The organism is Kitasatospora sp. NPDC048194 (genome assembly GCF_043202455.1).
GTDB lineage: Bacteria > Actinomycetota > Actinomycetes > Streptomycetales > Streptomycetaceae > Kitasatospora.
This window is the reverse complement of the sequence record NZ_JBIDAK010000002.1, coordinates 280,549-336,733: the sequence shown is the minus strand read 5'-3', so window position 1 is coordinate 336,733 and position 56,185 is coordinate 280,549. Positions and strand designations below refer to the sequence as shown.

Below are 56,185 nucleotides of genomic sequence, written 5' to 3'. Positions count from 1 at the left end.
GAGACGGACAGTGCCACCCCCACCACCGCCACAGCTGCTGCCGCTGCCCGGGCCACCGCCGCCCAGATCACCGTCCAGGTCGTCGTCCAGGTCGTCGTCGAGGTCGTCGTCGAGGTCGTCGTCGAGGTCGTCGTCGGTGGGCTGCGGGTTCCGCCGCGCCAGCGGGAGCAGGTCGTCGTAGCGGGGGTCGGGGACGATCTTGTGCCACCCGTCATTAGAAGTGCCCCTGCGGCATCCGCCCGCCGTACTCCTGCCAGACGGTGACGCCGCCGGCGTCGAGCACCGGATGCCCGGTGACCTCGTAACGCTCAGAACACCCGGTCAACTACCCCTTCAGGACCTTCGCCGCCCCTCGCGGTCGCCGAAAGTGAACGCCTTCAGCTTCCTCGCCGTCCAGTAACTGAACGCCTCGGCGAAGAACTCGTACGGCAGGCGGATGCAGGCATCCAGTCCAGGGTCGGCGCCGACGCGGTCCATGACCTGCCGCCGCACACGCCGCCAGTGCTGCCGCCGGCCCTAGAAACCGCAGACCGCAGGCCACGTCCACGGCGCGCCCGAACCCGTGGACGGCGGCACCGCCGGGCATCCCGGCACCGGAGTTGACGAGAAGCCCCTGCGCACATCAGGCCAGTACATGCCAGGCACGCATACCGCCGGCACGCTGCCTCCCACCGGCCGCACCCCGGCGAGATCGAAACCACCCGACAACTCGGCGACCCGGGCGCGGACCGACGCCGATCCCGCCACCGGCCCGAAACGGCTCCGAGGCAGTCCCAGAGGCCCTGTCGAACATCCCCGACAGCACCCGCCCCAACTCCACGGCCACCTCCGCCACACCCGGACCATCCACGACATCCACACGCGAAGGAACCCAGCCAGCCACCGGCAGCTCCACAGGCGCGGCACACCAGGGCACACGCAGGGCACCGCCGGTGGAACGTGTGGGCGGCGCGTCCAGGCGACCACCGACCCGGGCGAGCGATCGCGCGGCCACCTGGACGGCGCCGCCGAAACGGCCGCGCCCCAGCGCCACGTCCCAGCCGGCCGCAGGCCCACCCCGACCTGGCAAGCGCACCACCCCCGTCCCACCACCAGGAGAACAGGGCGCGCAGGAAGGGTTGTCGGAATTACTCGGGACCTTGGTGGTCCCCTCGAGCTGCACAGATGTCCCCTCGGAGGCCGAGCAGGGGTGCCGGCATCAGGAAGCTGCATCAGCAGGTGCCGCAGGAGCCACATCGGGAGCTACATCAGGAGCCGCCCCAAGGCCCGGCACAGGCCGTTCCCCGGCCGTGCGAGGCCACACCGCACCCGGAAGACCGGACAGCACGCCAGGGGCCGGTGGCGCCCCGTCAAGGACCGCCCGGTGCCGGTCAGCGGTTCCACCGCAGGCGCGCCGCAGCGGCACCACCGGGGCCAGCGGCCGGTCATCGTCGGCTCGGCGGCGTCGCGTCCGGTCCTGCCGTGCTCGGCGGCCGCCAGGACGGCCGGCTCCGGCGAGCGGGGCTTGGCGTGCCAGGGCGACCCGCTCGCCCGCGCACACGACCGCCGTACCGCAGCCACCGCAGGTACAGACCCGCGGCACCGCCTCACCGCGAGGACGCCGATGCTGCCCCGAACCCCCCTCCCCCGTCCACCTCATGCCGTGCCCAACCACCGGCCGGACCACAGCGGCACGCACCCGCAAGCAGCGGCCGGCCTGCGCCAGGCGCTCACCAACAAGACAGCCCCGCAGGGTGGGAACCCCTGCCGTCCGGACCGCCACCCGCCCACGCACCACCCACCACCCGCAACCAGGGCCAAGGGACGGATCTCACGCCGCGTCACGTACCCGGTGCGCCGGCCGAACTGGATGTCCGATCCCCGCCAGCACCCGCCCCCCGGCCGCGGGCAAAGTCAGTGCTCCGCAACCCTTCCCTCCCACTCCCCCCCCTGATCCCGCAACACAAGGACGGCCCGACTCCCGTGCACAAGGTCACCGATCTCAAAGTCCTCTACTTCGGCACCCCCGTGGTACTGATCGGCTCACGCAACGAAGACGGCAGCGCCAACCTGGCACCGATGTCCTCCGCATGGTGGCTGGGACAGACCTGCGTACTGGGCCTGGGCGACAGCGCCCAAAGCGCCATCAACCTGCGACGCGAAGGCGAATGCGTACTCAACCTGCCCTCCTCCGCACAAGTCGACGCCGTCGACGCCCTCGCCCTGCTCAGCGCCAACCCCCACCTGAGCGAAGCCAAACGCGCACAGGGCTACCGCTACGAACGACACAAGTTCACCGCAGCCGGCATGACCGAACTACCCGGCGACCTCGTCCAAGCACCACGCGCCGCCGAATGCCCCGTCCAACTGGAATGCCGCCTGGAAACAGCCACACCACTGACCGGCAACACCCGATGCACCGCCTTCGAAGTCAGCGTCATCCGCGCCCACATCGACGAACACCTCATCCTGCCCGGCACCGACCACTACATCGACCCCCTCGGCTGGGACCCACTCATCATGAAATTCTGCGAATTCTTCGGCAACACACACCGCCTCACCCCCTCCCGCCTCGCCGAAGGCTGGAACATGCCCGCCCGCCTACCCACCACCCCCTAAAAAGAGCTGACACAACCGCACGGCACCAATGCCTGTTCGACCATCGGCTCGTTGAGTAGGCCGCGGGAAGAAACCGCCGCGGTCGGTGTCGGACGACCTGTCGGGCCGGATCAAGCCACTGCTGCCGGTACGGCAGCAGCGGCTTCGCAGGATCGGCCGCCCGCCATTGGACGACCAGGGCTGCTCGCAGGGGATCCTGTACGTGCTGCACACCGGCATCCAGTGGAAGCGGCTGCCGCACGAACTCGGCTTCGGCTCGGGCATGACCTGCCGGCGCCGCCTACGGGACCGGCACGAAGCCGGAGCCCGGGACCGACTGCACCAGGTGCTGCTGACCGAACCGCACCGCGCCGGCGAACTGGACTGGTCGCCGGCGGTGATCGACGGCTCGCATCACCAGGCCCGTCACAGCGGCCCAAAACGGGACCGCGCCCGGTCGACCGTGCCCGCCCGGGCCCGAAGCGCCATGAAACCACGGACGGCCGCGGCACGCCGCCGGCCATCACCTTGACCGGCCAAAACCGCCATGACATCACCCAGCTGCTGCCGCCCCTGGACGCGATCCCCCGCGGCCGACCCGGCTCGGCCCCGTCTCAGAGGAGCTGACACAAGGCTTGGACGCGTCAGCAGGCGATCACGCAGCAGGCCAGCTCAAGGAAGGCCTCGCCTCGTGGATGTCGTCGCGGACATCCCAGCGGACCCGCAGGCGTCCAACGCCGTGGACCCAAGCGCTGATCCGCTCAACGACCCACCGCACGGCTCCAAGGCCGGAGCCGTTCTCGACGGGCGATAACCGGCCTGATACCCCGCATCCAGAGCAGTCGGCGGGACGTGTCGAAGTCGTAGCCCCAGTCCGCGAACAACTGCCTGGGCCGACGGGGGGCCGGCCGGTCTTCCCGTGGATACGGGGCATCGCGTCCAACAGCGGCAGCAGCTGGGTGACATCGCGCCGGTTTCCTCCGGCCAGGATGACCGCCAGCAGCATGCCCCGGCCGCCCGTACAAAACGTGGTACGTCGAGCCCGGCCTGCCGCGATCGACCGGGCTCGGTCCCGTTTGGGGCCGCCGCGACGAGCCTGGCAGTGCAAGCCGCCGATCACCGCCCGCGACCAGCCCAGCCACCGGCACGGTGCAGCGCGATCAGCAGCACCCGGTGCAGCCGACCCCACACCCCGGCCCTCGTGCCAGCCCCGCAGGGCAGCGCCAGCACGTCATACCCGAACCCAAGCCGCGCCCCTACGGCAGCCACCCCCACGGGATCCCTGCCTGCAGCACAAACACGATCCCCTACCGGCAACCCCGGTCCTCCAACAGCGGGCGACCGATCATGCGAAGCCGCTGCTGCCGCCCCGGCAACAGCGCCGCGATCCGACCCCACAAGTCGCCCCCACACCCGCCACGGCGACCCCTCCCCCACGACCCACCCAACGAGCCGACGAGCCAACAGACATGGGCGCCACGCAGCCCTGTCAGCCCCTCAAAACCCCACCAACAACCGGACGACAACCGGACGCCACCCGGACCACAACCGGATAGCACCGGACGGCACCGGACGGCAACGGCAACCGGGCGGCACACCCACCAGGGGGTTACAGGACACTCCCACCGCAGGAATCACACACCCGCGTCGCCGGCAACTCAAGGAAACACCTCGGACAGACCACCGGCAAACGCGCCGCAGCAGCCGCCGCCCCACCCCTACCCGCCGCCCCACCCCTACCCGCCGCCGCACCCCTGCGGCCCGCGGCAGTGGTCGCCGCCCGCGGCACCAGAGCCGGGACACCACCGTCAGCCGGCAGATCCGCACCGAAATGCCGATAACACGCCAAACGGGCCGCAGCAGCATGGAGTTCACGATCCGCCTCATCCACGATCGCAGGCTCCCCCGCGACCGCCAGCACATCCTGGTAACCCGCCCCGACCATCCCATCAGCGGCATTCACCACCAACGCCGTCAACGGCGGATCCCCACGCCGATGCGCCTCACGCACCACCAACGCCAACACCTTGTTGATCCAATGCCGCTGATTGACACTGGTACGCACCCCCGAAACCCGCTGAAGCACCTCCGCCAACTCCGCGTAAGTGATCACCGCGTGATAACGACGCGCCACCTCCACCAAAGCCGGATAAGCCGCCCGAGTCCACACCATATGCGCCTGACTCACAGCAACAGGCACCCCATCCGACTCCCGCCAATAACCACGCTGCCGCCCCACCATCCACCCACCCCGCCCGTTCGACCCCCACAACCACCGAAAACGAGGCTACCGGCCCCACACCACCCCCACACCCCCCCAGGCCCCCCACACCACCAACCCCGGCAAACACAAGACCAGACACACAGCGCAAACAGGGCCTGACCACATGCGCGGTCCACGTCGCCGAACGGACGACGACCTCAACCGTACGAGCCATCCACAGCCGACACCCCCCAACCCGAACCCGAAAAACACCAGAAACCAGGACCACCCCCAACCCGACCACACCACCAACCACCCCGCCCCCCAGCCACCCCCCGACTCCCCGGCCACCCCGACTCCGGGCTCTCCGACGCCTACCGACGCGTCCGAGCCTTGTTAGCTCCTCCAAGCCGGATCCAGCGAAACCTGCGGCGACCGGCGCCGTCACGTCGACCGCCAGCCCGGGCCGCTGTGGACCGTCACCACCGTGGTGGGACACCACGAGTGCAGCGGCAGCGGCGAGACCCGCGTGGGAGGTCCACCCCGAGATCCCCTGACGCGACGGTCGGCCACGGATGGGGACCAGCTGGGGCGGTCAGGCGGTGCGCAGGGTCCGCTCCGCGGTGTAGCGGGTGACGACCTGCGGCAGGAAGTCCGCGTGGTGGCCGAGCGCGGTGACGTCCGCCGCGGAGCGGACCACCGCGAGCTGGTCGAGCTCGGCGGCGGCACCGCGCGCGGCCTCGGCCTCCACCAGGGCCTCATGGTGCTTGTGTGCCAGCTCGGCCGGGACCGGTGGAGCATCGAAGTGGACGCCGATGTTGCCGAACTCGCCGCGGGTGACGCCCCACGCCGTCATGTCCTCGGGGTCGGCGGTCACCCCGACCTCCTCCACCAGCTCCTGCGCCGCGTGGCGCCGCAGGGCAGCCAGGTCGAGCGCTCCGGCTTCCGCCGGGGGTTCCGCCGATCCGCCGGGCAGCGCCCACCGGCCCGGGGACGCGGTCGATCCCGAGTTGCGCCCGACGATCAGCCCGCCGTCCTCTACCGGTTGCAAGACGGTGACGAACACCGACGCGGGCAGCCACGAGCAGGATTCGAGGCGGCGTAGCGCACGGTAGCGGTAGGTGACCCGGGCCCAAGACAGCAGCAGCTCATCACCTGCGTCCTCGACCGCGATGCAGGCCACGGCCGGGCCGTCGAACAGAACCGGCCGACTGGCCACCGCTTCTTCCCAGAGCCGGTCCATGGCTGCCCGTTCCTCGGACGACAGCGGGGGCGCCGACACTTCGAGCAGGCACAGCGCACGGCCATCGAAGAACTCAACAGCAGAGTCGGTCACCTGCCCATCGTGGCAGACCGGGGAGCACCGTTCGCCGCGATGAGCGCAACCGGCCCGGCGGAGCGTCGTCGACGCGAACGGCGCGCCCCGTCCTCGCTATCGTTGAAGGTGTTGGACGCTACAGGCACGGCCGGGGGAACGCTGCCGGCCGGTGCGAAGCCGTCGTCCGCGCGGGACCGTGAGAGGCAGCCCGAAAAGTGCCTTCGGGGATTCGGGGCGCGTTCGGGCGGTGCTTCCGCTGGTTGGCGGGTGGCCCTGTGGCGAGGTAGATCACGGTAAGGGGTTGCCATGCCCGACCACATCACCCTCGTCGACACCAAACGGCTGGCGCAGCTGACCGGCGACCGGGACCCTCAGGACTGGCCCATGATGAACCTCACCAGCGGCTGGAACGTCGTGGGTGTGGACGAGGGACCCACCACCGAACACGAGGGCAGACTGTACGTCTACTTCGGTGACGTCGCCACGTCCGACAACGGCGGCCACCACACGATCGGCTGGAACTTCGTCCTGCCGAACAAGACCCAGGGAGCCGACGACACGACGGGACAGCCCGACTGGCGCTTCTGCGCACGGTGCAACGGGCTGTTCTGGGCCCCCGAGGACAGCGCGGCCGGCTCTGTCTGCCCGTTCGGCGGCGAGCACGTCCCGGCGGGCTGGAACTTCGTCCTGCCGAACAATATGCAGGGCGCCACCGACACGACCGGGCAGCCCGACTGGCGCTACTGCGGGAAGTGCCACGGGCTGTTCCACGCACCGCAGGAGGAGCCGGGCGGCGCGTGTCCTGCCGGGGACGGGCACCGGCCGGACGGGTGGATCTTCTGTCTGCCCAGCCGTGAACAGGGGGCCCGGGACAGCAGCGGGCAGCCGGACTGGCACCTGTGCGCCACCTGCCACGGGCTCTTCTGGCAGCCGGGAGGCGTCCCGAACCCCGGTATCTGCCCGGCGGTGAACCCGCGCAACTCAGACCTGGTCGCCTGGACCGATGACACCCGGGTGGCCGAGGCCGTGCTCGTCGAGCACGACCCCCAGGGGTGGAACTTCGTCCTGCCCAACACGACGCAGGGTGCCACCGACACGACCGGGCAGCCCGACTGGCGCTACTGCGCGAAGTGCAACGGGCTGTTCTTCGCGCCCCACGAGTCCGCCACGGGAAGCAGGTGCCCGCTCGATGGCGAACACGTCCCGGCAGGCTGGAACTTCGTCCTGCCGAACAACGTGCAGGGTGCCACCGACGCCACCGGTCAACCCGACTGGCGCTACTGCGGCAACTGCCACGGACTCTTCTGGGCTCCGCACGGCGCCACCGACGGTACGGTCTGCCCGGGCGGGGGAGAGCACAGTCCTCCCCCCGGCAGCTGGATCTTCTATCTGCCCAGCCGTGAACAAGGCGCCGCCGCCGACTCCGGCCAGCCCGACTGGCACTTCTGCTCCCGGTGCCACGGACTGCTGTGGACCGGTGCGAAGACGCCGGGGACCTGCCCGCGGTCGACGGCAGGAGGGTTCCGGCTGCACCCCGTCATGCGGGATCCGTCGAACTTCGATCCGATGCGCGCCACCGACCCCGTGGGCATCACCAAGAGCCTGGAGAGGCCCGGAGGCCCCTTCAGCCATGACGGCCGCGCCTACGCCTTCGTCAACATCTCCGCCCCGCAGTACTCGGAGCACCTGCGACCGGGCAATCCCACGCTCGGCACCTATCTGGTCAGCAAGGCCGATCCGTCGAAGCCCGGCCCGTACGACACCGAGTTCCTCTTCAGTCCGCGGATCGGAGCGTGCCCGACCGGACCGGGCGGCGCGCTGCAGAGCCACCAGGTCCTCGGCCTGTCGTTCATCCTGCCGCACGACCTCGGTGCGAGTCCCATCAGCCAGGCCGGGTGGCGGCACTGCCGCACCTGCGAGGTGCTGTTCTTCTCGGGTGAGGCCGCCACGACGGGGGGAGCGTGCTGGGCGACGCGGCAGCCGCACGACGGCGTCGGCTCCGCCGCCTACGCGGTGCCGATCGACGAATCCGGGCTCCGGACCCAGGGAGCCTGGAAACGCTGCGGCAACTGCGCGGCGGCCGTCTTCACCGGGTACTCGGCCGCTCCCGACCTGTGCCCGGCCGGGGACGGCCACCACCGGCCCGTCGGCCCCGAGTTGCACGTGCCCTTCTTCGACACGCCCGATGCGCCTCCCGACGACGCGAACCACCAGAGCGGCTGGCGGTTCTGCGTCCGGTGCAGCGGACTGGTCTACACCTATCGCGAGGACCGCTTCTTCGGCGCGGTGCCGCAGCTGGTGAACAAGAGCGTCGTGCCGGGCCTGCCGCCGACCGCTGCCCAGAGCGGTCTGGTGATCCTCGGCTTCGGCTGGCGGGCCGACCACGGCGGGGACTTCCGCCTGGCCTGGATACCGCTCCTCGCCGGTTCACGTCCGCGCCTACAGGACACCATGTACTACACCGGTGCTTCGCCCACGCCGTGGTCACCCGATGCCGGACAGGCCAAGAACCTGTGGTTCCACGACGAGTACACCTCGATCGGACTCATGTGGCTCGACGAGCTCCAACGCTGGCTGCTCCTGCTGACCAACGCCTCCGACAAGGATCCCGTACCGGGCGGTGACGATCCCCGGGCCCGCCCGATCGTCGCTCGACTCGCCGCGACCCCCTGGGAGTTGGCCACCGCCGAGGACGTCCCCGTCTTCGACCCGAACGTCGACTACCCCTCCCAGCCGAAGGCCTACGGCTCCTACATGCACCACCCCGGCATGGACCGGATTCACGAGAAGGACCCGCCACCCGATCCCAGCCAGGGCTGGTCGTACGGCGCCTACCCGCTCAGACGGTTCACCACCTGGAACCCGGCCACCCGGGAACTCGACCTGTGCTACCTGCTTTCACTCAGCCGCCCGTACCAGGTCCAGGTCATGCGGAGCACCCTGCGCATCGAGGTCTGAACCGGCCGGCCCGTGTGAACCACCCGCCGAACCCCGGGTCCGGGCCGGCTCTGCCGGTGGGCTCTCACCCCCGACCACCCGATGGCCCGGCGCGTCCCGCCTTCCTATACTTCTGTGTATACGGAGCGGAACCGCGCAGTACGGGCGAGTGGGCCTCCGATTCCGCCCCTCGACAGCACCGCCCACCGGCGGGCCGAAGCGGAAGGCGAGGCGAGCCGCTATGCGTCGACACGGACCACGCTCACCGGCCGTTCGCCGCTCGGCCAGGACTTCGGGCAACACCGGAACGGTCCTTCCCGGCGGCGCCCTGGACGGTCCCGGCGTCCTGATGGAGGCCATGGCCCCGGTGCTGACCGTCGACACCGCCCACACCAACGGCTCCGGAAGCGGCCACTCCGTCTGGCTCAACAAGGCTGTGTCGTCGCGGGGCGTGTGACCTCCCGCAACCTCTGGGCCCGCCGACCGCGTCCGCCAGGGCGCCGACTCCACTCAACCTGTCCCTGGCAGCCGAACTCCCAGGTGCTCTCCTCCTCGGGGACGTCGCCGCAGTCGATGCAGACCAGGAAGTCCATCAGCTCCTGGTGGACCTTCTGCTTCTCGTCCTTGAGTACCTGTGTCTGAACCCCCGATCCGGGTAGCCTGGAGCCCTAGCCTGGGCTGGTGGCCGAGGACAGCGGGCCGGTTGGTGAGCGGTGGTGTGAGGGCTGCGGCGTACGGCTGGGGCCGGAGTCGGGGCTCGGTACGCGCTTCTGCTCGACGGCGTGTCGTGCCAGGCAGTGGCGGGTGGACCAGCGGCTGCGGAAGCGGGTGGCGGCCGAGCTGAGCGGCGCCGGCCGGGTGGAGTGCCCGGAGTGCGACGCGTGGTGGGTGGCCGGGGTGGATCGGCGTTCGAACGCCCGGCACTGCTCGCGGCGGTGCGTGATGAGGGCCTGGAGAGCCCGGAACGATTCGTTCGGCGAACGGTCACAGTGACCGTTGAGCGAACGCCGAAACGGTCGCGATCCGCTCAACTTCGTTCATTCGCAGGCTAGTTGTTGTGATCACCACATTCCGGGCCCGACCCTGCTGCGCGGAAGCGGACCGGTCCCGTCTCGGCCAACTGCCGTGCCTGGTCCGCGAGTTGGTGGTGAGATTCCACATGGCTCAGGAGATAGCGGAGAAGGTCGGCTGCGTCAGCGCCGACCGTTACGCGGAGATCGTCGCCGAACTGCGGAAGCTGGTCGAGACGACCACCCGCGCGCAGTTCACGATCGGCGACTACGCGCTGGAGATCGAGCCGATGCGCGAGGTCGGCGGCCAGGAGCACAGCGACGAGATGTTCTCCGTCAAGAAGTCGCTGGCCCGGGTGGCCGAGGACGTCGGCCTGACCTACTCGCAGGTCAGGCGGGCGCGGTGGACTTCCTCGCGGTGGCCCAAGGACCGCCGGCAGTCCGGCGTCTCCTTCACGGTCCACGAGGTCCTGGCGGGGATCGCGGACGAGCGAGAGCGGTTCGAGGCGATCCTCAACCCGCCGCAGCCCCGGGGACGGTGGACGGCGGACGACGCCAAGCGCAGGGTCGGCCGACAGGTCGATGTTCCGGTGACCCCGCAGGAGAAGGTCAGCGCGATCCACACTCTCGCGCAGGACGAGGAGGTCGCCGTGGTGGTGACCGGCGACCTGCTGCGGCGTCCGGGCGTGGTCGCGCAGGTCAAGCCGGAGGACAAAGTCCGGGTGGTGGAGGAGCTGACCCGCGACGACGAGGTCGCCGCGGCGGTCGTTCCCAGGTTCCTGCACCGGCCGGCGGTGGTCGCCCGCGTCGCCCCGGCGGAGAAGGTGAGGGTAGTCGAGGAGCTGACCCGCGAGGATCACGTCGCGGCGGAGGTGACCACCGGGCTGCTGCGGCGCCCGGACGTCGCGGCCCGGGCGATGGCCGACGACACCGCCCGTCACCAGGTCAACCACGCGCAGGTCGAGCGCGGGCGGCAGGCCCGTGAGCACTTCGAGGAGAACAGCCCGATCGCGCCGGTGATCCGCAAGATCGACCGGTCGGTTGAGTTCCTGGACTTGGTGACGGCCTGCCACGCGTTCGTCGCTGCGGCCGGGCGGGTCGTCCCGGGCCTGCGCGACCGGCAGCTCGGCGACGACGAGCAGTCGGTGATCCGGGAGAACTGCGCGCGTGTTCGGGCGACGCTGGACTGGATCGAGACGGCGGTCGACACCGGGAAGGTCGACATGGACGGCGAGCTGGCCCGCCTGCTCCAGGGTGAGTAGGCGATGCCCCGCGCCTCCCGGCGCAGGTCGCCGGCGGCCGAGCGGCACGCCGACACCGTCCGCAAGGTCCTCTTCGAGGCCCGCCCCGCCGGGCTGGCCTTCGACCAGCTCACCCGGGCCTCCTCGCTCAGCGCGAGCCAGGCCAGGGCGGGGCTGGCCTGCCTGCGCGACACCATCGCCGAACGCGGCTGGCCGCCGCTGATCTGGACGAGGGCGGACGGCTACCGGTTCTGCTCCGACCCGGTCGAGCTCCAGGCATACGAAGCCGCGGTGATCCGCGAGAGGCTCACCGAGTTCCGCCGCTTCATCACCGGTGTCGTCGCCCCGCACTTCGCCCTCCAGCCCAAGGGCCGGTGGGTGAAGCACCTGAACACCCAGATCAGCTCGGTGGAGTCCACGCTCGAAATGATCGCGGACTACAGCGACGCCTGACCGTCCTGGTCCGGCCGGCGGAGCCGGCCGGACCAGGACCTTCGCCTTGAGGGGGGAACGAGGTTGGCCAGGCGTCGCTGCTACCCGTCGGACACCTTCGACGACGAGTGGGCGCTGATCGAGCCGCTGCTGCCGACACCGGCCTGCGAGACGAAGGCCGGCGGCCGGCCGGAGAAGCACCCGCGCCGGGAGATCGTAGACGCGATCCGCTACGTCGTGGACACGGGCTGCAAGTGGCGCGCGCTGCCGAAGGACTTCCCGCCCTGGCGCACCGTGTTCGGCTTCATGGCCCGCTGGGCGGCGGCCGGGGTGATCGGGCAGATCCGCGACCAGCTCCGTGCCCGGGTCCGCCGCGACATGGGCCGGGCTCCGGGCGCGGTCGCCACGATCATCGACTCGCAGTCGGTGAAGGCAGCCGAGACGGTCGGCAAGGACAGCCGGGGCTACGACGCGGCGAAGAAGATCAACGGCAGGAAGCGGCACCTGGTGGTCGACACGAAGGGCCTGCCGCTGTTCGTGATGGTCACCCCCGCCGACATGACCGACCGCGACGCGGCGAAGGAGGTGCTGTTCCGGCTCAGGCTGATGCACCCGGAGATCACGATCGTCTGGGCCGACTCCGCCTACGCCGGGCAGCTGGTCGGCTGGGCGAAGAACTACCTGAACCTCACCGTCAAGACGGTCAGCCGGCCCAAGGAGGCGAAGGGGTTCGTGGTCCTGCCGCGCCGCTGGGTGGTCGAACGCTCGCACGCCTGGGTGATGCACGCCCGCCGGCATGCCCGCGACTACGAACGCCTCGTCCAGCACTCCGAGTCGCTGATCACCTGGGCCGCGATCACTCTGATGACCAGGCGCATCACCAAGCGGCAGTCCAGGCGCTCGGGTCAGCCGGCGTCCCGTGAAGCCCACCGGGACTGATCGTTCTCAAAGTCGGCCGACCGATCGCCGCCCGCAGCCGCCGGAAGAACCGGCCGACCCCTAATCTCCCACGACCTCCCGGCGCCGGTCAGGCGGTTCGCCGACACCGGGGCCGCTTCCGTGCGGCAACCTGAAACAATCGCCCATGCTGTACTGCGGAGCACACCAGGCGACGCGCTCGGCTGGAAGCCCAGCCGAGCGCCCGTGCGAACTCATCGTGCCCTGGATGGCCGACCACGTGCATATGGACACCCGGACACCGTGTCGGCGCCGGGGGTGGTTCGCGAGGTGCTATGTCACAGCCGGAACTTGGCGGACCGGAACTTGAGGGTGTCCGGCCTTTGGGGGCTGTCCGGGAGCAGCAGGGTGGGCAGGCCCGTGCAGTCCCTGTTCGGGAACACCTCGGCGATGGCGTTGGTGAGGTTGTGCGGGGCATAGGCCTGCGCGGTGAAGTCCGCGGCGAAGATGTTGTGGCACACGCCGAGTTCCGGCTCGTCCAGGCTGCCGTTGTACGGGAGCCCGTCCTCCTTGTAGTAGTACGTGAGGCTGCCTTGGGCGTCTGCCGGCGGGGCGGCGTGTACGGGGGCGGAGACACAAACGGCCAGAGCGGCGGCACTCACAAGAGTGGCCACAGCGGCACGCTTACGCATGAGGTTTCCCTTCGTTGAGAGCCCTGATCGGGCCATTGCAACCATGATCACGGCACCGCCCTTCGGGTTCCCGGCCGCATGGCCGTCCGGCCGAGTTGTTTCCACCCTCGTGGGTGAAGGGCGGGCAAGGACTGTGGCGACGCGCGACCGGTCACATCAACATCCTTCGATGCTCACCCGGCCCAGACTCCCCGGTCAGCACCGCGAGCGCACTGACCCACGCCCGCAACACCACCCGTTCGATTCCTGGCCCAGCCGAACGCTTCGCACACCATCAGAAACAGGTACTGACGCGGAACAGCGCGCGATGCCGGGGGAACGGAGCCTGCCACACGCCACCCCGGCGCACCCTCCGGCGGCCGCCGGGCAAGTGAACTCGACCTCGGTCGACCGGTCCGCGACCGTTCCGATCCCGCCCGCCGCGCCGGGCCCGGTGCCGCCGCGCACGAAGGCCACCACGGTCTCGCTGACGGCCTCGCGTACGGGGCACCAGAACTTCCAGCCGCAGTGGAAATCCATGGCTTCCGACCGTCCTGCCTCCGTATCCGCCCTGGGCTGGTGGGAGCGGGTCGTCCCCCCGCGCGCGGGGCCTTCGCCGCCCGGGCATGCCGGATCGTCGTCGCCCTGGTCTCCGTCGTCCGGGCCGGGCACGGGGCGAGGTCGCCGTCCGCGCGCCGATCGCGCTCGATGGCGCGGCGCCCCTGCCGGGCTCCGTCCGGGCGATCTCCGTCCGCCCCGAAGCGTCCGGTCGCGGGACGGGGAACGTTCACCTCCCGAGCGAAGACCAGGCCATAAGGAGGCCGCAGTGACACGCACCCGCAGCATCGCACGGACGATCAGCACGTTCCTGGCCGCAGCCCTTCCCCTCTCCGTGCCGTGCGCGCTCACCGCCCCGGAAGCGCGGGCGGACGGCGGGCCGGCACCGGCGACCCGCGGCGTCAGCCAGCAGCCGGGCCACCCCGCCATCCTGTACCCGGGCCAGGAGCGGACGGTGGCCGCGTACTGTCCCCAGGGAACGAAGCCCACCGGGGGCGGGGCATCGGTCGACAGCGACCTGCGCAGCGCCGTCTACTTCCGCAAGTCCCTCCCGGACCCGGCGGGCAACCGCTGGGTGCTGCAGGCCTACAACGCCAGCCCCGACGTGCAGACCGTCCACCCCAAGGTGATCTGCTCGACCGACAGCACCCTCAGCTACGAGGCCGCGAAGGAGACGGGGATCGAACCCGGGGAGACCGGATACACCGCAGCGAACTGCAGTAACACCCGCTTCGTGGTCGGCGGCGGCTTCGAGGGGGGCGACCGGACCTTTGTCAGCGTCTCGGCTTTCAACAACATCAGGTCATGGACGGTGTCCATGAAGTACACCGACTACAGCCCGGACGCGCCTGCGTCGTTCCAACGGTCCGTCGCCGTCTGCTCCGACACCCAGCCCACAGTGAGTTTCGGCACCACCGTCGAGCTGGCGCCCGGGGAGGTGGGAAACGCCACCGCGGAGTGCCCCGCCGGGCTGGTGCCGATCAGCGGCGGCGGAGACGGCGGTCTCGACGTCCTGCTGACCACCTCGGCCCCGACCGCGACGGGCTGGACGGTCTGGGCCAAGAACGGGGCCTTCGACCGGCGCAAGCTCTTCACCGATGTGCTGTGTGCCGCCCCCTGACCGCGGCGACCTGCACACAGGCGAAGCGCTACCGGAACCGAAACTTCCGATCCGGTTGCAAGGCGGCCGGCAGGGGCAGCGGAGCGGGACACGTCCCGGCGAACTCACCCGTCCCCCGTGTCCCCCCGCCGTCTCCAGCACGTCGACCGGCTCAGTCGGGGCCGTGACGGCTGGCTCGCTTCGGGCGGCGCCGGTCCCGGTGGGACCGCGAGACCGCCGCAGCGGGCCTGGAGGCGGGCCCGCTCGGCGCACTCGGCGAGGCGGCCCTCGTCGCCTCCGCGGCCACCTGTCACCTCGACTGCAGCCTCCTCACCATCCCGGCTGTGGTTCGTTGATGCAGGCAGCCCTCGCGGTCGGTGAAGATCTCGACGGTGACGGTTCTCCGCTCGAATAGCGGAGAACCGTCGCGCAGGTGCCCGCAGCCAGCCAGCCTTCGCTGGTTCCTCTGCCCGCGCCCGAGTGCTGGCGAGGTAGGAGAAGTCGGTGCCGGTCTCGATGATGGTGCCGTGGCGACCTCCGCCCGCCACCCGGCCCCTGGTTACCGCTCAGCCCGGGGCGTCACTCGTTGTGGAGGACCTCGGCGATCGGCAGCCGGGCCGCCGTGCGGGCGGGGAGCAGTGCGCCGAGGACGGCGATGAGGACGCCGGCCAGCGCGACGGCGATCAGGAGCGGGGTGTGCCACACGTTGATCATGGAGTCCGTGAACGCCAGGATGGTGATGTTCTCGACGATCAGCTGGTGCGCGGCCATCCCGAGCGGGACGCCGATGATCCCGCTGACCAAACCCAGCCCGGCGACCGAGGTCACCGTCATCGCGACCACCTGGCGCGGCGTCATGCCGATCGATTTGAGCATGCCGAGGTCCCGGCGGCGCTCGCGGGTGTTCAGCAGCACGGTGTTGAAGACTCCGAGGGCGGCGACCACGCACAGCAGCAGGGTGAAGATCGTCGAGAAGGTGATCACCGAGGTGATCGGGCCGCTCATGTCGTGCGTGACCGCGTTCGGGTAGAGGCCGGGGTCGGCGTCCTTGATGGCCTTGACGTAGGCGTCGGTGTCCGCGCCGGGGGCGAGCCGCACGACGTACTCGACCACGTGCAGTTGCACTCCGGTGGCGGCCAGCGTCGCCGCGTTGGACGCCACCGCCCGGGCGTTGCCCTCGATGGGCTCGCCGACGATGGTCACGGGCAGGAGCCGGCCGCTGACGTCCAGGGTGATCCGGTCGCCGAGCTGGAGTCCGTGCTGGTCCAGGAACGCCGGTCCGGCGATCGCCTCGTCCAGCCCGGTCGCCGGGCGGCCCTTGACCACGTGCAGGGGCCGCTCGAGGGCGTCGCCGCCGTAGAAGTCGGCGAACACCGGCTGGGTGTAGCCGACCAGGCCGACCCGTTCGAACGCCCGCGAGGTCACCTGGTCGGATCCGGGCGTGGCGCGCAGTACGGCCTCGATCTGGGTGTCGGTCAGCTTCGGCACGGTCTGCTGGGCGTCAGCGGCGCCGACCTGCACGTGGACGAAGGTGCGGCCGTCGTCCCCGTCCGGTGGCTGCATGGAGACGAGCAGCGTGCCGGTCAGGCCGGTGGCGAAGGTCACCGTGACCACGCCCAGCACGATGGACGCCATGGTGAGCGCCGTCCTGGCGGGGCGGGCGAAAGGCTGGCCGAGGCCGAGGCTGACCGAGCGCGGCAGCCGCGTGCCGCTGAGCCAGCGCTGGACCTGCAGGCCGCGCCCGGTGCGCGGTGCGCTGCCGGCGGTGATCGCCTCGGCCGCGGAGATCCGGTGGGCGCGCGAGGCCGGCAGGAGCGCGGCGAGGGCGACCAGCAGCGGCACGGCGACCAGGCAGGCGACCGGCAGCCAGGCCGGGGGCGCGAGCGCGGCGGTGCCGGTGTCGATCCCGTTGAAGGCCACGTCGATGATCGGGCCGGCCAGCGCCCAGCCGGCGGCCGTGCCGAGGACGGCGCCGGCGATCGCGGGTACCGAGACCATGGCGATGTAGACCGCGACCACCTGGCGGGGGGTGAAGCCGAGCGCCTTGAGCACGCCGATGTGGCGGTAGCCGGACACCACCGCACCGCTGACCACGTTTCCGACGATCAGTACCGCGACCACCAGGCCGAGCGCGCCGAAGACCGACATGAACGGCAGGTAGGCGTCGGCCGAGGCGGAGAACGCCTGCTTGAGGGTGAGGTAGGACTGGGCGCTGGTCAGCGCGTCCCCGGGCAGGCCTTCGGTGGCCTTCCCCAGGCCTGCCTTCAGCGCCTCGTCCGTCGAGGCGTCGGTGAAGCGGTAGAGCATCTGCTCGGCGGTGGGGTGCAGGGCGGCCATCTGCTCGGGGGTGACCCAGCCGCCCGCCGAGTTGCTCATGCTGTTGGCGATGCCGACCACGGTCAGTGGCGGGGCACCGGTGGGCGCGATGGTCCGGCCCAGCAGGTTGTCGAAGGTGCCGCGGCCCATGGAGACGACGACCTCGCCCGGTCCGGTGGCCCAGTGTCCTGCCGTCAGCTTCACGCGGTCCACCGGGCCTGCCGGGTCTGCCCGGCCCACCAGGGTGATCGACCCGGGCGGGTGGCCCAGCCAGTCGGTCGGGATGTCCAGGGTGACCTGGGCGAACGGCCCAGCCGCCGCCTCGACGCCCGGCCGGTGGGCACCGGCGGCCAGGTGCTCCGCCGGAGCCTTGGCGGCGTCGAAGGTCGCGACCGCGTGGGCGCCGCGCTGAGCGCCGAAGGCCGCGTCGAACGGAGCCCGGGCGGAGCTCATCACGGCGAGCGCGAGCAGGATGGTGGTGGTCGAGCAGAAGACGACCAGTCCGATCACGATCGTCTGGACCTTTCGCCGTCTGACGGCCGCGCGCGAGGCCCGCCACACCGCCCCGGTCATGCCGTGTGCTCCAGGGACCGCTCGCGGGCCACCCGGCCGTCCGCGACCTCGACCAACCGACTGGCGCAGCGGGTGGCCAGGTGCGGGTCGTGGGTGACGATCAGCAGGGTCTGCCCGATCTGGTTGAGGTCGATCAGCAGGTCCATCACCTGCTCACCGGAGCGGCTGTCGAGGGCGCCGGTGGGCTCGTCCGCGAGCAGCAGCGCCGGGCGGTTCATCAGCGCCCGGGCGACGGCCACGCGCTGGCGTTCGCCGCCGCTCAGCGCGGCCGGGTAGGTGTTCCTGCGGTGGGCGACACCGAGTTCGTCGAGCAGTTCGAGTGCCCGGCGGCGCGCCTGGCGGGCGGAGGTGCCGGTCAGCTGGGCGGCCAGCGCCACGTTGTCCAGGGCCGGTAGGTCGTCGATGAGGTTGAAGAACTGGAAGATCATGCCGATGCGGCGGCGGCGGAACAGCGCCAGCCCGGTCTCGTTCAGCTTTCCGAGGTCCTGGCCGTGTACGCGGACCGTGCCGGAGGTCGGCCGGTCCAGGCCGGCGACCATGTTCAGCAGGGTGGACTTGCCGCAGCCCGAGGGGCCCATCACGGCGACCGCCTCGCCCGCCCCGATCCGCAGATCGATTCCGTCCAGGGCCTTGGCGTCCCCGAACTCCTTGTGGACCGCGGACAGCTCGACGACGACCTGCGCGCCGTCCTGGCGGGTGCTTCCGCCGTGATCATTGCTCATGGCACCGACGGTAGGAGCAGCGGCCCCGGCGGGGCGTCCCACCCCGGGTGTAACTGTCCGGGGCCGTCGTACCGGGGATGTACGCAGGTGGCACTCCCGGATGATGTGGATCAAGGCGTGAGCTGGGAAGCTGGCGGAGTGTGGGAAACGGAGACGGGGTGGATCGCCGCCCTGGTGGCGGCGGGAGCGGCCGGCTGGTTGGGGGTCGCGCTCGGCAGGGCGCGGCGGGCCTACCTGGCGGCCATCGGCGCGCGCGGCTGGCTGCTGGAGCGGGAACGGGAGAGCGCGGCGCGCACAGCCGTCGACGCCGAGCGGGCCAGGATCGCGGCCGAGCTGCACGACATCGTCAGCCACAACGTGAGCCTGATGGTGGTGCAGGCGGGGGCGGCCCGCGAGGTGCTGACCACCATGCCGGAGGAGGCGGCCGCCGCGATGGCCGCCGTCGAGTCCGCCGGCCGGGACGCGATGACCGAACTGCGGCACCTGCTCGGCCTGCTGGCTCCGGCGGCGGACGGGCGTGAGGAGCCGGAGGAGGCCGACTTCGCGCCGCAGCCGAGCCTGAGCAGGCTCAGCCCGCTGATCGACCGGTTCGCCTTCGCCGGCCTTCCGGTGGAGGTGCGGATCTCCGGCGAGCCGCAGCCGCTGCCCGCCGGCATCGACGTGACGGCGTACCGGATCATCCAGGAGGCGCTGACCAACGCGCTCAAGCACGGGGACGGGGTGAAGGCGGAGGTGACGGTGCGGTACGCGGACCACTACCTGCGGGTGGAGGTGCTGAACAGCGGACCGAGCGTGCTCGTCGGCGACGCGGCGGCCGAACGGCAGCCGGCCGACGGGGCCGGGCGTGGGCTGGTCGGCCTGCGCGAGCGGGTCGCGGTGTACGGCGGCGACCTCGACGCCAGGCGCCGGCTGGGCGGCGGCTACCGGGTCCGCGCGCGCATCCCGCTGGACCGGCCGTGACGGGGGCGGTTCCGAAGGGCGATGTGCCTCGCCGTCCCAGGGTGGTGATCGCGGACGACCAGGAGCTGGTGCGCACCGGCTTCCGGATGATCCTCACCGCACGCGGTATCGACGTCGTCGCCGAGGCCGCCGACGGCGCCGAGGCGGTCGCGGCGGCAGTCACGCACCGGCCCGACGTCGCACTGCTGGACATCCGGATGCCCACCATGGACGGCCTGGAGGGCGCCCGCCGCATCCTCGCCCAGGTCCCGCACTGCCGGGTGATCATGCTGACCACCTTCGACCTGGACCACTACGTGTACGCGGCCCTCGCCGCCGGCGCCAGCGGCTTCCTGCTCAAGGACGTCACGTCGGCCCACCTCGCCGCCGCCGTACGGCTGGTGGACACCGGCGACGCGCTGCTCGCGCCGTCGATCACGCGCCGCCTGGTCGAGCGTTTCGCGGCCGGCGCCCCGGGGCCCTCCTCCACCGGCAGCCCGGCGCCGCACCGCGACCTCGCCCCACTGACGCCCCGCGAGGCGGAGGTGCTCGCCCTGCTGGGGCGCGGGCTGTCCAACGCGGAGCTGGCGGAGGAGCTGACGCTCAGCGAGTCGACGGTGAAGACCCACGTGGCCAGGATCTTCGCCAAGTTGAACCTCCGGGACCGGGCCCAGGCCGTCGTCCTCGCGTACGAGACCGGGCTGGTCACACCGGGCGGCCCGGGGCGGGGGCGCGGGGAGCCGCGGAGCCGGAGGGCCCAACTCTCCTGATCCGCAGCCCTCGACGTCACTCCGAGCGGGTCCGGGCGCCGCGACGACAAACGACAGCGGCCCCGGCGAGGGAGCCCGCCGGGCCGCTGTCCGGTCTTCGTCACACCAGTGCGGCGCCGCCGTCCACCGCGACCGTGGTGCCGGTGACGTAGGCGTTGGACAGCACGAAGAGGTAGGCCCCTGCGGCTTCCTCGGCGGTGCCGACCCGCCGGGTGAGCAGCTCGGACCCGGCGCCCTGGAGGAACGCCTCAGGGTCCGGGACACTGCCGTCCCACAGCTCCGTACGGATCACTCCGGGCTGGACGACGTTGACGCGCAGCGGGGCGAGTTCGACGGCGAGTGCTCGGGACAGGGCCTCGATGCCGCCGGTGATGCCTGCCGTCAGCGCGGTCCCGGACAGCGGGCGGATCGCGAGGACGCCGGAGCTGAAGGTGATCGAGCCGCCGTCGCGCAGTCGCGGTGCGGCGTACTTGGCGGAGAGGAACGCGCCCCAGAACCGGCGCTCGAAGACTGCCCTGGCCTCCTGCGGGGTGGTGTCGGCCAACGGCTTCATCAGCAGGGATTCGCCCGCTGTGTAGACGAGGTGGTCGAAGTCCCCGACCTGCGCGAAGAACGCGGCGATGGCGTTGCCGTCGGCGACGTCCAGGCGGCGGCCTTCGGCCGGCTCGCCCAGCCGCTTCGTCGCGGCGTCCACGCGGTCCTGATTGCTGGAGGCGACCACGACGTGCGCGCCGGCCGCCGCGACCTGCTGGGCGACCGCGAAGCCGATGCCGGAGGTCCCTCCGATGATCACGATCTTCTTGCCGGTCAGAGACATGGCTGTTCCGTTTCTTCGTGGATGCAGTGCGGGGTTCGGCGACTGCCGTGGCAAGAAACGTACGCCTCCGCATGAAGACGGTGAATGACTGAAGATCTCGATTTCCTGTCATATCGTCTCGCCGAGCAGGCACTAGGGTGGCGCCATGGACATCCTGAGCGACACCCTCGAAGTCCTGCGCACGGGACGTCCGATGGTGACTCGCACCGACGCGCACGCCCCGTGGGCCCTGACGTTCCAACCCATCTCAGGAGCCGGATTCCACGTGGTCGTGGAAGGCCACTGCCACCTGCTGCCACCGCACGGCCAACCGCTCGCGCTCGGACCCGGCGACATCGTGTTCCTGCAGCGCGGCAGCGGACACACCCTGTGCGACGTGCCGGGCCGCGATCCGGTGGACTTCGTACCGGACCGCGTGGACCGTTCTTCGCCGATCGGCCAGGTCACCGTGGACGGACCGGGGCCGCGCACGGTTCTGGTGTGCGGCGCGTACGCGATCGACGTCGAGCGCCCGCACCCGCTGTTCAGCGATCTGCCGGAGGTCATCCACCTCCCCGCGGTTCCCGGCCGCCACCCGGTGCTGCGCTCGGCGGTCGATCAGCTGTGCGCCGAGTTCCACGCGCCGCAGCCCGGCTCGGACGCGGTCGTCACGGCGCTCATCGATCTGCTGCTGCTGTACATCCTCCGGTCGTGGTACGCCGAACTACCGAAGGAGCGGACCCGGGGTTGGGCGGCCGCGCTGACCGACCCGGCAGTCGCCCCGGCTCTGAAGGCGATCCACGACGATCCCGGCCACCCCTGGACCGTGGAGTCCCTGGGCACCCGCGCCGGGCTGTCCCGCGCGGCGTTCGCCCGCCGCTTCGCCTCGGTGGTCGGCGAGCCGCCGTTGACCTACCTGACCAACTGGCGGATGGCCACCGCGGCGCGGCTGCTGCACCGATCACCGGTCCCGCTGAGCACGATCGCGCAGCACACGGGGTACACATCGGAGTTCGCCTTCGCCAAGGCTTTCAAACGACACTTCGGATCGCCGCCGGGGGCCTACCGCAAGCAGGTCAGGACGGCAGACGGCGAACCAGGCGGATACCAGTGACGGCGCGGGCCAGGACATCGCCGCAGCGGCTCGGGAAACGGTGGCCGCTGGGGATCCCGGCCTCGTGGTGGCCTCGATGTGGTGGACCGCCGGGCGGCTCCGCGGCCGGAGGCCCGCTCTGGCGTCACCGTTCACCTGGGGCTACGTCGCGTACCCCGCTCAGATCGGTCGACGGCGCACCCGGTAGCGCAGGTGGAGCACCCGGTTGCCCTGGATCACCGTGTCAGGGTCCTCCAACAGGTGCTGTGCGTGGACCGACCCGAAGTAGCGCTTGCCGGAACCGAACACGACGGGTACGACGTCCATGCGCACCTCGTCGATCAGGCCCGCGGCAAGCACCTGGCCACCGACGTCGCCGGCGGCGACCTCGACCGTGCGGTCGCCCGCGAGTTCCTGCGCCTTGGCCACGGCGGCCTCGACGCCGTCGACGAAGTGGAACGGCGCCTCGGGGTCCCAGCCCTCGGGCGCCGGCCGGTGCGTCACGACGACCACGTGGGCGATCCCGCTCGGAGGCTTCCCGTCCCAGCCGTCCGTGATGTCGAAGACGTGGCGGCCGACGATCGTCACCCCGATCCGGTCCCAGTACGGCCGGATGTAGTCGTAGGAGTGCTGCGACACCTTCAGCGCGCCGCTCCCGCCCAACGGGACGTCACCGCTGGTCAACCAGTCGAACAGCGGGCCGGGCTGGTCGTCCTCGTCCGCGATGAAGCCGTCAGCCGACACCGAGGCGTACATGACTACCTTGCCCACGGGGCGCTCCTCTGTTGTGGCATGCCGGGACGGCTCCAAAATTAGCGTGCCGTGAGCTGTCGTACGGGAAGCCGCTCCCGGGAACTGGCCTGTGACGGTCCAACTTCGCTGTCACGAAAGGCACCCGATCCGACGTCGACGGCAACCCGTCCCGGTGCCCGTCACAGGCCAGGCACCCCAGGAGAAGGCCGGCCCCGCAGCCTCCCCTGGACGGCGGTCCCGGACCGCGGCCACGGCCCCGGCCTTCCCGGCTCCCCTTCAGCTCGACCGACTCCCGGGCCGGCGTTCCACCGTTCCCCTCTCCTCGGGCGCGCGGAACGGCTAGGGTGCGAACGGAATTCCGGGGAGGGAGAAGAACAGATGAAGCGTCCCGGCTACGCGCTCGCGGTGGTGCTCGACGTCGTACTGCTGATCGGCCTCATGCAGGGCTGGCTGCCCACCAGTTCCGAGGGCTTCCGGAAGTTCCTGATCGTGTTCACCACCGTGATCCTGACGTTGGTCGTCTACTTCGCGATCAGACCGACCAGGCGCGACTGACGCCCTGCTCGCGGTTCGCGGGTGGCAGCGCACCACCGTCGAAGGCTGCGTCGGCGAATGGAGAAGTGGCGCAGAAGGCCCGGCGTCCGGCTACGACGAGCCGCCGCCATCCGCCTCGCCGCCGTCTCCGGCTGGTGAGCACGGTGATCCGAAGGGAGCGGCCCAGCCTCCGCAGGGTTCGGCCGGGCCGGCCGCGGGGCTCCGGTGCGACTTCCGGAACGTGCCTCTGACGCAGGGGTTCCCAGCTCGCCGCCGTTCCCCGGCCGGCGCCTCCGGGCGAAATCCGGGAGACAGCCACCGGGGGCGCTCTGTTACGGTCGGCGGGCCGGCCGCGGGACTCCGGTGCGACTTCCGGAACGTGCCTCTAACGCAATGATTCGCAGCTCGCGCCCCCATTCCCCGGCCGGCACCCCTGTTCGCCGACCGGAGGAAGCCGCATGGAGGGCTACGCCGACCTCATCGCCGCCGAGGACGTCCTGCTCTTCGTCAACGCCGCGATCACCGCCACCGGCCAGCGTGAGTTCCACTCCTCCGCGGGCGAGCAGCAGCTCTCGCTGGACTTCCTGCACGAGTACGTGCTCGGCAACTACCGCGAGCCGTACGCCGCCGCGCTCGCCCTCGACATCAACGACCACAACGCCGCGCTGATCGTCCGCCGGCTGCTGGAGACCGCCGCCGACGCCACCCCGGAGCAGCGCAGCACCGAGGGCCGGCTGATCGCCCGCCGCCTGCAACTCCTGCCTCCGCAGCGGGTCTACCGGCTCTTCGACGCCCTGCGCCGGGCCCGTGTGAACAACCGCCGCACCCGCGCCGTCCTGCGCGACTGGCTGGCCGCCCGCCCCGATGCCGCGCTCGACGCCGTGAAGTACCGCGGCGCCCTCAAGCGCGCCCTGCGCCACGCCCATCTCCCGCCCGCCGCACCGGAACTGGGCGAGTTCCTGTTCGGCGCCAGCCTGCGCGGCCGCTACACGACCCCGCTGCTCGACAGCTGGCAGCGCGCTCACTACACCAAGGCCGCGCTCTACGAGCTGCCGTACACCGTTGCCGAGGGCTTCGCCCGCAGCCACCGCATCCCGCGCGCCGACTTCCTGGCGAAGATCGCGCCCAACCTCACCCGCCTCGAGCGCCTGCGCCTCCAGGAGAACGCGCAGCGGCTCGGCGCCGACGCCGTCCGCAGCGACCGCACCGACCTCGGCCGGATGCCGCTCACCCGGCTCGCCCTCTACGTGCTCGCCCTGCCGCCCGCGCGGCGCGCCGAACACCGCGCCGAGCTCACCGCCGCCCTGCGCGCCGCCGCACGCCGCACCGCCGGCTCCGAGGCCGGCACCTGGGGCGCCGTCGCCGCCGTCCTCGACGACAGCTACTCGGCGGCCGGTTCCGGCACCAAGCGCCGCCGCCCGCTCGCGGTCGCCCTGGCCTGCCACTACCTGCTCGAAGCGCTCGCCGAGCGCTACACCCCGCTGTGGACCTCCGGCCGCACCGACGCCCTGCTGGCCCGGCCGCACGGCGCCACCCCGCTCGGCCACCGGATCATCGACGCCCTGGACACCGCCCCGGCGCGGCTGATCATCGTCTCCGACGGCTGGGACAACGCCCCGCCCGGGCTCGCCGCCGAGGTCCTGCGGGTCTGGCGCACCCGCCTCGATCCGGACCGCCGCACCTCGGTCGTCCACCTCAACCCGGTCTACGACGCCGACGGCTTCGACGTCCGCCGGCTCGCCCCGACCGTGCCCACGGCCGGCCTGCGCGACGCCGAGGACCTGCCCGCCCTGGTCGAGTTCGCCCGCTTCGCCGACGGCCGTACCGACCTCGACGAGCTCACCGCCCACCTCGCCGCCCGCACCGCCCGCTTCCTCGCCCCCGCACCGCCCGAGGACACCCGGTGAACGACACCCGCGCCCGCCTCGACCTCACCGGCCTCACCACCGGCCCCTCCCAGATCTGGGGCGGCATCCGCCTCGTCCCGCTGCTGCGCGCCGAACCCGTCACCGACCTGCGCCTGCACCAGCAGCTGTACGAGGGCGAGTACGGCTCCGTCCGGATCCACCGCGACATCCACTACACCTCCTACGTCCCGCACGGCTTCGTCGCCCACTGGACCGGTGACGGCAGCCCGGCCGCCGCCTACGGCACCCAGCTCGGCGACCCGCCACCCGAGCGGATGCGGCTGCCCCGCCTGCGGCTCGCCAAGCGCCTCGACACCGACCGGCTGCGCTTCCTCCCGCTCCACCTCGCCCTGGAGGGCTACCTGGCCCTCCACTTCGGCGGCCCCACCATCGCCTGGGAGCACTGGTCCGCGCAGGCACTGCGCCGGGGCCTGTCCCCGCGCGAGGAGGAGGCGTACGCGGGCACCCGGGTCCGCGGACTCGCCGACGCGCTCCGGGTGTTCGAGATCCATCCCGGCCAGTGCGGCGTCCTGCTGTACACCGCGGACGTGCTCGCCGCCGCCTTCGTCGTGCCCCACCCCGACGACTACCGCGCCCTGCACCCGAGCCTGCTGCTCGACCTGTACGGCGAACTCGTCCACCACTACGCGCTGCTGTCCGCCCCCGTCCCCGACTTCCGCGCGGACCTGGGCGGTTCCGGGATCCGCACCCTCGCCGACCTGCGCGCCGCCGCCGGCCGCGCCGACCGCGAGTGGGCCGCGTTCCACGACACCGCCATGGCCCGCGACCTCCTCACCGCGGAGTACCGGCTGCGGACCGTCCACCGGATGGGCCGGTTCACCCTCGGCCGCTTCCTGCCCGACTTCCGCCCCAAGCAGGAGAACCACCTAGGCGAGACCATCACCGACGCCGACGGCCGGGTGCTCTACCTGAAGACCTTCCGCCTCTCCGAGGCCCAGGTCCGCCGCGGCCACCTGCTGGACCGCCTCGCCGCCCACGACTGGCACCTGCCCGCGGCCGCCACCGCCCTCGGCCTGACCGAGGCCGCCCTGGGCCTGCGCCTGGCGAACGCCGGCTTCGGCCACCTCCTCCGCCAGGACGTCCTCGACCACTACCGCAGCCGGGCCCGCCGCGGCGGGGGTGCCGGTCACGGGCTCTCCCGCTGATCGTCCCCGGGACGCCCGGGTGGGCGCCCCCGAGCCCCGGGGTAGGGGGCGGACGGGCACGGGTGCGAGGTCGACGGCGGAGCCGACGGATCCCGCCGGTGGGCGCCCCCGGGTGGTCCGTGGGGTCACAACGTGGGGTCACGACGTGGGGTCACGACGTGGGGTCACAACTTCCGTGCGGAAGTGACGTGGTGGAGGTGGATCAGGGCGTCGTAGGCCCGGCCGAGCGCGAGTTGCGGTTTCGGGTCGCTGACGTAAACAGAGCCCGCCTCGTAGGTGGGGCGGGAGGTGTCCAGCCAGTCGCGGGCCACCTGGGGGGCGGTGCGCAGATCTACGTAGTAGTCCCGGTAGCGGACCCGGTCGAGGGTGTACTCGTTCAGGTCCGGTGTGGCCGTCGGCACCGTGACGGGCTTCCAATCGTCCGTCAGGACCGCGCCGTTGGTGAGGAAGGAGCCGCTGTCGAAGGTGAAACCGATCGCCGCGTAGTCGCGACCGTAGGCGTCGCGCAGCCGCGCGCCCTGCGGGTTGGGGTACAGGAAGGTGTCGGTGGCCAGGTAGCCGACGTGTCCGTTGTGCGCGGACAGCAGCACCTTGCCGCCGGTGTGGCGCTGCCACCACGCGGTGTTGTCCGCCATCGCCCGGTCGCGCAGTTGCTCCGCGGCGGAGACCCGAGGCCCGGTCGGACATGTCCAGGGTCGCGAAGGCGAAGGTGTCGGCGATGTTCCGGGCGTGCTGCACCGCCCAGGCGTGGGCGTCGTCGGAGGAGCCGGCGCCGCTCGCGGTGACCAGGTCGAGCGCCTGCTGCGCCTTGGTGGCGTTGTCCCGCCGCTCGGCAAGCGGCTTCTTCAGGTAGGCGATGACGTCGTCGAGCGGCCGCAGGCCGGCGTAGAGGCCGTCGAGCTGAGGGAGGGCGTCGGGGCGGGCCTCGCGCACGTACGAGGTGACCTGTTCGAAGATCGGGTCGCCGAGCCTCGGCAGGCCGAGGTCGTCGCCCACGAAGTGGACAGGGCTCTTCGGGTGGCTCCGGTTGTACTCCCGCATCCAGGCGATCAGGTCGGCGAACTCCTCGCGGTCCCAGGGGCTTCCACCGAGGGCGTCCTTGACGACCTGCCGCGCGTCGCCGGGGCCGCCCTGGACGTACGCGTCGATCTGCAGGCCGCTGCTCCAGCTCGCCTCCAGGGCGAAGGCGGTGAAGCCCTTCTCCTCGACGAGGTAGCGGAACAGCCGCTGCTTCATCGCGAAGAACTCGTGCGAACCGTGGGTGGCCTCGCCCAGGCCGACCGCCTTGGCGTCACCGATCATCGCGCCCAGGGCGCGCAGGTCAGTGGTACGGCCGCCCGGTTCGGTCGTCCGCAACGGCTGGGCCATGCCATCCAGTGCGCGCACCACGGCGGCGGAACGCTGCGACGCGCCCTGGTCCGCGGCCGCGGTGGTCGCCCTGGGCGTCGCCGGCGCGGCGACCGCCGCCACCGGGACCAGTGCGGCCGTGGCGGCCACCACCGCCGTCAGCAGTCCGCGCCGCCCGATCCCCTCGGTGCCTGCCATCGTTGTGATCACTCCTCGACTCGACGGAACCCCGCTGCCTGCGGCGTTTCGGTGAGTCGATCTTCATCGGGGCGACGCCCGCGGCGCGCTGGGGCGGACCGCCGTCTTCACCAGGGGGTAACCCCCGACCGGATTCGGCGGTCGTCCCCCCGGCCACCGTCGGCCCGCCGACCGTTACCCCGCGCGGGCAACGGGCACCACGGTGTCGGCGGCCACGACCGTCGTCGAGGACCCGGAGCAGCGGGGAGACGACCGTCTCGGCCGGGGCCGGGGCCGGGCGCGGACCGGGCGGTGCGAGGCGACCGCTCCAGTGCGGCCCGGCCGCCCTCGGGAGAGGTGAAGGCCCGGTTCAGGGGTGCGAGAGACTGCCGCTGCGGCTGTGAAACGATCAGCGCATGCTGGGTAGACCGCTGACCGAGGACGAGCTGGGCGACTGCTGCTCGCAGCTGCCATGTGATTTCTGTGCCGAGCTCACGGACCACGAGGCCACGATCGACGTCGAGATCGTCCGAAGCGGCGCGCGGACCCTCTACCTCAGCTACTGCTCCGAGGAGCACCTCAGGGAGCACCTGTCCCAGCCGCTGCCGGCGCCGGAACCACTTCCGGAGCGGCGGCCCGAGTCGGTCGAGCAAGCGCAGGGCGGACTCGGCTGCGTGTTTGCGATAGCGGCGCTCGCCGGTGCATGTCTGCTGTTGGCCGTGCTGTCGGCGATCGGCGTACCGCTCTGGGGATAGGGGCGGGCGGACCGGTTACCGGAGCCGCAGGCCGGCCGGACGAAGGCCTGGCACCCCACCGCCCGGGCGCAGCGATTGGGTATCCGTACCGATGGCCGGTCCGGGTATCAGGTCAGTTCCAGCTGGGAGCCGGCCTTCCCACTGCTCGAGGGGCAGTACCCGCCGGCCTCGGGAAGGGGAGGACAGCGGCGCAGGCAGTACGGCACCGGCGGGCGAACCTGGGCCGGTTCCGGCGTTGGTGGCTGCGAGCTTTCCGGTCAGTGGACTTCGAGGTTGGCGGTCATCCGTTCGAGCACGCTGACCGCCGTGCGGTACTCCTCGATGGTGACCCCGGCGGTGGACAACTCGCGGAAGGCGCCGACGCGCTCGTCGACTGCGGCGAGGCGCCGTCGGCCGTCCGGGGTGAGGGCGAGCCGGTCGGGCGCCGGGCGGGTCGCCCATCCGTCCGCGAGGGCGGTGTCGATGGCGGCGGTCAGCGTGGGGGCGTCGGCGTTGGCCGCGAGGGCCGAGTGGACGTCGGTGTCGCCGGCGCCGGGGACGTGGCGGACGACGTTGAGGACCTGCCAGGCGGTGCGGGTGAGGCCGAACTCGGTGAGCAGGTTGTTCATGTACTGGGTGAGGGCTCGGTCGGTGCGGTTGAGCCAGTAGCCGATGGGCTTCATGGTGATGGTCCTTCAGTGCGTGCGGAAGGCGGTGGAGTTCTCGGACGCCCACTGCCGGAAGCTACGGGCGCTTTGTCCGAGCAGGGTCTCGGTGGTGTCGGCGATGGCGGCGGGACCGGCGGTCGCTGCGGCCCACAGGGTGAGCAGGGAGCCGGCCATCGGAGCCGGCATGAACCGTCCCATCTGCCGCTCGGCCTCCACACGGCTGATCGTCTCGACGGGGATGTGGCGGCCGAGGACGTCGGACAGGATGGCGAGTTGCTCGCGGAAGGTGAGCGACTGCGCTCCGGTCAGCGTGACGGCGCGGCCCCTGAGGGAGGTCCCGGTCAGCGCCTTGACTGCGATGTCGGCGATGTCGTCCGGGTGGATGGGCGCGAGGTGGGCGTCCGGGTAGGCGAGTTCGACCGGTAGGTTCCTGCCGATCCGGTGGGCCCAGCCCAGGGCGTTGCTCGCGAAGGCGTCCGGGCGCAGGAGGGTGACGCAGGGCAGGCCGGCGCCGGTGAGGGCGCGCTCGACCCGGAGGCTGTGCGAGGCCAGCGGGTCGGTCTCGGCGTCGGCACCCAGGACCGACGCGGAGGAGAGCAGGACGATGTGCTCGACGCCGGCGGTGCGAGCGGTCTCGACGAAGGCGTCGATGCCCTCGGGCTCGGGGTAGAGGAAGACCTGGCGCACGCCGTTGAGCGCGGCCGGGAAGGTGTCGGGCCGGTTGAGCACCAGCTCGGCGACCTCGACGCCCACGGGGGCGGTCAGCTCGACCGGGTGGGCGCTGGCGGCACGGACCGGCAGGCCGGCGGCGTGCAGGCGGTCAGTGACAGCCCGGCCGATCTTGCCGCGGGCACCGGTGATGAGGGTGGTCATGGCGTTCCCCTGTGGGTGATGGGTGAGTGAGACTTGCGCGCATCTCCATAAGCGATTGCGCCATCAAGCACATATGCATGCTTACATGCATGTATTTTCATGTCAACACATGTCCCCTTGGAGTCATGGACCTACACTGGGGCGACATGACGACGAACGAGCCGCAGACGGCCGAGGACCTGCTGAACGCTGTGGGCCCGGCGTTCTCGAAGCTGCGCCGCACCTCGTTGCTGGAGGTCGCGAACCCCATCTCGGCCAAGGACCTGAGCCGGACCCTGGTCCTGAACATCGTTCAGGAGCACACGCGCGACTCCGAGGCCGAGATCACCGTGGGTGCGGTGGCCGAACTGCTGGGGGTGGACCCGTCGGTGGCCAGTCGGATGGTCAGCGACAGCATCAAGGCCGGCTACCTGATCCGGGCCGCCTCCCAGCAGGACGGCCGCCGCACCGTCCTGAGTCTCAGCCCGGAGGGCGCCGAGCTGATGAGCCGCCTCAGGCGCCATCAACGCGAGGCCTTCGACTACATCACCGCCGACTGGGCCGAGGAGGACCGCCTCGCATTCGCCCGCCTCATGCTCAAGTACGTCGACTCGCTCGCCAGGCTGCGGGACCGCAGCCCGGCCGCCGATGACGCCAAGCGCCCTTGAACCGAGGCAGCGCGGAGGGCAGCCCGGACTCACTGTCCGCGGCCGCGACCGCGCAGGACGGCCTCGACCCGGAGCCCCCTCCCCCGAGCTCTACGACAAGCTGCTTCGGACCCACCACGTCATGATCCGCCGCGGCCGCGGAGCAACGATCCTCGGGCTCAACTACCACCACCCGGCGCTGGAGGAACAACGCTTCCGCGGCCGCTCGCCGGTGACCGCGACGGGCGGCGTACGGCGGGGGCGCGGCGGGTATCTCCTCCCGGGGAGCGTGGAGTTCGGGGAACGGGGGCGGGATGGGCGCGGGAGGTTTCGGCCGACGATTGGGCCCGGTGGAGGCCTGGACGGGACTGGCCTCGATCGTGCTGCTGGTCGGCGGGCTTGCGGTGTTCGCCCGGTGCTCGCCGCCCGGCGAGTACAGCTGCGACAACTCCGACTACCCGACCAGCGGGTGCACGCGCACCTGGCACGAGCCGGCCCGGACGGGCTCGACGGCCCCGACGGGCTCGGCGGGCTCGGCGGGCTCGACCGTCCGGTGCCCGACCGACTGGTGGGAGTACCGCAGCCTCGGCCGGGAGGCCGCCGCGGGCTGCGCGATGACCCGGCCGACTCCGCTGCCGTGCCCGACCACACCGGACACCTACTGGGTGGCGAAGGGCGAGGACGCGCTCCCGCCGGGCTGCCCCTACCCGCAGACCGCGGTGACCTCGAAGTCCGCGCCGACGCCGTCGCGCTCGTCGCCCGGCTCGCCGTGACCTACCGGCCAGGCCCTGGCACGGGCCGGCAAATGCGGCCGAGGACGCTGCCGGCGCGGGGGGCGGCCCCGTCGGCCCTGGGCACCCCTGGCTCCCGTCAGCACCCGCGCTCTCCAGCGCCTCCTCCCGAGGGCGCGCTGCCACCGCCGGACTTCGGCGCCCGCCCTTCAGGGGCCATGCCTCGGAGTCCGCTCCAGGAGTTCGATCGTGGGCACGGTGACCAGGAGAACGCCGTGCACGGCCAGGCGGCCGGCGGATGCCGGCCTGGAGGCCCGGGATAGGTTGTGGATCGTGGCCAGTCGTAAGAATGGATCCCGGAATCAACGGCGCGCGTGATCGCTGGCGTGGCGCGCGGCCCTTGCGATTCCTGTCGCTGCGCTCCTCACGGCCCGTCTGTGGCCGCTTCGCGTTCGCGGCTCGGTGCGGGTGCCAGGGCCACCGCGAGCGCGAAGTGCGGGTCGGCTCCCAGGCACTGCTCGGCCACCACGCTCGAATCGGACGCCTCCCCCGCGTCGTTCGGTGCCAGCAGCCCGGCGGTGATGGCCGACGTCGACCGCAGCGTCCAGGACCTCGGCCGCCGCGCCAGGGCAACGGCCTTCGCCGGGGCGGCGCCCCATGGCTCGGCGACCTCGTCACCGGCGCTCGCCACGTCGATGACCGCGCTCTGTGTCGATGACCGCGCTCAGTTCCGCGGTGGGCAGCCGAGGACAGGCGCCACCGCCGTCGTCAGGGCGGCGATCAGCCGGCCGTGGCGGCGCCGGAGCCCGGTGCGGCCGCTGCTCCGAGTGGAGCCCCGGAGTGGTCGCCGTCTCCCCGCGGACCCAGGCTGGTCCACGAAGTCCCTGTGCGAACCGCGCAGCAGCGCGCGGTCACCCGGCGCCCTGCCCCGCCGGGGACGTGAGCGAGACGAGGACACATGACGCGGCAGTGCACGACTCCGGGCTACCCGCCGCCCGTCTGCGGGAGCGGCAGATCCGAACGAAGACCGGCGCAGGACCGGCGGGTCCGGCGGCGCTCACGGCGCGCCCGCAGAGGATCGGGGCTCGCCGCAACGGGCTGGCCCTCCTGGGAGCGGTCGGCCCGACGCCGAGCAGTGCGCTCTCTCCACCCGTGCAGGCGCCCCTGCGTGCACCCCTGTCAGGGGGGACGGCGCGGTTCGTGCCCGGCCCCTGCCCGCGGACGCCCGAGCCGGTTCCCGGGCGCTGCGGGACGTTGGAGGTGCCCGAGCGTCGCACCGGCCACGGCGGGCGGACCATCCGGCTGGCCGTGGCGGTCATCCCGGCCGGGTCCTCGGCACGGCCGACGACCCGGTGGTGTTCACGGAGGGGGTCCCGGGGCCTTCCCCGGGTGGCCGGACCGGGTGCTGGCACAGGCGCCGCAGCTGCCCTTCGAGTACGGCGTGTGCCGTGTCCGGGACGTTCCGGACCGCACCGCCGTCCAGCGGGTGGCCACCGCCAGCGACGTGCCGGCGCTGGTCCTCTCCGGCACCTTCGACGCGAAGTCCGGGGCGAGCTGGGGGCCGTACGCGGCCCGGACGCCGTCCCGCGCGACCACGGTGCGGGTGCCCGGGATCGGCCACTGGGTGGTCCCGCAGTCGCCCTGCGCCCAGAGCGTCCTGGCCTCCTTCCTGGCGACCCCGGCCGCGCCCGACACCACCTGCGTGGCGGGCCTCGCCCCCGCACCGTTCACCCTCACCCCTGACCCGGAGTCCGCATGACGTCCATCCGTCCACCCCGTCACCGGTGCACCGCGCGACGGCTCCTGGCCGCACTGGCCGGGGCCACCGCCGGCATCCTCGTCACCGGCCTCGCCGCCGCGCCCGCCCGGGCCGACGGCGGTACCGAGATACTCCTCGGCACCGTCGCCCGGACGGTGAATCACGCCCGTTACGAGCCGGGCCCCTGCCCGAGGACCGCGGACCCGGCCCCCGGGCTCAAGGGGGCCCGCTGCGGCAGGCTCACCGTGCCCGAGGACCGGGACGATCCCGACGGGCGGAAGATCACCCTCGGGGTCGCGATCGTCCCGGCGGCCCACCGGACGGCCCACGACCCGATCGTGTGGTTCGCCGGCGGCCCCGGCGACGACGCCGTCTCCGAGATCCAGCTGGCGCTCAACGGCGAACTGAACCGCGACCGGGACGTGATCTTCATGAGCCAGCGCGGGACCTACTCGGCCGAACCCGCGCTCACCTGCCCGAACATCGACGAGTTCAACGCGCGCGCCCTCGACCTCCGCTACGACGCGCCGTCCACCGGGCGCCTGCACGTCCGGGCGACCCGGGCCTGCCACGACGAACTGGAGAGCCGCGGGGCCGACCTCAGCGCGTACAACAGCATCGAGAGCGCCGCCGACTACGCGGACCTGCGGATGGCGCTGGGCATCGAGCAGTGGAACGTGTTCGGCATCTCGTACGGCACCGACCTGGCCCTCCTCTACATGCGCCTGCACCCGGAGGGCATCCGATCGGTCGGGATCGACGGCGTGCTCCCGCCGTCCCTGGCGGGCGGGGCCGTGGGCTGGAGGGCCGCGCGCGAGGGCTTCGACGGCCTGTTCGAGGCCTGCGCCGAGCAGCCCGCCTGCGACGACCGCTACCCGGACCTCGAGGACACCTTCGTTCGCCTGGTCAGCGAACTCGAGGACGAACCGGTCAGCACCACGGTCACCGTCCCGGGCCACCCGCAACCGGTCGACGTGGTCCTGGACGGCGGGGCCCTGGTGAACTGGCTGGTCTCCGCCACCCACCTGGCGGCCGGTGTGCCCCGCTCCATCGACGAGCTGGACCACGGCAACCCGAAGCGGATCGCCGAGCAGTGGGCAGGCGGCAAGCTCAGCCCGCAGGCCGTCGGGAGGCTCTCCCACGGACTCGCCTACGGTGTCTTCTGCAGTGAGTGGACGCCGTACGAGAGCGAGGCCGAGGTGATCCGGGCCGGGCACCGCGCCTTCCCGTCCTTCCCCCGGTCGGTGGTCGCCAACGCCCCGCTGCTCGCCTTCCTCCACGAGGACTGCCGGGCCTGGGACGTTCCCGCGGCCCCGGAGTCGGTTCGGGACGTCACCTACAGCGACATCCCGACCCTCGTGCTGTCCGGCGGGTTCGACGCCCAGACCGCACCGGGCAACGGGCCGTACGCCGCCCGCACACTGAGCCGGTCCACCGAGGTGACGATCCCCTACGTCGCCCACGTGGTCTTCGCCGCCTCGCCGTGCGCGCAGTCGATCACGCGGTCGTTCTTCGACGCGCCGACGGCTCCGGACACGGGATGCCTCGCAGGCCTCAAGCCGCCCGCGTTCGAGATCGCGTCGTAGCACCAACCGGGCGTGGCAGCGTCGAGCCGTGGCACCTTCGGAAGGAGAGTCGCCGGGTGGCCGTCGATCAGATCCCCTGCGGCGACGGAGGAATCCGCAGCATCAGCCGGCAGCCGGCCGTAACCGGCGCGGGTTCGTCGTGAGCGCCCTCGCCCGGCTGCGCGGCCGCCGCTTCGCCGTCGCCGTCGTCCTGCTGGCCCTCGCCTGCGGGGCGGGCATCGCGCTGTACCTCGACGAGCGCGACACCCGGCAGCAGCACCGCGCACTGGTAGTGCCGAACTCCCCCGCCTGGGTCGAACTGAACGTCGCCTCCCAGGACTTCGACCCCGGGGCGGCGGAGCTGACGCTGTTCGTCGTGGCCGTTCCGCACGGCGGCCTCGCCCAGGGCCCCGGCCCGCCCGCCTTCACCCGGCAGGTGGAGGTCACCATCGGTGCGGGCGCCAGGACGGTCCTGCGGACCGAGCCCGGCCAGGTGGCGGCACCCCACCTCGTCCAGGCCGGCCTCTACGGCGGCACCGAGACCGACTACCCCTTCGACCGCTACCGGTTCACCGTCTCCTTCTCGGCCTCGGACAGCACCGGCGCCGTACCCGTCGGGATCGTCTTCGCCGACGCGGATCCGTTCTTCGCCGTCCACCCCACCGCCGACGGCCCGGCGTCCGGGACCGTGGTCCTGAACGCGAGGGCCACCCGGGCCCGCAGCACGCTGATCCTGGCGTGGTTCATGATCGCCGCGATGTGGGCGCTCGCGCTGGCCGTCATGGCCGGCGCCGAAGTGCTGTACCGCGGCGGTCCGGGCATGGTGTGGCCCGCCCTCGGCTGGATGGCGGCGACCCTCTTCGCGCTGATCGGCATGCGGAACGCCGCGCCGGGCGGACCGCCGATCGGCTCCCTGATCGACTACGTCGCGTTCTTCTGGGCCGAGGCGATCATCGCGACCAGCCTGACCGCCGCCGTGATCGCCGGCACCCGCGTCGAGCGCCGAAAACGCGCCGAGGCAGCCCAGGCGGATCCGGGCGGCCCCTGAGCTCCTCCGTTCCGCAGCCGCGACAGCATGGAGCGCTGTCGACCACTCGGTGCAACCGGCGCCCTGCGGCTCCGTCAGAACCAGCTGTCACATAACCCCGACCGAGCCGGCCGAGGTCGGTCGCGCCGCTCTTGCCCTCCTCGACGTCCGGTGTCACGGTGGCCCGGTTGTCGCCGGTCGATCGCCGTCCGACCATGGGCACATGACCGGTCTCGAGAGTCGGACACCCCTGAGCCCCGACGGTCACCTCGGGCGCGCCGATCACCATCCGAGCCTGAGCGACCCCGTGTACCGGCGCCGCCGCGCCGCCATCGCTGCTCTGGCCGACGGACGAGAAGTCGGTGATCCCGCCCGCCGCGTCAGGTACACCGACCAGGAGCACGAGACGTGGCGCTCCGTTCACCAGGCGTTGGTGGCCGCGCACCGCGGCCGGGTGTGCGCCGAGGTCGAGCAGGCGCGTGAGGAGGCGCCGATCCCGGCGGACCACGTGTCCCAGCACGCGGAAGTCGGCGACCGGCTGCGCTCGCTGAGCGGGTTCGACTTCGCAGTCGCCGGCGGTTTCGTGCCGAACAAGCGGTTCCTCGGGTCGATGGCGCTGGGCTACTTCCACGCCGTGCAGTTCGTGCGGCATCCCGCACTGCCGCTCTACACCCCGGAGCCGGACATCATCCACGACGTCTTCGGCCACGGCACCCACCTGACCTCGCCATGGTTCGCCGACCTGTACCGCCTGTTCGGCGCCGCCGCCCAGCGGGTGGACAGCGAAGACGCGCTGGACCTGATCAGCCGGGTGTACTGGTTCAGCCTGGAGTACGGCGTGCTCGTGCAGCGGCGGCAGGTTCAGGCGTACGGCGCGGCGCTGCTGTCCTCCTACGGCGAGATGGCCCGCCTGCACCTGGCCGAGGTCCGCCCTTGGGACCTCGGCCAGGTCCTGCGGCAGCCCTTCGAGGTCGCGGGCTACCAGCCGACCCTGTTCGCGACGCGCTCGCTCGACCACCTCGCCGAGGTGCTGCACGCCTTCCTGGACGACTTCGACGAGGAGGCCGGCCTGCGGCTGGGGCTGCCGCCGAAGGCGCAGCGTGGTGTGATCCCCAGGCTTCCGGCCGATGCAGGCGCACCGGCGGCGGTTCAGGGCCCGGCCGCGTAGGCCTGTCCGCCGCGAGCGCGCGCGGCGGCGGGCAGAGGAGCTGCCGAGGCCTACGCCAGTCGCGCTCAGCCGGCGGTTTCACCTCCGAAAAGGTGTGCGTGTTCAGCCTCGTCGTAGGGCACCGGGCGGTCGGTCGCCTCGTCGTAGATCATTCGGCCGGTCGGACTGTTCGCGTCCGGCGGACAGTCGAACTCGATGGCACGCCCGCTCGCATCGCAGGTGATGAACCGGGTGGGATCGCGCGGATCGGCGTAGTTGCCAACCTCCTTTCCGGAGCAGCTGTACCAAGGGGCAGGTCGTTGAGCCGGGCCGGTCACAAGTTGTCCTCTCCACGGTCGGGACCACGGTCGATCAGTACCTCAGGTGATCGGACGGCTACGCCATGGCCGGAACAGGATCCGTCACGATCGCCCCCCTTTCGCGTTCGCAGGACCAGCAGCGGCCGCCGGGGTGGCAGGACCGTGCCTGCTGTCCCTGGCGGCCGTACTCCAGGTGCTCTCCTCCTCGGGGACGTCGCCGGAGGCGATGCCGGCCTGGGAGTCCATCAGTTGCTCATGGGCCGCCCCGCCGCCCAGCGGGCTCACCGTGCCGTCGACCATCGAGCGCCGGATCGATGCCACGGAAAGCCCCGAGTGGTTGAGGAGTGGCATGCCACCACCACCGGTCAGGCTCGGTCGCCCGCCGGCCCCGGCGTGACGGCTTGAGGGAAGGTGAAGAGTTGCTCGGGATCCCAGGCGGCCTTGACGTGTTGCATCCTCGGGTAGTTCACGCCGTGGTAGGCCGTCTGCCAGTCGGTGAGTTCGGGGTCCATGCCGTTGGTGTAGCCGCCGACCCCGAGGTGGGGCTGCATGGTGGCGTGGATGTCGCGTAGCCAGTCGAGTCGGCGCCGGATGTGCGCGGGCTCGGTGAACTGGTGCCAGTAGGAGTGGTACTGCACGACGCCGACGGCAGCCCGGTGGGGGAAGGCGGTCGCGCCCGGGGGCCGGTCGTTGACCGCGCCGCCGAGGGCGTCGATGAGCAGGCCGCCGGCCCCGCCCACGCCGGTGAACTCGTGCAGCCGCTCGAGGCTCGCCGCCATCTCGGCTGCTGATGCCGGGTCGAGCGGTTCACGCACGATGTGCGATTTGGCGGCGAAGGCGACCCGGGGGCCCCAGGTGCCGGCGCCCCAGCGGTCCGCTTCGCAGGCGGCCCGCAGGTAGTCGCAAGGAATGATCACCCGGCCGGTCTCCGGCCGGCCCACCGCGGCGGCGAGCCGGTCCAGGACGGGCTCGAGGTCGCCGGGTGTGCCGATGAAGGTCCCGGTCACGGTGGGAGTTGCGGGCATGCCGCTGTCGCTAAGTTGTTCGAAGGCGCTGCACACCGCGCGGGGTGTCGCCGGGTCGGCGTTGAAGGCGGTCCAGCCCTGGATCACGGCTGCGGTCGCGTCAGCGGGCCAGGTGACCATGAACCGGGTGAAGCTGAGGTCGCGGATGTCCTCGGTGGCGAATTCCAGGGAGGTGACGACTCCGTAGTTGCCTCCCCCTCCCCCGCACAGGGCCCAGAACAGGTCGTCGTCCAGGCAGGGCGAGTCGGGGCGCACGCGGCGGATCCGGCCGTCGGCGGTGACGATCTCGATTGCGGTCAGGTGGTCGCAGGCCAGGCCCCAGGCTCGGGTGAAAGCGCTCAGTCCTCCGCCGAGGGTGACTCCGGCCAGGCCGATGGTGGGGCAGCGGCCGAGTGGCAGACCGGCTCCTGCTGCGGCCAGCGCCTGGTGGGCCTGCCCGCCCTTGACGCCGGCTCCGAAGAGCGCCCGCCCGTCGGCGACTCCGGTGGCGTTGAGCGAGCTGACGTCGAGGACGAGTCCGGGGCCGGTGGAGTATCCGGCGTAGCTGTGGCCGCCGGAGCGCAGCGCCAGCGGCACGCGGGTGGTCCGGGCGAAGTTGACGCATTCGACGACGTCCTGGGCGTCGGCGGGGTAGGCGATGGCCTGGGGGCGGATGTCGTCGAAGCGTTGGTTGACCAGGAGCCGGGCTTGTTCGTAGGCGGCCTGCTCCGGCCGGAGCAGCACACCGCGGATGCTTGCCTCCAGGGCCGACCAGCTCGACTTGGGTGAGCTGGCGGGCGTGCGGCGGGGCGGGGCGGCGGGGAGGTGGGCGCTGCGCAGGGCGGACAGGGTGTGGATGTCGGTGAGCACCGGATAGTCGAACGGCAGCGGGCGCGGGCCGACCTGGTCGGGCGGGGAGGTGAAACCGCCGTCGCAGTCCTGCTGGTGCAGCAGGTAGGTGACGGCCCGGCCGACGGTGAGCGGGTCGCCGTGCCGTGCCAGGACGGGGATGGCCTGGGCGGTGGAGAGGACGTCGCTGGGATCGTCGGGGAGTTGGCCCCAGCCGCCGTCGGGGTGCTGTGTCCGAGTCAGGTGCGCCACTGATTGGGCGGTGGCTGCGGCGATCCGGGCAGCGAGATCCGGGGTCGGTACGGGAATCGCGTGCAGCGCGTCCAGGGCGCGCAGGATGGCGCTGGACTCGCTGATCGTCCAGCTGCGTTCGAAGGTGCCGTCGGGGAGCTGGGCGTTCAGGACGAACTCCAGTGCTCTGGCGAGGAGTTGCTCGTGCCGTGCGGCCTGGGGTGCCAGCGCGAGGATCGCGCCGGCGGTCATGTCCAGATCGGGTGCGTCGCCGCGCACCCAGGTGGGGAAGGCACCGTCCGGGCCGGCGATACCGGTCAGGTAGGTGGTCGCCCGCTCGAGCGCCTGACGGTGGCGGTCGGCAGCGGCGGCGTGCAGGAACTCCATGCAGCGGGTGGTGGTGTCCACATCCGTCTGCTGCATACCGGTGGCGAAGGGCCAGCCCCCGTCCGGGGCCTGCCAGGCCGCCACGAGGTCAGCCATCCGGGCGACGAACGGCGCCAGGCTGTCCTCGCCGGTGAAGGCAAGGCCCGCCACGGCCGTCAGCCACAGGTCCTGGCTGTCCAGGAACGGGACGCCGTCGTCGGCGTTGATGGCGAGGCACAGCCTCAGCACGCCGTCGTCGAGCGCCTTCGCACCGGGCCGGAAGGTGCGCAGCGCGTGCAGGCCGAGCAGGTGGGTGGTGGCGCTGGCCTCCCACAGCACCCTGTCGGTGCCCCTGGACATCAGCGCGACCAGACGGTCCCGTTCCGTGTCGGTGACCGCGTGCGGCCGGCCGCAGGCGTGCGCGTGGATGATCCGGATCGACAGGAGGTGCACGTCGGTGAAGGTGGTGATGCCCTCCGGCCCGACGGGCGTGGGAGCGTCCCGGTAGTCGAGCGGAGAACCGCACAGGAGGTGCAGGACCGTGGCCAGCATGACGGACTTGAGCCGCCCGCGGCCGGCGGTGCCGCTGCTGACCCTCATCGGCAGGTCGGTGGCCGTGTCCCGCGCGCGGCCGGCCGTGCCCGCCGGGTCCAGGCAGGCGTCGATCAGGAGGGCGTCCACCCGGCCGGCGCCCGGCCGACGCGCCTTCAGGAAGGCGGTGAGCCGCTCCTGCTCGCCCGGTTCGGCGCCCTGTGCACGCAGCAGGGCGAGCAGGAGGGCGGACTCCAGCACGCGGCTGGCGCACCGGTCGTCCACGCTGCCGTCGGCGTCCACCGCGACGGCCAGGTGCTGCGTGAGCGCGCGCAGCCCCCGCTCGCCCGTGTCCGCGGTGATGCCGCGGCCTGACGGATTCCGGTGGGTCTCCCGCTGCCAGGCGAGCGATCCGTCCCGCACCTGGCGGATCAGCGCCGCCCGATAGCCGCGCGCGGCCCGGTCGAAGTCGTCCATGCGCTCGGCCAGCATGCTCCGGGCCAGCGACGCCGCCTTGGACCGGCTGCACCGGTGATGGCGGGCCAGCACGCCGACGAGGTTGTCCGTGCCCTCGTCCAGTTCCCGCGGCGCCGACCGCAGATCGTTGGTCCAGGCGACGATGTCCGCGACGGCGTCCCGCAGCCCGTCGAGTTCGCCCGCCGCGGGCAAGGCGCGCTCCACCACCGCGAGCACCGGCAGCACGGTGATGGTGCGGCGGCGCAGCGCCAGGTAGTCGTCGAGCGCGAGCTGTTCACCGCGCGCACGCAGCCGCACCTCGGTGCAGGTCGCATCGGCGAAGTCCCGGTACAGCGCGAGGAACCGTTGTGCCCATCCCGGCCGGGCCGCCGTCCTGGTGCGCTCCCACAGGTCGGCGAGCGCACGCACCGCAGGCGCCGCCGAAGGCGGGTACCCGGTTGCGTCCGCGGCGCCGAGCACGTCGAGCAGCTGGTCCAGCACCGCCCGGACCTGCTGCGGTGACTGGCCCTGCTGGTCGAAGCCGTCGTCGACCAACGCGATGAAGGCACCCCACTGCGCGAGAAGCCCCAGCTCCGCCGGGCCGGCCCCGGGGGCCAGCCAACCGGCCATGCGCCCCTGCCCCATCCGCGCCAGTCGCCGCCGCTCCTGATCGGCGACGACGAGGCCGTGCCTCGACGCCCACGAGCGAGCCCGGCGTTCGGCGTCGACCCACCTCGGACTGCAATACGTGGCTGAATCAGCACTCAGAGTAAACATCAGCCGACAAGCTACCGGAACGGAGTATCCGACGCGGCCACTTGGGCGAACGTCATGGGCCGGACACGGGCGAACCCGGCGACCAGGGGCCTGGTAGCGGACGAGCTGCACGAACGCCCGTTCCCGCTCGACCAGGTCGGCCAGCGTGTCGGGGTCCAGCACCAGCACCTGCGGGGAACCGGGTGCGCTGGTACCGACGGGGGCCGGCGAGCGCCGGGCTCCCGGCCGGAGCTCGCGTCGGGTGAACGTGCTCGGTGGTGATCGAGGTACCGAGGGGAGCGGTGCCTGCCGGAAGGGCCGACCGTGATCACTGGACCCGGATGATGCTCTTGCCGGGGGTGGCGCCGTTCGCCAGGTTCGCGACCGCGGTCTCCACGTCCGCGAGCTCGCGGGGAGCACGATCGGAATCCGGCCGTCAGGACAGCGGATCGGCTAGCAACTGGGCAGCCAGATCGTACAGTTCGGCCAGCAGCTCCTTCGTCAGCCCACCGCAGTGCTCCTGTTGGTCCTCCGCGTGATGCAGCCATCCGCGGACCGGCCACAGTGGCGAGTCAGGGTCGTCGGCGGGGCACAGCTCGAGGCCGATCCGCTCGGCTGCCACCAACGGATCGAGGCGGCCGTCCAGCAGGTCCCGCAGGCAGTACCGGGCCAGCGCCCAATCGCGGGCCTCGGGGGTGGTGGGCAGCCGCAGTGCCGGCCAGAGTTCCTGCTCCAGCTCGGCCAGCAACCGGCGCGCCTCCAGAACCTCCCCGTCGGACAGCACGCCGAGTTCCCACAAGCTCGGGGTGTCCACTCCGCCAGCCAATGCCGCCTGGGCTGCCCCCACCGCCGCGGCAACCGTCTCCGGACAACCGGTGGTCCCCCGCTCCAACAGCACCCTGCGCAGCGGGTCCAATATTTGGTCCAGCTCCATGGCGCGAGCGTAGCCAGCCACTTCAGCCTGGAGCAAAGGATTTGCAGCGAACGGCTGCATGTACGCCGACCTCCCGCAGCCGACGGGCCGCGACGGCGGCCACTTCGAGCGGGGCCTTCTCCAGAACCGCCGCAGGAGTGCTGCCCGGAAGAAGCTCGCGCCGCCACAGGCTCAGTCCGGTCGCAGCTGCGACTGCCTGCAGAGCTCTCTGTCCTCCGGTCCCGGGATCGGTCACCAGTACGGTGTGAGAGATCCGTCAGCCCAGCACCTTTCCGTGACCGCTCACCTGCCGCACGTCGGCGTTTTCACGAACTGCGACCGGAACCGGCTTCAACGGTCCCCGTCCGGAGGTGGCGCCCTGTACGTCTATCTCCGCTGGGGCGGGCGCCCGCTCACTGCAGCAGGCTGAACTGACTGGTATCTCTGTCCGGTGGAGCTGCTAGTCGTCGAACTCGAAGCCCGAGGTCTGCGCCCGGGTGATGATGTCGCGGACCGCGTCGGGGCTCGTGATGACCGACTCGAGGGCCGTCCTGAGTTGCGCGAGGTCACTTGGGGTTCCGACAGCGCAGAACATGTCGGCCTCGCTGTCGAAGGCGAGCGGCTCGGCGATGTCCGGCCAGGCGAACCGCACGAATCCTTCCCAGAAGTACCCGTTCGGCTCGTGCCCTGCGCCGGCTACTGCCACGTCAGCACCCAGGCCGCCGACATCCATCGTCAGCGAGTGCTTGCCCTCGAAAGCATGAAGCTTGATGGTCACGGCCGTGATCTTCTCACGCCGGGCACGAGCCGCGGTAGGCGGCCACTGTGCAGCGTTGACGCCCCGCTCTTCCGTCCCGGTGCCCCGCCGTGGGTACCGGCCGACGACCGGTCCGACACCCTCGCGCAGCAGGCCGTCCTCGTCGCCCAGCACGCCGCACGCACCGAGCCGTGGCGAGAGCTCCTCAACGGGCCGGGTGTCGCCCGTACAGGCAGACGCCCGGCCGCGAAAGGGGCTGCCCCCGACCGGGACAGCCCCTCCAGCAGCGGCATCTTCGGCAGACTTCTAACGCTGGGAACGGAGTCGACGGACGGCGATCAGGACGCCGCCCCCGAGGGCGAGGAGCACGGCGGAGCCGACGGCGAGGACCCCGTCAGTGGAGGAGGCGCCGGTCCGGGCCAGCTCCGGGGTTCCGGCGGGCGCGGTGGTGGCCGGGGCTGCGGTGGAGGGCACCGTGGGGGTGGCGGTCGACTTGGCGGGGGTGCTGTCGGCGGCGGGCTCGGCCTTCTTGGCCGGGGCGGCCGGCTCGGGCTCGGGCTCGGGCTTGGGCTTGGGCTTGGGCTTGGCCGGGGTGGTCGGCTCGGCGGCCTCGGCGGTGCCCGGGTGGACGACCTTGATCGTCCGGCCCGCGCTCTTGCCGGGCGCCGAGGCCTCGCCCAACCCGGTGGTGGAGACGGACAGCGAGGCGAGACCCCGGGGTGCGTCGGCGGCCAGCCCGATCCGGAACATCACGCGGCTCGCCCGACCGTTCGCCAGATGCTGCATCAGCGGCGAGGTGTCGACCCGGACGGCTTCGCCGCCGCAGCCGTTGTCGATGCCGAGCTTCGTCCACGCGCCGCCGCGCATGACCTCGACCGTCACGTCCTCGGCGCGCAGGTGGTTGCCCTTCAGGGTGAGGGCGGGCCAGGCCGCGTCAAAGTCCGCGCCGGTGAAGTTGGCGAACTCCACGCCGAGCTCGGCGCTGGAACCGGCGGTCAGCGAGGCCGGGGAGGGCGCGATGAAGGTGGCGGCCGGGGCTCCGTCGTAGTGCCGGGCCAGCGCCTCCTGGGAGAGGGTGGGGTTGTTGGCCTGGTACGGCCCCGAGCAGGCCCAGGCGTCGCCGGCACCGAGCAGTTGGACGCCGCCCGCGAGGGCGGCGGTGGCGGCGAGGGCCGCGATGCTGCGGCGGCCGGAGAAGGTACGGTCGTTCTTCGCAGAACGGTTGATAACGGACGTACGCATGACGTGATCCCCCAAGGACGTGTGTCGGACGATGGTGCTCGGTGAAGACGACCGGCCCCGCTCCTTCCGAGCGGAAGCGCCCCCCGGCTCTGCCGGTCTCGCTCTCCGTGCCTTCACCCTCATGGACGTCCGTCCCCGCCGGGGGTTGCAGGTGGATCGAAAAGTTTTTTCGGAAGTCCGCGGTCGGGCTCCGGGAAGCCCACTGCGTGGACGCTGACACGGTCGAACTGTCCAACACCAATCGGCGATCCGGAGACACGACCTGTGGGCCGGATCGAGCCGCTGCTGCCGGTGCGGCAGCAGCGGCTTCGCAAGTTCGCCCGGCCGCCGCTGGACGACCGGGGCTGCCTGGAGGGGATCCTGTTCGTGCTGCACCCAGGGATCCAGTGGGAGTGGCTGCCCCCGGAGCTCAGCTTCGGTTCGGGGCTGGCCTGCCGGAACAATGCAGTTGAGGCCGGAGGATCAGCCCGGCACACTCGCCTGGTGAGCCGCAACAAACACACGGGCCGATGGGACGGGCCCTTGTACAGGGTCCGCACGGAGCACTTCGAGGCCGCGTTCCTGCCGAGTGCCGACGAGCACGTGGACTCGGTGGAGAGCATCGACGTCTTCGTGGACCTCAACGACGGCACCCGGTGGAGTGCGACCGTCATCACCCTGGCTCAGGTGAAGACCGTCATGGAGCGGTGGGCGGCGACCGGGGAGGCTCTGGACGGCGCCTACTTCTCGTGCTCGGACGGCATCATCGTCCGCGATGCCGGTATCGGCAACATGACCCAGGTCCTCGTCGGCCTGGTGGAGACCGGGGACTTCACGCACGTCCTTCAGCGCGTCGACGAATGACCGCAGCCCCGGTCCACGACGAGCTGATTCTGAACCACCCGAGAGCGGCCCTGGCTGAGCCGGGGGACAACCGTTCTGAGGAACACCATGCTCTCCGAGTACCAACAGCAGTTGGGGGGAGCGATTCCTCGCTGCCCCCGTCATCCCGGCACCCCGCCCCTGGCGGCCCGTCACCGCACGGCGAACGCCCATCGGCGGGCTACTCGGGGTCGGCTGCGCGGTCGGCCCGGCCAGAGGCCTGTTCGCGCCGGGCCCGAGCGGCGAGCTCCTCCCACCGGCCGCGGGCAGTGGTGCGGCCGAGGAACCGGCAGGCCGCCTCGGTGGCCCGGGCGAGGGCGCCCCGGGTTGGCGGCCATGAAGTCGGAGAGGCTCTGCGACCGTCACTGGCCGAGGGCAGGGTGCGGCCGGGGGGCGCCCGGCCGCAGCCTGCGGTGTCGCGGGCCGGGCAGCGGCTACTTCACGAAGCTCTCCACCACCTTCGGCGGCCAGACGCCGACCTCGAGCGCGCCCATCGAATAGGCGCGGGACACCGGGGCTGCCCGGTTCGGGACGCGCAACTTCCGCAGCAGGCAGGTGACGTGGTACTCGACGCCCTGGCGGCTCAGGTAGAGCCGGGCGGCGAGCGGGACGGTGGAGACGCCGGCCGCGATGCCCTCGAGGATCCGGGCGTCGATCTCGCTGAGCAGCTTCTAGCGGTCGGTGACCACCTCGGACTCGGCCGCCTCGCCGTCGCGGTTGGGCATCATCACCATGATCGAGGACTCGTCGGGCCGGCCGCCGCGGACCATCACGGCGGTGAGTGGGACGGTGAACGCCTCGCCGTCCGGACCTACCGCTATGACGTCGGTCGCGAAGCGGTCGCGCGTCCATGGCGGGCACGGTCGCTTCGCCGAGCGCCGCGGCGACACGGGTTCATCCGTGCTCGGTATTCCGTTAAGCCGGAACGGTTAACCCTCGGCGACGTTTGTCACACCCCCACTACAAAGCGGCGTATTCAGAAGATCCGTTTTGCGGATCATCCAGGAGCGTCATGCGAACTCGAATCACCACCCTGGTCCTGTCCGGGCTGACAACCGCCGCCCTCGCCCTGAGCGCCGGCACCCCGGCCCACGCCACACCCGCCGCCGACCCCACCTCGGCCACCGACCCCACCCAGGCCCAGGGCACCTGGATCGACAGCCTCCTACGCCTGGCCGACAACACCACCACCACGGCCAGCGACACCTGGACCTTCACCGGCAACGCCGCCCCCACCCACCGCGCCGACAGCGGGACCAGCGCCGACACCGGCATGGACACCGGCCCCGTCCCGGACGCCGGGACCGAGCAGCCCCCCACCGACGCCCAGGAGCCCACCGGCCAAGCCGAACGCCCCGCCGACCAGGCCGCCACCACCCTCCCCGCCCCGGCCGACCCCTCCGGCGACTGCACCGAACCCGGGCACGAGCACCACGACCACATCACCAGCCCCAACCCCGGCGGCCACTGCATCTGCCTCCCCGACATCCCGAACTGGCAGCACGGCGAGCACGGCCAGCACGGGGAACACGGCCAGCACGGCGAACACGGCCAGCACGGCGAACACGGCGAACACGGCGAACACGGCGAACACGGCGAACACGGCGAGCACGGCGGCCAGGAACAGGGTCAGGGACAGAACGGCCAGCAGAACCAGGGCCAGGACCAGAACCAGGGCCAGAACCAAGGTCAGGACCAGAACCAGGGCCAGGGCCAGGAACAGGGTCAGGACCAGCACGCCGCGCAGAACCAGGGTCAGGACCAGCACGTCGACGTCACCGTCATCCTGCAGAACAACACCACCACCAACCTCAACAACAGCACCACCAACACCGCCACCAGCGCCTCGAACAACACCGCGCAGAACAACGCCCAGAACACCGCCCTCACCAACCAGACGACCTCACAGACCAACCACCTCACCAACTACCAGACCCAGACCAACCACAACATCAACAAGCCCAGCACCCCCCAGCACCACCACGGTGAACTCGCCCACACCGGCGCCCCCACCACCCCCACCCTCCTCACCCTCACCACCGCCCTGCTCGCCACCGGTGCCGCCGCCCTCCACATCAGCCGGCGACGCCGCACCCCGGAGAAGAGCTGACGGAACGGCGCGACACCCACCTCTGGTCACCCATCGGTCGTCGAGCCGGTCGCGGGAATGGCAGAGCCGTAGTGGTGTCGAACGACCAGTAGGGCCGGATCGAGCCGCTGCTGCCAGTACGGCAGCAGCGGCTTCTGCATGACAGGACCGGCTGGCCGCAGGGGCTCGGTTTCAGCCTCGGCATGACCTACGGGCGACGCCGGCGAGGCTGGCCCGAGGCCGGGGTGCGGGCCGCCTGCACGAGGTGATGCCGACCGAGCCGCACCGCGCCGGCGAGCTGCGCCTGTCGTGGACGGTGTTCGACGGCTCGCACCGCCAGGCTTACCGCAGCGGCCCGACCGAAGCCGAGCCCCGGGGAGTGGCCGGTGGTGGCATGGTTCCGAGGGAAGGGCCCGAGGGGCGGGCCGCGGTCGGTTGTGCGTCAGTGGTCGTTGCTGTCGCCGGACACGCAGGCGTCGCCAGCAGATGAGTGGGCAGCCCAGGGTGGGGAACGCTTGGTGGACGTCGTCGCGGATCTCCCAGCGGATCCGCAGGCGGGGCGCACGCCGTTACCGTCGTCGAGGCCTACTCGTATCGCACCCCGGCGCGGTCGAAGGTCAGACGGTCTCGCCGTAGTAGCCGCCAATCGCCCGGTGGTAGTCGGGGTCGGTGGTGTGCCGGTCCTTGTCGTACGGCGGTGAGTTCTTCACCTCGTCCTTGGTCCGGTTCACCCAGACGGTCCGCTCGCCGGTGTCCACGCGCCGGATCGTGCCGGCCGGGAGCAGCACTTCGCGGCCGAAGATCCAGGGGCCGGTGTCGACCACGATGTGCGCGGAGTCGACCTCCTCGGTGTGCCGGTCGACCTTGCCGATGTGACCGTCCTCGGCCTCGACCCGGTATCCGGTCAGGTCGGTGCCCGGGGTGTAGCCCTCGGCGTTGCTGTAGCCCCACAGTCCGCTGCTCACAACCGCCTCCTCGTCGAACGGGTCCTTCGTGGTGCGCTCGTCGGCTTCCCCCGGCCGGTCGGAGCATGCACCGCGCGGCGGCGCTCCGCGTCGGAGGGGCCGGGGAGTGGATGCCGTCTTTTCGGGGAAACCGGTGGCCAGCCCCACCGACCTGGAGGACCCTTCGAGATGAGCGACATCCCGATACCGAACGCCCAGCGGGCGCCGATGCTGCGGCGACACCCCCGGCACGAGCGCCGCGGGGAGGGGCGGCTGCCCGCGATGGTGGCCACCCTGGTGGCGATCCTGCTCTACCTCGCCCTGCCCGAGCCCCTGCTCGTCGGCCCGCGCTACGTCCTGCCGGCCCTGGAGGTGCTGCTGCTCATCCCGCTGGTCGCGGTGAACCCGCACCGGATGACCCGCCAGAACCGGCTGTCCAGGACCCTCTCCCTGGCCCTGGTCGGCATGATCGGCGCGAGCAACCTGCTGGCACTCGGGCTGCTCGTCCACGCGCTGGTGTCCACGGACGTCAAGGACGGCGGATCACTGCTGATCGCCGCCCTCCAGGTGTGGGCCACCGACGTCATCGTCTTCGGTCTCGCGTTCTGGGAACTCGACCGCGGCGGCCCCGTCGTGCGCACCCAGGTGCCGCGCAGCCGGCTCCCGCTCGCGGACTTCCGGTTCTCCCAGGACGAGAACCACGACGCGGTGGAGGAGGTCGCCGACGGTTCCAGCCGCTCCTGCGACTGGGCCCCCACCCTGATCGACTACCTCTACGTGTCGGTGACCAACTCCACCGCCTTCAGCCCGACCGACACCATGCCGCTCTCCGCCCGCGCCAAGATCCTGATGAGCGTGGAGAGCATCGCCGCGCTCATCACCTCCCTCCTCGTCATCGCCCGCGCGGTCAGCGCCCTGCACTGATCCGCCCGGCCTGCTCGGGTGCTCGGGACGACGGCGGGGAGGAGGGTGTCCCGGGCGGGAGGCACGCGCCGCTGGACTCTCCCACCGTGGGAGAGTCCAGCATGATGGCGTGCACGACGAACTCCTCACCATCGGGCGCTTCGCCCGCCTGTGCCGACTCAGCGTCAAGCAGCTGCGGCACTACGACGACACGGGGCTGCTGACTCCCGTCCACGTGGACGCCGGCTCCGGGTACCGCTACTACGCGCCCGAACAGGCGCCTGACGCCCTGACCATCGCCCTGCTGCGCGAGATGGACCTTCCCCCGGCCGTGATCGCCCGGGCCCTGGCCGCCGGGCCCGAGCGCAGGGCCGGGATCCTGCGCGCCGAGCGGGACCGGCTGGCCGAACGGATCAGCCGGGACCAGATCCGACTGGAGATGCTGGAGCGGCTGGTGGAAGGCGGTCTGCCCGGCTACGAGGTGGCGCTGGTCAGGGAGCGGGAGCGACGACTGGCGGTGGTACGAACGGTCTGCGCCCCGGCGGGGATCGGAACCGGGATCGAGGAGTGCGCGGGGCGGCTCCTGCCCGCGCTCGGCAGGGCCGGAATCCCCTGGCAGCCACCGCTGTGGGGGCTGTACCCACTGGACCTGGACGAGCGGATGGACATCGCCGTCGGAGCGCCGACGCCGCACGGCGAGGGCGTGCCCGGCCTGGACTTCGAGGTGCTGCCCGGCGGGCTCGTCGCCGAGACCACGCACATCGGACCCTACGGGCACCTTCCGCTGGCCTACAACGCGCTCCTCGCCGCCGTCCACGAACGCGGACTGCGCCCCCACGCCCCCGTACGCGAGGCCTATCTGGTCGGACCGGCAGAAGCACCGCAAAACGAACTGATGACCCGTGTGGTCATCCCGGTCGAGGAGAGCACGGCATGACCACGGTGATCGACGTCGATGCCCGCGGCACGCAGCACTGCGAGACGACAACCCTGGGGGTGCTGCTGCGCCACCAGGGACTCGACCTGTCCGAACCCATGCTGTTCGGCCTCGGCGCCGGCCTGTCCTTCGTCTACTGGGACGGCAGGAGCCTGGGCTTCCCCTTCCTCGGAGGACGGGTCAAGCCCTTCGACCTCACCCGGAACCTCGCCACCGGACTCGGGCTGGAGCTCCGGACCCAGGAGACCACCTCCCCCCGTAAGGCATGGGCGGATGTGGCGGCCTCGATCGACGCCGGCCACCCCGTCGGACTCCAGCTCGACAGCTACCACCTGGACTACTTCGGCTCCGAGGTCCACTTCGGCGGCCACGTCGTCGCCCTGTACGGCTACGACGACCACCGGGCCCATCTGGTGGACACCGCCCAGCAAGGCGGAGCGGTCTCCACCAGCCGGACCAGCCTCGCCCGGGCCAGGGCCGCCCGCGGCCCGATGACCGCCAGGAACCGGTCCTTCACCCTCACCGTTCCGCGCGACGCGCCCGCCCCGCACCGGCAGATCGTTCCCGCCATCACCGCCTGCGCCGACGCCTTCCTCAACCCGCCGATCGCCAACCTCGGCCACCGCGGCATCGAGAAGGCCGGCAGGCTGGTGCGCACCTGGCTCCAGCGCGCCGAGGACCCGCAACGGGACCTGCCCCGGGCCGCCCTGCTGATGGAGCGGGCCGGCACCGGCGGCGCCCTGTTCCGCAACCTCTACCGCGACTTCCTCGCCGAATGCACCGACCTGCTCGGCAGCGGCCACCTGCGCACCGGCCACACGCTGTACACCGAGGCGGCGACCCTGTGGACGGCGGTGGCGGCGCTGATCGCGAAGGCCGGTGAATCGGGCGATGCGCGGTACCTCGTCCAGGCCGGCTCGCTCCTCGGCGATCTCTCACGCATCGAGCGCGAGGCCATGGAGTCGCTGAGCCGGCTGGGAAGTGCGCCCACGGGTACGGTCCGGCACTGACAGCCTTCGGGAGCAGCCCGGCGGCGCTTCCTGCACCGCAACCACCCACTCCGTCGCCGGCCTCGGTCACGCTGCTGACGCGTCCTCACCGGCCAGGAAGGGATGCAGCAGCGCGAGCAGGGCGCGCGGGCGGTGCAGCGGGATGATGTGGCCGCAGTCCTCGATGACGTGTCCGGTGAGATCGTCGGTGACCGGCCGGAGTTGACGTTCCAGCGCGGCACCGACGGGCCGGGCGCCCAGCGCCATCGTCGGCACCGTCAGGCGGGCGGTGGCGACCGCCTGCTCGATCTGCGCCGCGCTCTCGGGCAGGGCTCGGTAGTACGCGAACGCGCGGCTCAATGCCTGGCGGCCGGTGTACGCGCGGACGAAGGCGTCCCGGACGGCGGGGCCCACTCCGTCGCCGAGTGTGCCGGTGCGCAGGAACCAGTCGACGTAGGCGGCCTCGTGGCCTTCCAGCACGGTCTCGGCCAGGCCGGGCTCCGCGGAGTGGAAGCCGAACCACCACGGCGGCCCGTCGGCGAGGAATTCTTCGGCGCCGGGCAGCCTGCCCAGAAGGGACTCCATGAGGACCAGGCGCCGGACGAGACCTTGGCGCCGCAGGGCGAGGAGGAAGGCCGGCGGGGCACCCGCGTCGATGCCCACCACCGCGGCCGAGGACACGCCGAGTGCGGTGAGAAGCGCCGCGGCGTCCTCGGCCAGGGTGCCGGCGTCGTATCCGGAGGCGGGCCGGCTGCTCGCGCCGAAACCGCGCAGGTCCGGCGCGATGACGCGGTAGCGGTCGGACAGGCCGGCCATGACGTCCGTCCACAGTTCCCAGGTGTGCGGGAAACCGTGCAGTAGCAGGACGGCCGGGCCCGATCCGGCGAGAGCGACGTTCAGTTCGACACCGTTGACGGGGACGCGCCGCAGCTCGGGCATGGAGAGGCTCCAGGTGTGGGGTGAGGAATGGTGACCAGGTCACGCTAGGGAACTATCCTGGGCCGTCCAAGACGGCACTTTCCCTTCAGGCGGTGAACCCCGAGTGACCACCTCGAGGCCCGGCGAACCCGGTCGGCGGCCCGGTGAGCGGGGAGATCTGCTGGATCCGCGCTGCCCGACGCGCGAGTTGCTCGACCGCATCGGCACCAAGTGGACGTCGATGGCGGTCAAGGTGCTGGCCCAGGAGGCTCCGGACGAACTCCGTTTCGCGGAACTGCGGCGCCGCATCCCGGGCATCTCGCAGAAGATGCTGTCCGTGACCCTGCAGAGCCTGGCCCGCGACGGCCTGGTCGCGCGCCGGGTGGAGCCCACCGTGCCGCCCGCCGTTCACTACCGGCTCACCGAGCTCGGCCTCTCCCTCGAACGAGCGCTCTCCACCCTGCGGATCTGGGCCGAGACCCACATGCCGGAGATCGACCGCAGCAATCGGCTGGCCGACGAGTCGGCCCCGAACTAGGCCAGGGCTCGGGCGTGTTAAGCCGGGCCCGTCCGCCGCCTCCGCGCCGCCCCCGAGCCGGGGCATCCGGGTGCGGGCGGTTCGGAATCCGGGTTCCCGTCAGACGAAGAAGGCGTTCATGCCGGGGACGTCGGACAGGTAGGTCTCGATCTCGGCGATCCTGCCGTCGCGCAGGCGGCAGACGGTGGTCAGGTGCTCGTCCAGGACCGCGTCCGGGCGCCGGGCGGTGTTGTGCAGCGACAAGGCCATGTTGTCGCGGCTGACCAGGACGTGCAGCAGCTCGAAGGAGACCCCGTAGGAGGCGATCTTCCGGGCGCGCTCGACCACGGCGTCCCCGCCGACGGCGGTGCCGCTGATGGTGTTGTCGCCCGGCAGGGTCCAGGTGGCGTCGTCGTGGAGCAGGGAGCGGATGGCGGCCCAGTCGCCGGCGGTGAGTGCGGCGTGGAAGCGCCGGCCGAGGTCGTGGGCAGTGGTGGTCATGGGAGTCCCTCCGGAATCTGGCGAGCAGGAGCACCCCGCTAAAGCAGAGCGGTTTGCTTTAGTGAGGCTAACGCCCCTCCGGCGCTTAAAGCAACCCGCTCTGCATTAACCTGGGGGCATGAACGCCGACACCCCCGCCAAGCGTCCCGGCGGCCGCAGCGCCCGCGTCCAGGCGGCGGTCCACCAGGCGGTCACCGACCTGGCCGCCGAGCGCGACGCGGCCCAGCTGACGATTCCGGCGGTCGCCGAACGCGCCGGGGTCAACCCCACCACCATCTACCGGCGTTGGGGCACGCTGCAGGCCCTGCTGGCCGAGGTGGCGGCCCTGCACGGGACGGACGCCCAGCCTCCCTCCAGCGGTGATCTGCGCACGGACCTCGAGGCCTACGCGGTCCGCACGCTCGCCGACCTGACCCGCCCCGGCGGCATCGCCTTCTTCCAGGCGGAGGTCTCCCCCGACATCGACGAGCGCCGTAGCGGCCTGCGCGAGTGCCTGCGGCGCGCCACCGCCGGACTCGACGCAGTCCTCGAAGCCTCGCGCGGCCGGGGCGAAACACCGCCGTCGCTGGAACGGCTGCTCGACCGGATCGTCGCCCCGCTCTACTTCCGGGTCGTCTTCTCCGTGCCGGGCACCGACGACGCCTACGCCCGCACCCTGGTCGCCGAGCTGTTCAGCCAGTCGGCCTGAGCGGGCCGTGACCGTTCCGCCGACCGTTCCGCCGTGACCGCTGCCGCGACCTGACGGCTCGCGGAGCCCCGCGCCCTGCGGAGGAGATGTCACCAGCGAGCCGCTCGTCGGCCACGCACGCGTCGACCCGATGTCGGCACCGACCCGACAGGCCGCGGACACGGCGCGGCCGTCGGTCCCGGGGCGGTCACGCGGGTCGGCTCGCCTTGCCGTCCAGCCAGAGCGTGTCGGAGGCGTCGCGGTGCGAACCGGTCGTGCCGACGTGCCTGGCGTCGATCTTCGCGCCGTGCTTGAAGACGTGGACCAGGGCCATGCCGTGCCCCCGGCCCAGGCCGTAGTCCTCCTTGAGCCACGTAAGGATGACTCCCGCCTTCGTGGCGGGGTCGGCGAAGCCGCGCTGCTCGGCCAGGGCGATGAACTGGCGCGGCGTCAGGCCGGTCTTGGTCTCGATGGTGTCCAGGTACGCCTGAAAGGACATGTGCTCTCTCCCACTCGTCTCGGTGTTGCTGGGGTAGACCGGCTCGAGGAGGAGAACTCATCGCTCGACGGCCGAGAAATTTTCCGGGGGTCGGCGGATGGGGGCGGCGTGAGGCTCCCGGAGAGGTGGATGCCCCGCCGGCCCGCCGACCGAGGGGTCGGGGCGCGAGGGCTGCCCTGCTGCTCCCCCTCAGCGCGGGACGGAAGGCTCGGGCAGGTGCGGAGCACCGTGACGGTGTACGTCACGAAGGGCGTCCGGCCGCGGTGAACGACAGTCACATGACTGATGCGGTACCGCCGGCGTCTGCGGGACGGTGAAGGCCGGGCAGCGTCCCGGCCCCCCCGATCGCGTCTACCGCGCGGGCGGTGTTCACCAGGCTCGTCCGCGCGCGTCGACGCACGCGGACGACCGCTTCCGAGGAATGACATGAATCTTCACCCGCGGTCCCGCACTCCTTTGGCGAGGATCACGACCGTGCTCGCACTGCTCTGCATCGCCTTCACCGCCTTCGTCGGCAGCGCCGGCACGGCGAGCGCCGATGTGCCCTTCCGATCGGTGAGGCACGTCTGGCTCGACCTCGACGAGGCGGGTAACGCCATGCAGCAGAGCTACACGCGCTTCATCACCAGCCTGCGGGAAGCCTCGGGCCACGACTGGCAGCAGCGCATGCGGCAGACTCAGGTAGCGGCGTCGGGCAACGAGCTGATCCGGGCCGACCTCAACTCCGGTTCCGCCCGCGTGCAGTTGTGGATCAGCCCCGGGGACCTCTACGTCCGCGGCTTCACGGCGATGAACGGCGTGACCTACTACTTCGTGGAGACCGGCGACGGCGGCCGCCGGCCGTACAACCTCGGCGAGGTCATGAACAACATCCGGCGGGGCAACGACTCCAGCGTCGGCCTGCTCCCCAGCGGCCGGTTCGAGAGCCTGCGCACCTCCTCCAACTACGGCGCCCTCTCCCAGGTGGCCAACCGCGCGCTCGGCGGCATCCAGTTCAGCTTCGGCAGCGCACGAGACGCGATCTTCAACCTGGCGTACACGACCAACCCCGGCCCCGACAGCCAGCACGTGGCCCGGTCGCTGATGTCGCTGATCCAGTTCACCTCGGAGGCCGCCCGGTTCTGGGAGATCTACAGCCTCGAGGCGACCGTCATGGCCAACGGCGGACGCACCATCAACGGGCTCCCGGGCAACCTGCAGGACCTGGAGCACAACTGGGGCAACCTGTCCGACTTCTCCCAGCGGCTCGACCGGGGGGAGAACCCGCCCGCCGTCTCCATCCCGAGCCTGGGGGTCTTCCGGACCCTGCTGGACGTCGCCAACCGGCTGGCGATGATCCAGTCCGCGCCGACCACCAGCCAGGTCAAGGGCGACCCCTGGCACACGGAGCTCTGAGCTGACCCCGGGCGGGGCCGCACCGGCGGCCCCGCCCGGGAGCGGTCGTCCGTGGAGCTCCGCGGCGGGGCGCAGCCCTGCCGTCGCCGTTTTCACCGCGGTCGGCGGTGCGACGACCAGCCGGCGCCGCGCCGTCGCCGGCCTGCCGGGCCGGTGGGCGGCCTCGGGGACACGGTGGGCGCGACGCTGCCCACCGGTCAGGCCGGGGGCAGGCCGAGCGCGGTGCGGCTCTCGCCCACCAGCCGCAGCGATCCGAGCACCACGACCAGGCCGCCGGGGCCCACCAGGTCGGCCGCCCTGCGCAGTGCGGTGGCGGTGTCGGGGGCGGTGACGGCGCCGGCGCCGGCGCGCCGGGCGGGTGGCAGTCCGGTGTG

Annotated in this window: 52 protein-coding genes and 4 pseudogenes (1 of these 56 cut by a window edge); 31 read left to right on the top strand and 25 right to left on the bottom strand. The window is 71.9% G+C overall.

Going from position 1 to position 56,185, the window contains the following annotated elements:
• Nucleotides 1–333: 333 nt before the first annotated feature.
• A complete protein-coding gene (locus ACGF07_RS04060; RefSeq protein ID WP_392895194.1) occupies nt 334–477 on the bottom strand; it encodes a hypothetical protein in 144 nt (47 codons plus the stop codon).
• A gap of 1,485 nt (nt 478–1,962) precedes the next feature.
• On the opposite strand from ACGF07_RS04060, the gene ACGF07_RS04055 reads away from it, so the two are divergent.
• Both ACGF07_RS04055 and ACGF07_RS04050 read left to right on the top strand, forming a co-directional pair.
• On the top strand, nt 1,963–2,598 hold the full coding sequence (locus tag ACGF07_RS04055) for a flavin reductase family protein (RefSeq protein WP_392895192.1): 636 nt from the start codon (nt 1,963–1,965) through the stop codon (nt 2,596–2,598).
• Between the two features lie 85 nt (nt 2,599–2,683).
• Nucleotides 2,684–3,109 (top strand): transposase, encoded by a 426-nt coding sequence (locus ACGF07_RS04050; protein ID WP_392895189.1) that lies wholly within the window; start codon nt 2,684–2,686, stop codon nt 3,107–3,109.
• A gap of 112 nt (nt 3,110–3,221) precedes the next feature.
• Here ACGF07_RS04050 and ACGF07_RS04045 read toward each other — a convergent pair.
• Nucleotides 3,222–4,025: pseudogene (locus ACGF07_RS04045) on the bottom strand (IS5 family transposase).
• A 1,350-nt stretch (nt 4,026–5,375) separates the two neighbouring features.
• Nucleotides 5,376–6,116: an NUDIX hydrolase gene (locus ACGF07_RS04040; RefSeq protein ID WP_392895187.1), complete on the bottom strand. Its 741-nt coding sequence runs from the start codon at nt 6,114–6,116 to the stop codon at nt 5,376–5,378.
• A gap of 288 nt (nt 6,117–6,404) precedes the next feature.
• On the opposite strand from ACGF07_RS04040, the gene ACGF07_RS04035 reads away from it, so the two are divergent.
• From ACGF07_RS04035 to ACGF07_RS04015, 5 genes are all read left to right on the top strand, one after another.
• Nucleotides 6,405–9,056: a hypothetical protein gene (locus ACGF07_RS04035; protein ID WP_392895185.1), complete on the top strand. Its 2,652-nt coding sequence runs from the start codon at nt 6,405–6,407 to the stop codon at nt 9,054–9,056.
• A gap of 220 nt (nt 9,057–9,276) precedes the next feature.
• On the top strand, nt 9,277–9,492 hold the full coding sequence (locus ACGF07_RS04030) for a hypothetical protein (RefSeq protein ID WP_392895183.1): 216 nt from the start codon (nt 9,277–9,279) through the stop codon (nt 9,490–9,492).
• A 702-nt stretch (nt 9,493–10,194) separates the two neighbouring features.
• A complete protein-coding gene (locus tag ACGF07_RS04025; protein WP_392895180.1) occupies nt 10,195–11,307 on the top strand; it encodes a DUF6192 family protein in 1,113 nt (370 codons plus the stop codon).
• Between the two features lie 3 nt (nt 11,308–11,310).
• Nucleotides 11,311–11,739 (top strand): RacP protein, encoded by a 429-nt coding sequence (locus ACGF07_RS04020; protein WP_392895178.1) that lies wholly within the window; start codon nt 11,311–11,313, stop codon nt 11,737–11,739.
• Nucleotides 11,740–11,802: 63 nt separating this feature from the next.
• Nucleotides 11,803–12,657: an IS5 family transposase gene (locus ACGF07_RS04015; RefSeq protein ID WP_392895176.1), complete on the top strand. Its 855-nt coding sequence runs from the start codon at nt 11,803–11,805 to the stop codon at nt 12,655–12,657.
• A 296-nt stretch (nt 12,658–12,953) separates the two neighbouring features.
• On the opposite strand, the gene ACGF07_RS04010 is transcribed toward ACGF07_RS04015, so the two are convergent.
• Entirely contained in the window at nt 12,954–13,289 is a 336-nt protein-coding gene (locus ACGF07_RS04010) for a hypothetical protein (RefSeq protein WP_392895175.1), read from the bottom strand.
• Nucleotides 13,290–14,112: 823 nt separating this feature from the next.
• Here ACGF07_RS04010 and ACGF07_RS04005 point away from each other — a divergent pair.
• Nucleotides 14,113–14,964: a hypothetical protein gene (locus ACGF07_RS04005; RefSeq protein WP_392895173.1), complete on the top strand. Its 852-nt coding sequence runs from the start codon at nt 14,113–14,115 to the stop codon at nt 14,962–14,964.
• Between the two features lie 558 nt (nt 14,965–15,522).
• Here the strand turns inward: ACGF07_RS04005 and ACGF07_RS04000 are convergent.
• On the bottom strand, nt 15,523–17,832 hold the full coding sequence (locus tag ACGF07_RS04000; protein WP_392895170.1) for an FtsX-like permease family protein: 2,310 nt from the start codon (nt 17,830–17,832) through the stop codon (nt 15,523–15,525).
• Nucleotides 17,829–18,554 carry an ABC transporter ATP-binding protein gene (locus ACGF07_RS03995; RefSeq protein WP_392895168.1) on the bottom strand — a complete coding sequence of 242 codons (726 nt, stop codon included), beginning with the start codon at nt 18,552–18,554 and terminating at the stop codon, nt 17,829–17,831. The genes ACGF07_RS04000 and ACGF07_RS03995 overlap by 4 nt, the downstream gene beginning before the upstream one ends.
• A gap of 117 nt (nt 18,555–18,671) precedes the next feature.
• Between ACGF07_RS03995 and ACGF07_RS03990 the strand changes: the two genes are divergently transcribed.
• Together ACGF07_RS03990 and ACGF07_RS03985 are read left to right on the top strand one after the other, a co-directional pair.
• Complete coding sequence (locus ACGF07_RS03990) at nt 18,672–19,514, top strand: sensor histidine kinase (RefSeq protein ID WP_392895165.1); 843 nt, start codon at nt 18,672–18,674, stop codon at nt 19,512–19,514.
• A gap of 23 nt (nt 19,515–19,537) precedes the next feature.
• Nucleotides 19,538–20,263 (top strand): response regulator, encoded by a 726-nt coding sequence (locus ACGF07_RS03985; protein WP_392895163.1) that lies wholly within the window; start codon nt 19,538–19,540, stop codon nt 20,261–20,263.
• A gap of 100 nt (nt 20,264–20,363) precedes the next feature.
• On the opposite strand, the gene ACGF07_RS03980 is transcribed toward ACGF07_RS03985, so the two are convergent.
• Nucleotides 20,364–21,080, bottom strand: a complete 717-nt coding sequence (locus ACGF07_RS03980) for an SDR family oxidoreductase (RefSeq protein ID WP_392895161.1) — start codon at nt 21,078–21,080, stop codon at nt 20,364–20,366.
• A gap of 145 nt (nt 21,081–21,225) precedes the next feature.
• On the opposite strand from ACGF07_RS03980, the gene ACGF07_RS03975 reads away from it, so the two are divergent.
• A complete protein-coding gene (locus ACGF07_RS03975) occupies nt 21,226–22,173 on the top strand; it encodes an AraC family transcriptional regulator (RefSeq protein WP_392895159.1) in 948 nt (315 codons plus the stop codon).
• 159 nt (nt 22,174–22,332) lie between these two features.
• On the opposite strand, the gene ACGF07_RS03970 is transcribed toward ACGF07_RS03975, so the two are convergent.
• Entirely contained in the window at nt 22,333–22,923 is a 591-nt protein-coding gene (locus ACGF07_RS03970; RefSeq protein WP_392895157.1) for a dihydrofolate reductase family protein, read from the bottom strand.
• A 360-nt stretch (nt 22,924–23,283) separates the two neighbouring features.
• Here ACGF07_RS03970 and ACGF07_RS03965 point away from each other — a divergent pair, with 360 nt between their 5' ends.
• The 3 genes from ACGF07_RS03965 (at nt 23,284) to ACGF07_RS03955 (ending at nt 26,512) form a co-directional block, all read left to right on the top strand.
• Nucleotides 23,284–23,460, top strand: coding sequence for a hypothetical protein (locus ACGF07_RS03965; protein WP_392895154.1), 177 nt, complete (start codon nt 23,284–23,286; stop codon nt 23,458–23,460).
• A gap of 437 nt (nt 23,461–23,897) precedes the next feature.
• Nucleotides 23,898–25,346, top strand: coding sequence for a hypothetical protein (locus ACGF07_RS03960; protein WP_392895152.1), 1,449 nt, complete (start codon nt 23,898–23,900; stop codon nt 25,344–25,346).
• Nucleotides 25,343–26,512, top strand: coding sequence for a hypothetical protein (locus ACGF07_RS03955; RefSeq protein ID WP_392895150.1), 1,170 nt, complete (start codon nt 25,343–25,345; stop codon nt 26,510–26,512). The genes ACGF07_RS03960 and ACGF07_RS03955 overlap by 4 nt, the downstream gene beginning before the upstream one ends.
• Before the next feature lie 164 nt (nt 26,513–26,676).
• Here the strand turns inward: ACGF07_RS03955 and ACGF07_RS03950 are convergent, their stop codons facing one another.
• Both ACGF07_RS03950 and ACGF07_RS03945 read right to left on the bottom strand, forming a co-directional pair.
• Nucleotides 26,677–27,147, bottom strand: a complete 471-nt coding sequence (locus ACGF07_RS03950; protein WP_392895148.1) for an erythromycin esterase family protein — start codon at nt 27,145–27,147, stop codon at nt 26,677–26,679.
• Between the two features lie 115 nt (nt 27,148–27,262).
• A pseudogene (locus tag ACGF07_RS03945) lies at nt 27,263–27,748 on the bottom strand (erythromycin esterase family protein); the annotation flags it as partial.
• 130 nt (nt 27,749–27,878) lie between these two features.
• Here ACGF07_RS03945 and ACGF07_RS03940 point away from each other — a divergent pair.
• Both ACGF07_RS03940 and ACGF07_RS03935 read left to right on the top strand, forming a co-directional pair.
• Nucleotides 27,879–28,112, top strand: a complete 234-nt coding sequence (locus ACGF07_RS03940) for a hypothetical protein (RefSeq protein WP_392895146.1) — start codon at nt 27,879–27,881, stop codon at nt 28,110–28,112.
• A gap of 340 nt (nt 28,113–28,452) precedes the next feature.
• Nucleotides 28,453–28,791, top strand: a complete 339-nt coding sequence (locus ACGF07_RS03935; protein WP_392895145.1) for a hypothetical protein — start codon at nt 28,453–28,455, stop codon at nt 28,789–28,791.
• A gap of 257 nt (nt 28,792–29,048) precedes the next feature.
• Here the strand turns inward: ACGF07_RS03935 and ACGF07_RS03930 are convergent, their stop codons facing one another.
• Nucleotides 29,049–29,453 carry a MarR family winged helix-turn-helix transcriptional regulator gene (locus ACGF07_RS03930; protein ID WP_392895142.1) on the bottom strand — a complete coding sequence of 135 codons (405 nt, stop codon included), beginning with the start codon at nt 29,451–29,453 and terminating at the stop codon, nt 29,049–29,051.
• Between the two features lie 12 nt (nt 29,454–29,465).
• The gene (locus ACGF07_RS03925) at nt 29,466–30,311 is read right to left on the bottom strand and encodes an SDR family oxidoreductase (protein WP_392895140.1); all 846 of its coding nucleotides are present in this window, start codon (nt 30,309–30,311) and stop codon (nt 29,466–29,468) included.
• Between the two features lie 146 nt (nt 30,312–30,457).
• Between ACGF07_RS03925 and ACGF07_RS03920 the strand changes: the two genes are divergently transcribed.
• Nucleotides 30,458–30,958, top strand: coding sequence for a MarR family winged helix-turn-helix transcriptional regulator (locus tag ACGF07_RS03920; protein ID WP_392895138.1), 501 nt, complete (start codon nt 30,458–30,460; stop codon nt 30,956–30,958).
• A 329-nt stretch (nt 30,959–31,287) separates the two neighbouring features.
• Nucleotides 31,288–31,710 carry a hypothetical protein gene (locus ACGF07_RS03915; protein ID WP_392895135.1) on the top strand — a complete coding sequence of 141 codons (423 nt, stop codon included), beginning with the start codon at nt 31,288–31,290 and terminating at the stop codon, nt 31,708–31,710.
• A gap of 382 nt (nt 31,711–32,092) precedes the next feature.
• Here ACGF07_RS03915 and ACGF07_RS03910 read toward each other — a convergent pair whose 3' ends face one another.
• The gene (locus ACGF07_RS03910) at nt 32,093–32,359 is read right to left on the bottom strand and encodes a hypothetical protein (protein WP_392895133.1); all 267 of its coding nucleotides are present in this window, start codon (nt 32,357–32,359) and stop codon (nt 32,093–32,095) included.
• Between the two features lie 711 nt (nt 32,360–33,070).
• On the opposite strand from ACGF07_RS03910, the gene ACGF07_RS03905 reads away from it, so the two are divergent.
• The 4 genes from ACGF07_RS03905 (at nt 33,071) to ACGF07_RS03890 (ending at nt 37,187) form a co-directional block, all read left to right on the top strand.
• Nucleotides 33,071–33,427 carry an alpha/beta hydrolase gene (locus ACGF07_RS03905; protein WP_392895131.1) on the top strand — a complete coding sequence of 119 codons (357 nt, stop codon included), beginning with the start codon at nt 33,071–33,073 and terminating at the stop codon, nt 33,425–33,427.
• Nucleotides 33,424–35,013, top strand: coding sequence for an alpha/beta fold hydrolase (locus tag ACGF07_RS03900; RefSeq protein ID WP_392895128.1), 1,590 nt, complete (start codon nt 33,424–33,426; stop codon nt 35,011–35,013). The genes ACGF07_RS03905 and ACGF07_RS03900 overlap by 4 nt, the downstream gene beginning before the upstream one ends.
• Nucleotides 35,014–35,152: 139 nt before the next feature.
• The gene (locus tag ACGF07_RS03895; RefSeq protein ID WP_392895126.1) at nt 35,153–36,040 is read left to right on the top strand and encodes a DUF4436 family protein; all 888 of its coding nucleotides are present in this window, start codon (nt 35,153–35,155) and stop codon (nt 36,038–36,040) included.
• A 202-nt stretch (nt 36,041–36,242) separates the two neighbouring features.
• The gene (locus ACGF07_RS03890) at nt 36,243–37,187 is read left to right on the top strand and encodes a phenylalanine 4-monooxygenase (protein WP_392895124.1); all 945 of its coding nucleotides are present in this window, start codon (nt 36,243–36,245) and stop codon (nt 37,185–37,187) included.
• A 65-nt stretch (nt 37,188–37,252) separates the two neighbouring features.
• Here the strand turns inward: ACGF07_RS03890 and ACGF07_RS03885 are convergent, their stop codons facing one another.
• From ACGF07_RS03885 to ACGF07_RS03860, 6 genes are all read right to left on the bottom strand, one after another.
• Nucleotides 37,253–37,504 (bottom strand): chitin binding peritrophin-A domain-containing protein, encoded by a 252-nt coding sequence (locus ACGF07_RS03885; RefSeq protein WP_392895122.1) that lies wholly within the window; start codon nt 37,502–37,504, stop codon nt 37,253–37,255.
• Between the two features lie 84 nt (nt 37,505–37,588).
• On the bottom strand, nt 37,589–37,807 hold the full coding sequence (locus ACGF07_RS03880) for a hypothetical protein (RefSeq protein ID WP_392895119.1): 219 nt from the start codon (nt 37,805–37,807) through the stop codon (nt 37,589–37,591).
• Nucleotides 37,808–37,851: 44 nt separating this feature from the next.
• A complete protein-coding gene (locus ACGF07_RS03875; RefSeq protein ID WP_392895116.1) occupies nt 37,852–41,553 on the bottom strand; it encodes an FAD-binding protein in 3,702 nt (1,233 codons plus the stop codon).
• 562 nt (nt 41,554–42,115) lie between these two features.
• Complete coding sequence (locus ACGF07_RS03870; protein WP_392895114.1) at nt 42,116–42,613, bottom strand: hypothetical protein; 498 nt, start codon at nt 42,611–42,613, stop codon at nt 42,116–42,118.
• Nucleotides 42,614–43,052: 439 nt separating this feature from the next.
• Nucleotides 43,053–43,370, bottom strand: a complete 318-nt coding sequence (locus tag ACGF07_RS03865) for an Imm51 family immunity protein (RefSeq protein WP_392895112.1) — start codon at nt 43,368–43,370, stop codon at nt 43,053–43,055.
• A gap of 285 nt (nt 43,371–43,655) precedes the next feature.
• Nucleotides 43,656–44,591, bottom strand: a complete 936-nt coding sequence (locus ACGF07_RS03860; RefSeq protein ID WP_392895110.1) for a hypothetical protein — start codon at nt 44,589–44,591, stop codon at nt 43,656–43,658.
• A 264-nt stretch (nt 44,592–44,855) separates the two neighbouring features.
• On the opposite strand from ACGF07_RS03860, the pseudogene ACGF07_RS03855 reads away from it, so the two are divergent.
• Together ACGF07_RS03855 and ACGF07_RS03850 are read left to right on the top strand one after the other, a co-directional pair.
• Nucleotides 44,856–45,020 (top strand): annotated as a pseudogene (locus tag ACGF07_RS03855) (transposase); the annotation flags it as partial.
• Between the two features lie 93 nt (nt 45,021–45,113).
• Nucleotides 45,114–45,434, top strand: coding sequence for a hypothetical protein (locus ACGF07_RS03850; protein ID WP_392895535.1), 321 nt, complete (start codon nt 45,114–45,116; stop codon nt 45,432–45,434).
• A 452-nt stretch (nt 45,435–45,886) separates the two neighbouring features.
• On the opposite strand, the pseudogene ACGF07_RS03845 reads toward ACGF07_RS03850, so the two are convergent.
• Nucleotides 45,887–46,297, bottom strand: a pseudogene (locus tag ACGF07_RS03845) (response regulator transcription factor); the annotation flags it as partial.
• A 167-nt stretch (nt 46,298–46,464) separates the two neighbouring features.
• On the opposite strand from ACGF07_RS03845, the gene ACGF07_RS03840 reads away from it, so the two are divergent.
• Entirely contained in the window at nt 46,465–47,562 is a 1,098-nt protein-coding gene (locus ACGF07_RS03840; protein ID WP_392895108.1) for a hypothetical protein, read from the top strand.
• A 596-nt stretch (nt 47,563–48,158) separates the two neighbouring features.
• Here the strand turns inward: ACGF07_RS03840 and ACGF07_RS03835 are convergent.
• Nucleotides 48,159–48,506 (bottom strand): PRC-barrel domain-containing protein, encoded by a 348-nt coding sequence (locus ACGF07_RS03835; protein WP_350742528.1) that lies wholly within the window; start codon nt 48,504–48,506, stop codon nt 48,159–48,161.
• Between the two features lie 168 nt (nt 48,507–48,674).
• Between ACGF07_RS03835 and ACGF07_RS03830 the strand changes: the two genes are divergently transcribed.
• The 3 genes from ACGF07_RS03830 to ACGF07_RS03820 all read left to right on the top strand — a co-directional run bounded on the left by ACGF07_RS03830 (nt 48,675) and on the right by ACGF07_RS03820 (nt 51,335).
• Nucleotides 48,675–49,409 (top strand): hypothetical protein, encoded by a 735-nt coding sequence (locus tag ACGF07_RS03830; RefSeq protein ID WP_350742526.1) that lies wholly within the window; start codon nt 48,675–48,677, stop codon nt 49,407–49,409.
• A gap of 109 nt (nt 49,410–49,518) precedes the next feature.
• Nucleotides 49,519–50,325: a MerR family transcriptional regulator gene (locus tag ACGF07_RS03825; RefSeq protein ID WP_392895104.1), complete on the top strand. Its 807-nt coding sequence runs from the start codon at nt 49,519–49,521 to the stop codon at nt 50,323–50,325.
• Complete coding sequence (locus ACGF07_RS03820) at nt 50,322–51,335, top strand: BtrH N-terminal domain-containing protein (RefSeq protein ID WP_392895102.1); 1,014 nt, start codon at nt 50,322–50,324, stop codon at nt 51,333–51,335. Before ACGF07_RS03825 ends, ACGF07_RS03820 begins: the two co-directional genes overlap by 4 nt.
• Before the next feature lie 66 nt (nt 51,336–51,401).
• Here the strand turns inward: ACGF07_RS03820 and ACGF07_RS03815 are convergent, their stop codons facing one another.
• On the bottom strand, nt 51,402–52,253 hold the full coding sequence (locus tag ACGF07_RS03815; RefSeq protein WP_350742520.1) for an alpha/beta hydrolase: 852 nt from the start codon (nt 52,251–52,253) through the stop codon (nt 51,402–51,404).
• A 103-nt stretch (nt 52,254–52,356) separates the two neighbouring features.
• Here ACGF07_RS03815 and ACGF07_RS03810 point away from each other — a divergent pair, with 103 nt between their 5' ends.
• Nucleotides 52,357–52,770, top strand: a complete 414-nt coding sequence (locus tag ACGF07_RS03810; protein WP_392895099.1) for a winged helix-turn-helix transcriptional regulator — start codon at nt 52,357–52,359, stop codon at nt 52,768–52,770.
• Between the two features lie 99 nt (nt 52,771–52,869).
• On the opposite strand, the gene ACGF07_RS03805 is transcribed toward ACGF07_RS03810, so the two are convergent.
• On the bottom strand, nt 52,870–53,250 hold the full coding sequence (locus ACGF07_RS03805) for a nuclear transport factor 2 family protein (RefSeq protein ID WP_392895097.1): 381 nt from the start codon (nt 53,248–53,250) through the stop codon (nt 52,870–52,872).
• Nucleotides 53,251–53,368: 118 nt separating this feature from the next.
• On the opposite strand from ACGF07_RS03805, the gene ACGF07_RS03800 reads away from it, so the two are divergent.
• Nucleotides 53,369–53,938: a TetR/AcrR family transcriptional regulator gene (locus tag ACGF07_RS03800; RefSeq protein WP_350742514.1), complete on the top strand. Its 570-nt coding sequence runs from the start codon at nt 53,369–53,371 to the stop codon at nt 53,936–53,938.
• A 187-nt stretch (nt 53,939–54,125) separates the two neighbouring features.
• Here the strand turns inward: ACGF07_RS03800 and ACGF07_RS03795 are convergent, their stop codons facing one another.
• Complete coding sequence (locus tag ACGF07_RS03795; RefSeq protein ID WP_350742512.1) at nt 54,126–54,416, bottom strand: DUF4287 domain-containing protein; 291 nt, start codon at nt 54,414–54,416, stop codon at nt 54,126–54,128.
• Between the two features lie 474 nt (nt 54,417–54,890).
• Here ACGF07_RS03795 and ACGF07_RS03790 point away from each other — a divergent pair, with 474 nt between their 5' ends.
• Nucleotides 54,891–55,811, top strand: coding sequence for a ribosome-inactivating family protein (locus ACGF07_RS03790; RefSeq protein WP_350742510.1), 921 nt, complete (start codon nt 54,891–54,893; stop codon nt 55,809–55,811).
• A gap of 197 nt (nt 55,812–56,008) precedes the next feature.
• Here ACGF07_RS03790 and ACGF07_RS03785 read toward each other — a convergent pair whose 3' ends face one another.
• Nucleotides 56,009–56,185, bottom strand: the 3' portion of a protein-coding gene (locus ACGF07_RS03785) for a bifunctional folylpolyglutamate synthase/dihydrofolate synthase (protein WP_392895093.1). The gene runs 1,173 nt beyond the window's last position; the window shows 177 of its 1,350 coding nt (coding positions 1,174–1,350); the start codon falls outside the window, past its right edge — the gene reads right to left on this strand; it ends in the stop codon at nt 56,009–56,011.

Excerpts from the sequence above, each read along its gene's own strand:
- ACGF07_RS04060 (WP_392895194.1), bottom strand. The coding sequence starts at position 477 with ATGGACCGCGTCGGCGCCGACCCTGGACTGGATGCCTGCATCCGCCTG.
- ACGF07_RS04035 (WP_392895185.1), top strand. The coding sequence starts at position 6,405 with ATGCCCGACCACATCACCCTCGTCGACACCAAACGGCTGGCGCAGCTG.
- ACGF07_RS04030 (WP_392895183.1), top strand. The coding sequence starts at position 9,277 with ATGCGTCGACACGGACCACGCTCACCGGCCGTTCGCCGCTCGGCCAGG.
- ACGF07_RS04025 (WP_392895180.1), top strand. The coding sequence starts at position 10,195 with ATGGCTCAGGAGATAGCGGAGAAGGTCGGCTGCGTCAGCGCCGACCGT.
- ACGF07_RS04020 (WP_392895178.1), top strand. The coding sequence starts at position 11,311 with ATGCCCCGCGCCTCCCGGCGCAGGTCGCCGGCGGCCGAGCGGCACGCC.
- ACGF07_RS04000 (WP_392895170.1), bottom strand. The coding sequence starts at position 17,832 with ATGACCGGGGCGGTGTGGCGGGCCTCGCGCGCGGCCGTCAGACGGCGA.
- ACGF07_RS03995 (WP_392895168.1), bottom strand. The coding sequence starts at position 18,554 with ATGAGCAATGATCACGGCGGAAGCACCCGCCAGGACGGCGCGCAGGTC.
- ACGF07_RS03980 (WP_392895161.1), bottom strand. The coding sequence starts at position 21,080 with ATGTCTCTGACCGGCAAGAAGATCGTGATCATCGGAGGGACCTCCGGC.
- ACGF07_RS03975 (WP_392895159.1), top strand. The coding sequence starts at position 21,226 with ATGGACATCCTGAGCGACACCCTCGAAGTCCTGCGCACGGGACGTCCG.
- ACGF07_RS03965 (WP_392895154.1), top strand. The coding sequence starts at position 23,284 with ATGAAGCGTCCCGGCTACGCGCTCGCGGTGGTGCTCGACGTCGTACTG.
- ACGF07_RS03960 (WP_392895152.1), top strand. The coding sequence starts at position 23,898 with ATGGAGGGCTACGCCGACCTCATCGCCGCCGAGGACGTCCTGCTCTTC.
- ACGF07_RS03950 (WP_392895148.1), bottom strand. The coding sequence starts at position 27,147 with ATGGCGGACAACACCGCGTGGTGGCAGCGCCACACCGGCGGCAAGGTG.
- ACGF07_RS03940 (WP_392895146.1), top strand. The coding sequence starts at position 27,879 with ATGCCATCCAGTGCGCGCACCACGGCGGCGGAACGCTGCGACGCGCCC.
- ACGF07_RS03935 (WP_392895145.1), top strand. The coding sequence starts at position 28,453 with ATGCTGGGTAGACCGCTGACCGAGGACGAGCTGGGCGACTGCTGCTCG.
- ACGF07_RS03930 (WP_392895142.1), bottom strand. The coding sequence starts at position 29,453 with ATGAAGCCCATCGGCTACTGGCTCAACCGCACCGACCGAGCCCTCACC.
- ACGF07_RS03925 (WP_392895140.1), bottom strand. The coding sequence starts at position 30,311 with ATGACCACCCTCATCACCGGTGCCCGCGGCAAGATCGGCCGGGCTGTC.
- ACGF07_RS03920 (WP_392895138.1), top strand. The coding sequence starts at position 30,458 with ATGACGACGAACGAGCCGCAGACGGCCGAGGACCTGCTGAACGCTGTG.
- ACGF07_RS03900 (WP_392895128.1), top strand. The coding sequence starts at position 33,424 with ATGACGTCCATCCGTCCACCCCGTCACCGGTGCACCGCGCGACGGCTC.
- ACGF07_RS03890 (WP_392895124.1), top strand. The coding sequence starts at position 36,243 with ATGACCGGTCTCGAGAGTCGGACACCCCTGAGCCCCGACGGTCACCTC.
- ACGF07_RS03875 (WP_392895116.1), bottom strand. The coding sequence starts at position 41,553 with ATGGCCGGTTGGCTGGCCCCCGGGGCCGGCCCGGCGGAGCTGGGGCTT.
- ACGF07_RS03870 (WP_392895114.1), bottom strand. The coding sequence starts at position 42,613 with ATGGAGCTGGACCAAATATTGGACCCGCTGCGCAGGGTGCTGTTGGAG.
- ACGF07_RS03860 (WP_392895110.1), bottom strand. The coding sequence starts at position 44,591 with ATGCGTACGTCCGTTATCAACCGTTCTGCGAAGAACGACCGTACCTTC.
- ACGF07_RS03840 (WP_392895108.1), top strand. The coding sequence starts at position 46,465 with ATGCGAACTCGAATCACCACCCTGGTCCTGTCCGGGCTGACAACCGCC.
- ACGF07_RS03830 (WP_350742526.1), top strand. The coding sequence starts at position 48,675 with ATGAGCGACATCCCGATACCGAACGCCCAGCGGGCGCCGATGCTGCGG.
- ACGF07_RS03820 (WP_392895102.1), top strand. The coding sequence starts at position 50,322 with ATGACCACGGTGATCGACGTCGATGCCCGCGGCACGCAGCACTGCGAG.
- ACGF07_RS03815 (WP_350742520.1), bottom strand. The coding sequence starts at position 52,253 with ATGCCCGAGCTGCGGCGCGTCCCCGTCAACGGTGTCGAACTGAACGTC.
- ACGF07_RS03805 (WP_392895097.1), bottom strand. The coding sequence starts at position 53,250 with ATGACCACCACTGCCCACGACCTCGGCCGGCGCTTCCACGCCGCACTC.
- ACGF07_RS03800 (WP_350742514.1), top strand. The coding sequence starts at position 53,369 with ATGAACGCCGACACCCCCGCCAAGCGTCCCGGCGGCCGCAGCGCCCGC.
- ACGF07_RS03795 (WP_350742512.1), bottom strand. The coding sequence starts at position 54,416 with ATGTCCTTTCAGGCGTACCTGGACACCATCGAGACCAAGACCGGCCTG.